The following is a 57,671-nucleotide window of genomic DNA, read 5'->3' on the forward strand; positions in this document are numbered from 1 at the left end:
AAGATATCCTCATCGCTTGTGTTGATGGGCTAAAAGGATTTCCTGATGCGATTAATACCGTTTACCCTGATACGCAAATTCAGCTCTGCATTGTCCATATGGTGCGTAATTCATTGAAGTTTGTGCCTTGGAAAGACTACAAAGCTATCACAGCCGATTTAAAACGTATTTACCAATCCGTCACTGAAGATGACGCTTTGTTGTCACTTGAGCAATTTGAACAGCGCTGGGATAGCAAATACCCCAACATATCGCGCTCGTGGCGTAATAACTGGCAAAACGTCAGTACGCTATTTAATTACCCTGAGGATATACGCAAAGCAATTTATACCACTAACGCCATTGAGTCACTGAACAGTGTTATTCGTAAAGCGATTAAAAAGCGTAAGTTATTTCCTCATGATGATTCAGCGAAGAAAGTAATCTATTTAGCGATTGAGCAAGCATCGAAAAAATGGACGATGCCGATAAGAAATTGGAAAACGGCCTTGAATCGATTTATGATTGAATTCGAAGACCGTTTGAAAGATGTTATTTAAACTTGGCAGTTACACAAAATGTGTTACAGGGTCCTGTAGTCAAAGTATAAACCCTTTTAGTTTTTCTCTTTCTGCATTTCCTTTGTTCTTTAAGTGTCCCAATTGCAGCGTAAGGTTGAAGCTAATAAGCTCCAAGCTATTTTGGATTAGTTTTTTCCTATATTTAATAGTGGTAGTTGTATCAATAATTTATATCCCTCTGATACGTGAGTATAATCTTAGCGTAATTGTTGCGGTATTAGGTTGGTTTTCTGTTTATTATAAGTTATCGTCTAAAGTGCTCCGCAGGGAAAATATTGCCCAGTACGAGTAATGTAATGCAATCAAACGGACTAAAAACAGTTGGTTTTTGCTCCTTCGTCGTTTATTTTAACGGCGTGATATTATTAATTAAACATGGAGTTTATTTCCAATATGGAAGTTAAAATATTCACAAAAATTCTAAGGCCTAAACGTGGTTTTTGGCCTACTTCTGATAAATCATCTGATTGTGGCCTTGAAGCCGAAGTAAATCTTTGGCTTGCATCTAAGCCAAATATTGAAGTTAAAAATATTACACAATCTCAAAGTGGTGGCTCATGGTTTCCATCAACAATAGCAATAAGTGTTTGGTATCAATAATAATAGTTTGTTATTTTTCTAAGCCATGAACACAGCGCAATAAAGTTGTTTCAGCAGACTGTAAATGTCTTTCTAAACTCATGATAGCACCAGCATTATTATGAGTAATTAAATTATTTAATAAATCTATATGCTCATTAATGGCGACAGTAAAACGTTCTAGCTCACCTGTTTTATCCCACTGATAGTGGTAATGGCAAACAAAAGAAACAATATCAAAAAATTGCTGGGTAAAACGATTCTTAGCACTTTCTAAGATAATTAAGTGTAAATCTCTATCTAGATCTGGAAATTCCATATATCGGTTTTCCATATCTTGACTGACTTCCTGATGTCTGACGAGTAAGTCTTTTAGTTTTTGCCAAACAGGGTCTTCTTTAGGGAGTTTTAATAATTCGGTGATCGCTCGCATTTCAACCATTTCTCGAAATGAGATTAATTCGCGGGCAAAGTCTTCATCAAATTTCACCATTTTCCATCGACCGCGTGGAATTTTTTCAATCAAACCATTGTTTGAAAACTTGATCAAAAATTCACGCACGGTAATTGTGGTACAACCTGAATTTTTAGCTAAGCTAAGCTCTGAAAATCTATCTCCCGGTAACAATTGCCCGGTATTAATTAAATTGAGAAAGTATTTTTCTACTTGAAGTTCTTTAGATGAATTTTTATCTTTAATATCAAAAAAGTCGTTTTCTTTTGGTTGACGTAATACTACCTTATTTGGGCCATCTCTTTTGACTATGCCTTGCTCAATAAGGTGATCTACACATGAACGTACCGTTGTTCTACTAATATTTAATAATTTGGTTAATTCTATGTCATTAGCCATTACGTTTTGACCATCGGGAAGGTTAGTAATAAGCGTAAGCATACGATTGATTGATTGTTTAAATAGATAGGTTTTATTACTCACATCAGTTTCCTTGACAGGGTGAATCTATTGTTAAGTTTCATTATTATGAGCACTTTATACGTAATTATACAAATTGTTCACCTAAAAGGCTCTACTTTAATTTGAATAAATGTTTTTTCAGCTTTGTTAATGCAGCAGTATTTGAAAAAGAGGAGGAGAACCCTTTTTGTAAAGTTGGTATGTAAATGAGCCGTTATGACAAAGAATAGTTAACTAGCTGCCACAATAATTTAGCTAAAAGGCTAAGAATATTTTATATGCTTGATGGTCGTGCTTAGGTAATATTTTTGTTACTAATAGATACAAAAAAACATGTTAAAAAGAATAGAAAAATTATTAAATCAGCCAAGAAATAAATATAATAAACTCAATCAATAATTAAGGACAAAGTTATGAAATATCTATCAAAATTTTTACCGTTAACCTTAATAGTAAGCACATTAATGTTTACTAATACTGCCTCTGCCGTAGTACCTGATGAAAACAGTGTTGTTTCAAAAAACTTTAAAGATATTGGTCGCTCTATGCGAGGTTTAGGTAAAGCTAAAAGCAGCCAAGACATTATCGAAGCGCTTGAAAAAATAAAAGTAATTGCTATTAAAAACCGTAAAGAAGTGCCAAGTTTTATGAAAGCCGGTACTAAAGAGTTTACTAAGTATCAAGATGGTGTTGACAGTTTTGTTGAAACTATTGATAAAACAATTGCAGCGGTTGATAAAGGTGAGATCACCAGCGGTAAACAAGCACAGAAAAAATTAGGTGCCGATAAGAAAAAATTTCACAAAGAATTTGATTTAGAAGATGACCATTAAAATTGATAAAACATCAAATTTATTAATTGGCTGGGACTGGCTAGTGCGTTTAACGCATTGGTCAGTAGCAGTACTATTCCTCACTAATTATTACCTTACTGAAAAAGGTTCAGAGAATCATGAATATGTCGGCTGGACTTTATTAGGGCTAATTGTTACCCGTTTATTATGGGGGGTAACATTAGCAGCAGGGCCTAATCGCTTAAGTGCTTTTGTGCCTAATGTTACATCGGTAAAGCAACATTTCTTAGAATTAAAAACACGTAAAGCAGAAAAAGGCGTGGGTCATAATCCTTTTGGCGCAATTGCTATCTATTTAATGTGGGCAGGACTAATTTCTTGTTCATTAACCGGTTGGGGCATGGATACTGATTGGGGCTTTGAAAACGATGTTGATCAATGGCATGAATTTGCAGTTGATTTTACCTTTGCTATTGTTTGTGTCCATGTTTCCGCAGTTACCTTAGTTTCTTTTTGGCTTAGAAAAAATTTAATTAAAGCCATGGTTGTTAATTAAATTAATCAGTCAAATAGAAGTGCTTGCAACGATTTAATCATCTCAGCAATATTGCTCTATACACAGTTCCACGGTCAGTCTGGAACATAGGGGCTGCTTAGATTTTCGTTTTTATCGTAACCGAAGTGCTTTGAGTGAGCAGTGTTAATTTATTCTTATCAAAGGCTCAGTCTATAAAAATAAGAGCTGAGAAGCTTATCTCTCAGCTCATAGTGTCTTGTTAATCTTATTATTAATAATATTGTTAAAATATTAGTTTGGGAGTGCTTACTTACTATGTAGGCTCATTTATTATTGGTTGTATTTATATGTCACTACAGTTTTGACTTAACCCAATTCTCAATGTTTGCACTTAATACTGCTAAATTAACCGCACCATGAATAAGAATTTGATCGTTAAACTCACGTAACGAAAACTTTTCTCCTAATTGCTTTTTAGCCATAGCACGCAGTTCCAGAATGCGAATTTGTCCTAGTTTGTAAGAGGTTGCTTGTCCGGGCCAAACGGCATAACGTTCAATTTCTCGTGTGGTTGAGGCCAAGCTTTCACCGGTATTCTTGTGCATCCAAGTAATGGCTTGTTCTCGGTTCCATTTTTTGTAATGCAAACCTGTATCGACTACTAAGCGAGCCGAACGAAATAACTCTGATTGTAACCGGCCAATATCACCATAAACATCATCGTCGTACATACCTAATTCTTTTGCGAGTAACTCTGCATATAAAGCCCAGCCTTCACCATAAGCGCTGAACCATAAGATATTACGGATCATTGGCATATCTGTAATTTCTTGTGCAATACTGGTTTGCAAGTGATGGCCAGGACTAGCTTCATGATAGGTTAACGTCGGCAATGAAAAACTTGGCCAGTCAGCGGTATCTTTTAAGTTAATCCAATATATGCCAGGACGAGTACCATCAAGGCTTGCTGTTGTGTAATAGCCACCCGGTGAGCTGTCTTGTTCATAAATAGAAATACGTCTAACTTCAACTTCAGCTTTTGGTAGCGTTATTAAAATGTTGGGCAACAGTGCTGCTATTTCCTGCATTTGGCTATTTAAGTCAGCTAATAATTTTTCTCGGCCAGCATCAGTATTAGGGTAAAGAAAAGACGGTTCTTTGGTCATGGCAATCAAACGTGTCATGACATCACCTTCGGTACGGCCAACTGATTTTAATAAGGCATCTATTTCAGCTTGTATACGTTTAACTTCACTCAGGCCAAGTTGGTGTACTTGCTCCGGTGTTTTATCTCCAGCACCGTAACTTTTTAATGCCAGTTCGTAGCGTTTATCACCATTTTTGAGTGCCCAAATACCCGCTTCTGTTTGCGCTTGAGGTAATAGTTCTTTCAGGGTGTTGGCAAGAGAAGCGTAGCCAGGATAAACTTTTTCTAAGATAATTTTAGCGGCTCTTTCTACATAGCTAGTACGTTCATTTTCCGTAATGTTAGTGACGGATGTTAATCGACTATTTAATACTAGCGCTAGCGGATGCTCTGTTGGTGAGGGCTTGGTCATATTCTCAATTGCATTGAGAGCGCCTTGTAATGCAAATTTTGGCGGTGTTACACCTTTGTTAGCATCAAATTGAATAAGCTCAGCATAGTCGCTTAAAGCTTGGCCTAATAATGTTAGCCGAGTTAAATAGTTTTCAACATCACTTTTGTTTGTTAATGGATGCTCGGTTTGTAATGCCCTTGGTAAATCAATATGCAGCCCTGATAACTGCGTGATCGAATAAGGGCTGAAGATAACTAAGGGATCAAAAGCGCCAAAAACATAAGGTTCAAATTGTGCGGTCATTGCCAGTGAACTGGCGACAATATCATAGGTTGTTGCCGCAGTGCCTTGGAGTTTTGAACGATCAATTTTGGCTAAATCGGCGGCCATAGCGGCACGTAAGGCTTTGGTTTTAGTGATCCTATTGACAGAAAAATCACCAAGTTGGTTATTAAACGTCATGCCAACATATGCTTCGGATACCCCTAAACTGGTTGCTAATGTTGGCGAAAGTTGCAATAGCGACTGGGTATGTTTGTCCATCAATGTTAAGAAATCAGATGATGCTTGGTTTTGTTGCGCTTGCTGTAAAACTTCTGGTTGTTGAGCACTCGTTGGCGTTGAATCATTGTTGTTACAAGCGAATAGCATCGTTGCTGTTGTGATACTAAGCAAACTAGTTAATAAGCGCATATTGCCTTCCATTGGATAAAATTATTGAGAGCCTAAGATAATAAATATTAAGTAAAGTATATAGGGAAAATTTTCACTTAATTTAGCAAACAAGTTAAGCAAAGGCTGTTGAATGTTTTGTTAATCGTTTGTTTTAATGGTTATTTCAAGTTCTTTCTTGTCGCCGGCAAACCACTTTTGGACATAAATAGAGCCTAATACAGGGGGCATGCCGTTTTCTGGTATTTCTTTGTAGCGGATACTATTTTTATTGTGTTTCTCTAATTCAAATTTAATTACTTTTTCAGCCATGGTTTTTTGTTGATCAGTATTTAAGGTATTGAGCAGTATATTCGAAAATGACCAGTAATATAGCGTAAATTAATAAATAGTAAGACGGTGCCTGCGAATAATGGAAAATAGGGTGATTTCACTAGCTCTCACAAACATTGATGAGTGTTCGAAAAATCGTGCAAATAGTAGAATATAAGGGAGGGGTATCTGTTGATAATACTCAATCTCTGCCAAAAATTAGTTAATACGCTAAAGGCCTTGTCTTAGGAGAATAATAACAAAGCTTTTAGCATCTATTTGTATCGCTATCTTCTGTCAGCCAGTGGTTACAACACTATGTTTGTTGATAAATGAGCTTTATTCTAACGACAGTTTAAAAACATTGGCAATGTCATTTAAACCAGTGTTGGGAACAACAAAATTGAAACTGTAGGTATCGTCTAACCAAGTTAATTGTTCACCTGTGCTTAATAAACTGACACTTTTCACAGCACTACGAGGAGTGTAACGGTGCCGGCCTAATGCTTTAATTTTAATGGTTTGCCCTGGAGTCGGTTTTCCTAGCAGAAATAAGTACATTGATTTGCCGTCTTTGGCTACGGTAAAGCGTACATCTTTTGAGGTATAGGCTATTTTAGCTGATTGTCCGTCGTGGCTGCTGGCGTCACTATGCGCCGGTCCATATCCATAAGTGTCAAAAGGGCGAGTATGGTAAACCGCTTCGCCATGTTGAGCTAACCAATCACCAATTGTTTTTAATGTTGAACGCTGTGCTTGATTGATCACACCATCGGCGCGGGGTGATACATTTAATAACACGATGCCATTTTTGCTCCAAACATCTATCATATTACGAATAACTAAGTCTGCGGGTTTATATTTTTCGCCTTCAACGTATGACCAGCGGCTATCCCCAAGAGTAATGTCGGTCATCCAAGGTAAAGGATGGAGATCACGTCGTCCACCTTGTTCAAAATCTAACACACTTAGCGCCAGAGGCATGTCATTATGCTTATGTACTGTAACGACTTCTTGCCCTGTTTTTTCGGCATGATTAAAATAATGGGCGGCCATTTTTTGTCGATAAATTTCAGGTAGCATATTTAGCCAAGAATCGAACCAAATAATATCAGGCGAATATTGGTCGACAACTTCATTTACTTGCGCCAGCCAATATTGGTTGAATTGTTCTATCGTGTCGAAATTGCCAAATAATTTCCGTAATTTTGGATCGGTTGTTGTGGTTGGTGAACCTTCATAAAATGGGTAATGACTGTTAAAGTCTTTCAATCCTTTGGCTAGCGGTGTTTTATTTCGTTGCCCATTTCTAGCGTGATGAAAAGTGGCAATGGTTTTAATATTTTCTTGCTTTAAGGCATTGAATAACTCTCCCAAAATATCACGTTTAGGCCCCATTTCTTGAGCATTCCATGGATTGATCTTACTGTTCCACATGGCAAAGCCGTCATGATGTTGAGCGACAGGGCCCGCAAATTTTGCGCCTGAATTTTTGAATAGACTCGCCCATTCAACGGGATCAAATTGTTCCGCTTTAAACATAGGAATAAAATCTTGGTAGCCAAACTCTGCAACTGCACCATAAGTTTGTTCATGATGTTTGTGAACAGGATGACCTTTCCGGTACATATTACTTGGATACCAAGCGCTTCCAAAAGCAGGAACACTATAAGGTCCCCAATGAAAGTAAATACCTAATTTAGCATCTTGAAACCATTCTGGTGCGGCTTCGTGTTTAGCCAAAGATTGCCAATTATCTTGAAATGTAGGGGTGGGTTGTTCAATGGTGTTACTACAGCCCCCCATTAAATAGAGCAAGCTTGATGTTATAAAAAAATTCCGTAATGTATTGTAAATATTATTATTTTTCATATTATCTATTCACCGAGGAAAAGTAGAGAGTTAACACAAATTTAGTATTAACTCTCTGAGCATTAGTTGTTTAGTTGAAAAGTGATGTGACCCGAAATTTTTCCTTTAATTTGTTTAGGTTGTCCTTGTGGGCCAGATTCTTCAGCAAACATAAATTTAGTACCGATCCCTGGAAGTTTATGGAAAATATGTAATCCACCAGCTTCAGGGTAGTTCCAAACAGCATGAATGGGGGATTCATGTTCTCGGTTAAGTTTTTTCGGATGCACTTGTTCTACTGGTATGGTATTGCTAGGGCGTAATACACCGATAAAGTTATTATCATGTGGCTGTATAAGTATGCTTGACTGGTTGTTTAGTTTAAGATTTAACCATTCTATGCCACTAAATATCCCTTTAAATTCAGGTGTTCCCCATTGGTTTATACCCGTGATTTTATCGTTAAATTCATTTTCCCAAAGACCAAATTCAGCGCCTTTTAAACGATTTGCCCAAACACGATAAGGACCATGCCCTAGCCACGTTTTCGCTTTTACGGTGTGCTCTGGTAAGTTAAAGCCAACGGCCAAATACATCAACGGCTGTGTAATTTCGGCAAACTGATAGTCAAGTGTTACCGTACCATTAGGCTTGATTGTCCATTGCACGAACTCCTTATCATCGTTTACTGCTAGAATAATATAGTGATTTTTTAACGTGTAAGCTTCTGTTTTCCAAGTTTTTTTGTTCAACGAAAGTTTTTCGTTGGCGGTGGCAGCATATAATAAGGGACCGCTGTTCAAACCAGAATTAACACCATTAATACTACTGCTAATTAATTGGCCTGTGTTTTCAGAAAAGTGCCATATTTGATCTGCCACTTTAACTTTGAACGGGTCGCCATTTACTAATTCAATTTTTTGTTGAGTATCGACAAATACTTGGCGTGGTTTATTAATCTCAAACGACCATGTCATAACCTCGCGGCCGTGAGGATCAAATCCTGTTAGTTCTAGGGCATCAGCTTGTAGCCAGTTATTTGGCAAGTTTAGTGCTAGTTCACCAGATTGCCCAGGAGTAATATTGGCACCTTTTAACTTGCCATTGGCTATTTCGGTAATCTGAATGTTGGTATCAAGCGGACGAGAGAATTTAACTAAACGCCATCTAAATTGGCAGTCATTTAGATGTGTGTCGTAGTAATCATTTTGTACAGTTAATTTTCCCGTAAAATCTTTGTTAAGTTGTGTTTGTTTAATTTGTATTGGAGACCATATATGGCGTACCGTATAAAAACTTGCTTCTTTTTCACCATTTGGTCCTACGATACCGTCTGACGATTTATTGCCATGTGTATCGAGTATGCCATCCATATCTGTGCGTGAAATCGCCGCATCAGCCCAACACCATAAAACACCGCCAGCACTGGTTGGAGATTTTAGCATCGCGTCCCAATAGTCTTGTAAGCCAGCACCGTGACCACCATCGTATAAACCGTGTAAAAATTCTGTAGGTAAATAGACTGTTTGGGCGGCAAGCTTTTCTAAAAGCTCGGCATATTCAGGGTAATGGAAGGTTTCTATATCTTCAAAATTAGTCCAAGGGTGAATAACTGGGCGATCTTGTAAATCATATAAATGATAGACATCGTCAATTTCAAGATTAAAGCCAGATTCATTACCATTTGCCCATAATATAACGGATGGATGATTTTGATATTTGGTTACTAATTCATAGGCGATATTGCGTGCAATTGGCGTATCAATCCAGGGATCATGCCAGTTAGTTAATTCAGTAATTACCAATAAACCTAATTCGTCACACGCTTCCATAAATTCTGTGGTTGGTGGTAAATGTGAACGCACTAAGTTCATGTTTGCTGATTTTATTGCTTCTGCATCTTTCCATGCTTTTTCACGATCAATAGCGCGACCGGTATATGGGTCAAAGACATTGCGATTAACACCTTTTATCATTAGCTTTTTACCATTTAAATAAAAGCCATCTTGTGGTTTTAATTCAAAGGTACGAAAACCAAACTTTTGATTATATTGAGAAATTGTTTGGCCTTTTTTACGTAATTCTACTTGTACTTGATATAAGTTTGGGTATTCAGGTGACCATATTTTATGGCCACTAACTTTGGTATTAAAGCGGACACGGCCGCTGCCATGCAACATTCGTTGAGACATTGGCTGGCCTATTTTTTTACCGTCTAAGCTAAATATTTGAGCGTATACTTCGTCAACATATATCGGTGGGGTTTTCTTAAATTTGGTTATATAGTTTAACTGTGGAAACACGTCTAAAGCTAATGAACCATCGGCTTTTGCATCAATAGCGACTCTGTTGATAAAGCTTTTATTTTGAATTTCTAAATAGACAGGGCGATAAATACCACCAAGTACCCAATAGTCGGCCTTGCGCTCAGCTTGATCTAAACTATCGTTACTTGGTTTTTTAGCAACAACCACGGTTAGTTCATTATCGCTGTTATATTTTAATGCTTTTGTTTTGGTTAAATCATGTCGAAAAGGTACATATCCGCCTAAATTAGGTACCCCCAACTTTTCTCCGTTTAAGTAAACTGTTGTTTCGGTCATTGAACCTTCAAAAATAATACGAACATGTTTGTTTTTCCAGGCTTCGGGCGCGAAAAAAGTGGTTTTGTATGTCCCTATTTCGTCGTGTTTTTCTTCAGGTAAGTCATGGCCATAATTATAATTGCCAAAGCCATGCTGTTCCCAGTTTGAAGGGACGGGGATATTACTCCATTTGCCGCATTTTCGGCCTTTATCACAGATGAACTGCCAGTTTACAGCATCACTTACGCCTTTGCCTGAGAGGTAAACTCGTTCAGCCATTTTCCCCGTGTTAGCTGCCTTTACGCTAGTTACACTTAAACAAAGACTTATTAGTGTAAGCAAAATCATTAAATATTTCATAGTGCTTCTTCTTTTTGCTAGTTAAGTTTAGTAATTATTAATTTCTATGTGACAAGTCATAAAACTAAACAGGATTATTTAGCCATATATCAAGGCCGCTATAAGTTAAAACCAAAATACTGTTTGGCATTGTGGTAACAGATGTTTTCGATCATCTCACCCACTAATCGGTAATCAGTTGGAATTAGCCCTTTTTTCATATCATTTCCTAAAATATTACACAGTACTCGGCGAAAGTATTCGTGACGGGTAAAACTTAAAAATGATCGGCTATCGGTTAACATGCCAACAAAACGGCCAAGGCTGCCTAACTGAGATAAGGCTTCGATATGTTTTTCAATGCCGTCTTTTTGATCTAAAAACCACCAGCCTGAGCCAAATTGCAATTTACTTGCGCAACTCCCGTCTTGAAAGTTACCTATCATAGTCGCAATGACTTCGTTATCTCGCGGATTTAAATTATAAATAATCGTTTTAGGTAGTTCGTTGTGACTATCTAAGGTATCCAGATATTTAGCGAGTTTTTCCGCCTGACTATAATCACCGATGGAATCAAACCCTGTATCCGGACCGAGTGTTTTTAGCATTCTAGAGTTGTTATTTCTCATGGCGCCTAAATGAAGCTGTTTTGTCCAACCTTTTTCAGCATCCATACGACCAAATTCTAATAACAATGCTGTTTGCAATTGTTCAATTTCAGTTGGGCTTAAAGCACAACCTGATCTAATTTTATTAAATATTTGATCGATGGTTTGCTCAGTTGCCGGTAAAAACCTACATGCGGTTAAGCCGTGATCAGAAATCCTACAACCGTGTGAATGAAAATAGTCATGTCGTTTTCGTAATGCAGTTACTAAGCTTGAATAACTGTTAATATCAATATCAGCAACTTGGGATAACCTATCAAGATAGCCGTTATAGTTAGCAACACTTTCTACCGCCATGGCTTTATCAGGTCGCCAAGTAGGCAGCATTTTTACTTGAAAATTTTCATTGGCAACGGCCTGGTGTGCTGATAAAGAGTCGGTTGGATCATCTGTTGTACAAATGAGTTTTACGTTACTGGCAATCAGTAATTGTCGGGCGTTTACACCATTTGCAAAAACATCGAGTGAGCGTTGCCATATAGCATCAGCAGTTTGGCTATTTAATAAACAGTCATCAATACCAAAATATCTCGCGAGTTCTAAATGACTCCAGTGATACAGGGGATTTTTAAGTATATAAGGCATAATGCTAGCAAATTGGTCAAACTTTGCTTTATCACTTGCATCACCAGTGCAATAGACTTCATCTATACCGTTAGTGCGCATTTGCCGCCATTTATAATGATCGCCATTTAGCCAAACTTGCGATAAGTTTTGCCATTGCTTATTTTCTGCAACTTCTTGTGGCGGCAAGTGGCTATGATAATCAATGATCGGCATATCTACCGCATAATCATGGTAAAGCTTGCTCGCTTGTGTTGATTCAAGTAAAAAATTTTCGTGTATAAACTTAGTCATCTTTTATTTGTTTATTGTTAACTATGTTGTATTTATCTTAAGTTAATAAAATAGATTTGTAAATAAATGCTTATTTTTATTTTTATTGCATATATGCGCAGTTTTATTTGTGTTTTTATAGAAAATTTGTTAAAAAAGTCATAAATACGACATTTTTCATTCGTTTTATCTGACATTGAATCAGGATAAATGTAGTAAAATTAGATTCTTATTGAAGGTAAAGTTTTCGAGACTTTTATTATACATACTGTATTATTGCGCAGTGGTCTTGAGCCAAAACCACTAAAATACTGAATTTTAATCAACCAACTTGCATAAATGCGTAAATGAAAGAACCAAAAAAAATCTTAATGCTGTTAGGGAATTACCATACTTCGACTCATCGAGGTATCGCTCGTGCATCGAGAGATTTAGGTTGGCACTTAAATGTGAGTATGTTGAGCCCATTTCAAATACCTAATCGGTGGCAAGGCGATGGTATTATTTGCTCTTTAAATAGTAACGAAGCCTTAGAAAACTTTGTTGTTAATGCCCAGCTTCCTTGTGTTGATTTGTCGATATGGCGATCAGATATCGCAATGCCTAGAATATCTGGAGATAATCAATATATTGGCCGCTTGGCGGCTGTTCATTTCTGTGAAAATGGTCATCAATCGTTTGGTTGGTTTTGTCATCAACAAAATCCAGTAGCTGATGCTAGATTACTTAGTTTTGAAACCGAGCTTATCGCCCGAGGACTTCGCGTACCGGAAAAATTAGTGGGGCAAGCAACACAAAATTATCAAGAAATAGAGGCGTGGTTACATAAATTAGATAAGCCATGTGCAATTTTTGCATTTAATGACAATGATGCCGCTTGGTTACTTAATACTTGTTTATCTGCCGGTTATAACGTTCCAGAAGATTTTTCTATTATTGGGGTTGATAATAATCAATTAATTTGTGACCACATGCCTGTACCTTTGTCGAGCATTAACCATGATCATGAACGCATTGGTTACGAAGGCGCGTTGCTATTAAATCGGATAATAAATGGTGAAGATATTAACTCTGACGTTAGGTATATTCGGCCACGAGGCATAACTACTCGCGCGAGTAGTGATAATTTAGCTGCGCGCGATATTGTGATTAAAAACGCTTTGCAATACTTACAAGCTAATTTAACCAAAGACATCGGCACTCAAGATGCTGCTGATTTTTTAGGGATCTCGCGGCGAAATTTAGAGCATAGATTTAAAAAGCACCTAAACACTTCGGTGCATAAGAAGTTGTTAGAGTTTAGGTTAAAAAATGCTGAAAACTTATTACGGGAAACGGATAAAAAAGTAGAAGATATAGCTGTATCTTCCGGTTTTTGCCATGGTCCGCATTTGTGTCGAATTTTCAAAACAGCATACGGCCAGCCACCGCTGAGTTATCGTAAAAACTACCAAATTAAAACAAACAAATAGTTGTTTAGTTTGTTATAAATAATTCCTAGTCATGAGCATTTGTGACTAATTTCATTTCTTTAATTTTCATATATTTTGAATTTTTAGCCATTCATATTCGCGATGATTGTATATTAAATGCATAATTTTTGTTGATTGTTTACAAAATGTGATGTAGTTTTATTGGATATTTTACTCAAATATGCAGTAAATTAGATTAAATGCATATTATTACGTTGAAGGTGTCTATTATGATATTGAAATATATGTGCGTGGCGCTTAGCTGTGTTTGTTATATCACGGGCTGTGCAGAACCAATTAATGCTACCGATACGGCATTTCCTTATGATTTACCAAAAACAAAACCCGATCGCCCATTAAGCACGGCAGTTGCCAGAAATTACGATAACTACCTTGCTCCTCGGCAAGAGGAAAATGAACTATATTCATTGTTTAAATATACCCCTTTAAAAGGCTTTGATTACAATGGCGGCGACGGTACTGTTTCACGTCGTGATCCTTCAAAAATTATCAAAGAAAATGATCTTTATTATATTTGGTATACAAAACGGGAGACTAAAGAAAAGCCCGTAGGTATTAGTAATGCACATTTAGCAACGGATGAAATTCCATCAACAGATTGGGATTTAGCTGAAATTTGGTATGCCACTTCGAAAGATGGTTTTACTTGGCAAGAGCAGGGGGTGGCAATTGAACGCCCAGAAAAACCTAAAGTTGGTTGGCGCTCTGTTGCTACACCTGATATTTTAAAGTGGCAAGGAAAATTCTACCTATATTATCAAGGATTTATGGCCCCTAGTGGGTTAAATGATAATGATTGTCCTGTAGCGGTATCTGTTGCTAATTCCCCAAATGGACCTTGGCAAGCCATCAATGAAGTGATTATTCCTAATGGGAAAAAAGGGGAGTGGGATCAAAATTCAATACACGACCCTTATCCTCTAGTTCACGATGGAAAAATATATTTATATTATAAAGCCGATTTTGATCGCATTCGTGGTAGTAAAGATCGACCGCAAGCCGTAAGAATGCAAGGTCTAGCAATTGCCGATAATCCGTTAGGTCCGTTTACTAAACATCCGCTTAATCCTGTTCTAAATTCTGGTCATGAAACAGCATTATTTCCATTTAAAGAAGGGGTTGCCGCTTTAATTATTCGTGATGGTAACGAACGAAGCACCATTCAGTACGCTCAAGATTGGGTAAATTTTGATATCGCATCGGTTGCAGAGTTAATGCCAAATGCAGCAGGTTTATACGTACCTGATGCTTTTACCGATACTAAATATGGCGAAGGGGTCACTTGGGGTTTATCACATTTTACGGTAGTAAATGGTTGGGATAAAAATCATTCGGTATTAACACGCTTTGATACAGATCTTAGTTTGAAAGTGCATGATCCAGAAATGAAACGGCATAATAACCATTACAGCCCTGAGCACCATTATAAGTTTGGTTTATCGAAGAAACAAAAAGAACGCATTTTAAAAGATAATTAACAGTAAAAACAGTCAGTTATTAGCCGGTGATATTGGGTTTGTTGGCTAATTTTCATCAAATAATAGCAACTAACCTAAGAGGTGGAGATAGACTTGAAAACAACAAAATTAAAATGGCTAAGTTTTTTAGCTGCGGCTTCATTAAGTCAGGCATATAGCGTGCAGGCAGAACAACCGAACATACTGTGGATTATTACCGATGATCATCGGCCAGATTCAATACAAGCATTTAATCGAGCGACGACAGGTAAAAGTGAAAGTAGTTTAGGTTTTGTATCATCGCCAAATATTGATAAGTTAGCCAGTGAAGGTGTGTTATTTACCCAGGCGTATAATCAATCACCAGCGTGTGGCCCGTCACGTACATCAATGCACTTGGGGCGTTACCCATTTAGAAGTGGAAAATATGCGTGGGAAAATGTTCATCAAGAAGCTGATTTTGCAACCCCAGCCGTTTCACAAAGTTTAGCTCAGGCGGGTTATAGTACGGCCATTATCGGTAAAACTCACCATGGGATCAGCGAAAAATTTAAAGGTAAAAGTACGATTTTTGATTTAGAAATTGAATTTAATCGTGACCTATATCGCCAAGGTTTTGGTGGCTTTTTCCAAACTGGTGCGTATGGTTTAATCGATGGCTTGTTATTACGCCGCGACAGTACTGAAACCGTATATTACCCTGATGGCCGTAAAAAAACTTATGTTTTATCAAAGCAGCACCGCGAATTAACTGCACAAGAACAATCCGTTGTTGATGAAGTGGAAAGCGAATTTGATATCTTAAGAGCGTATACGAGGATAAATAAAGGGTTGATTTTAGGGGGGGTAAACCCACAACCTGCCGATAAAGCTGTTGATGCCCGTATAGTAGATGAATACAGCCAATATTTACAAAATTTTGGTAAGGGCTATCAAACTTTAGCGGGTAGAAAAGTACAAGGTGGCGATAAAGATAAACCTGTATTTGTGAATTTAGGTTTCCATTTACCGCATTCGCCAGTGATGCCGCCAGAAGAATTTCGTGAAAAATTTGAAAATAAAACTTATACGTTACCTGCTTTTGACAGTGATGAACTGGCCACGTTTACGCCTCAACAAATGCAGATTTATAACGAGTCTAAAAGTGATACCATGAAGGCTGAAGATAAGCAGCAAGCTATTCGTGATTATTATGCTTTCACCGCTTATGGCGATGCCTTAATAGGTAAAGCTGTAGAAGAGTTTAAGGCTTTTTCGAAAAAGCAAGGGCGTGAATATTTAATTGTTTTTACCGTGGGTGATCATGGTTGGCATTTAGGTGAACAAGGCATTATGGCTAAATTTGGCTCGTGGAAGCAATCGCTTAATGGTGCCGTAATTGTGGTTTCTTCAGATAAAAAGACATTTCCTGCTGGAAAAGTGGTTGATAGCTTTGTCGAATATGTTGATTTTACACCAACCTTGATGAAGGCAGCCAATATTGATGTTACTGATAAACAATTTGATTATTTAGACGGGGTTGATTTACAAACCGTTGCCAGTAACAACCATGTTGAACGCGACTATATTCTTGGTGAAATGAATTTGGTTTCTGGCCATCGTGCTTATTTACGCACCAAAGATTTTGCCTTTTCGATGCGAACTCGTGATCGACGTACAGTCGCTAAAACGCCTCTATTAAATGACAATATCACTTGGGCATTAACTGCTGAGCCGCTAAAAGTGGATTTGGCGTTGTATGATTTGCGCAATGACCCGCTAGAGCGAAATAACGTGGCCTATACAATACAGTATTTACCATTAGCCAATTGGTTTAGACAAAAATTAGGTAATATTGTTTTAGGTGATGGCCGTGTTGAAATGGATTGGTCGACGGTAAATAGCTATAATATTAGCAACTTTGGCGCAGGATCGGATGATAAAAAAATATCTATCCCGGTTGATTTATTGCCTTCTAAAGATGTGAAAAACTTACAACGTCCAAATTATTAAGTTTCAGAGAGTTAAATTAAAAGGAGCAAATAATTATGCTCCTTTTTTATTCAGTGTTTGAACTTTGACAAGTCGCTAGTAATATTTGCTTAAGTAATGACAGCTGTCATCACTCAGCTCCATCAACACCGCTAAGCGTTCACTTTCTTATACGGATTGGTATTAAACGCACTATTTCATATGACGTCAGTTATAAGTTCATCCATAGCAACCACTTGATTCCGTCCGTTTTTCTTAGCCTGATATAAGGATTTATCTGCCAATTTTATTAATTCGTCAAAACTAATTTCACTGGGTAAACTACTCGCCACACCAACGCTAATTGTGACTTTGGTAACATCATTGACTTTATTGTTATCAAAATAGCGCTGTAACTTTTCTGCTAAAAGTTTTGCTTGCACAATGTCCGTATCCGGTAAAAAGACAAGAAATTCCTCGCCTCCCCAACGCAGAATAATGTCTGACATTCGTAAGCGACGTTTAAGTGTTTGAGCGACATCCTTTAATACATCATCACCAATGATGTGGCCAAATTTATCATTAATACGTTTAAACCAGTCCAAATCGACTAACATAATTGACATCGAGGTTTGTTGTCGTTCACCCAAGTTCCAGATAGGGTAGACAAGTTCAGTTAAAGCACGGCGATTATACAAATTTGTGAGTGGATCAATTCTGGCATAATGCTCCGCCGTTAATCGTGCGTCATACGCCGCTTTAAAGTTGAATCCAAACGATATTGACAATAATGACATTTCTAAAAGCATGCCTACTTCAATACCTCTAAATGCCCATTGTGTGTATGGAAAAACGCCCCACGTTGTTAGGCTGGAAATGGTTGCGCCACATGTTCCTATTAGAACAGCGGGTACAAAAAATTTGGCTAAACGATTGCCATTTTTAAGTGAATAATAACCAATTGTTAACATCCAAACTGACATGGTTGTTAGGATCATAAGTTGTGCCATGACAGCAAATGAGCGGCTGCCAACGACTATAATAATGCACCCTAAAGTAGCTAATCCGCCATAAATGAATCGTCGGTATGAATATAGCCGTGGTAAATATTTTTTAGCCTGCAAATATTCAATGGTAAATAATACCCCTGAAAATAGATAAACAAACATCAGTGAAGGCATAAGGTATTGTTGCAATAATACCTTATCAGGCCAAAGTAACCAGAAACCATGCCCCGTGTAAGTGAAGTTGAAGACAGTAAATGAAAATAAATAGAACGAATAAAGCGCGTACCTTAGTTCTTTAGAATATAAATACAGTGCTAAGTTATAGATGAGTAGAATGATTAATGCACCATATAAGGCACCATAAAAATAGGAGTTTTCTTGTTCAAATTTGTCAACGCTTTGTTCATTACCAAGATAAACCGGGAAGGTCATAGGATCATCTGATTTCATACGTAATACGACATAGGTGAGGCCAGGCTTAAATGTAAAAGCAACTGATGGCATACGTTTTTGACGTTCTCGGCTAAGAAAAGAAGAGGTATCACCAAGTTTTACGTTTTTACTCAAAACATTCTGCTCATAAAAGAAAACGTCTAATTCATCTAGCCATGCGTTATCAATTTTAAGTATTGATTTTTTTTGGTTTTCTGTCGTATTGCTCACCGGCAATACTGCCCAGATTATACTTTTGGTGAAACCAAAGCTGACCTGACGATCAACATTTTTAATAAACTTACCCAAGTGAAATTGAGTTAACACCTCGTCAAGTTCTAAGCTATGATCATGGTCGTTAAAGATAAAAAGATCTGAATTGACGAGTTCAATCTGTGCATTTTCAGGCACTGATTTAGCAACAGCAAGGTTGGAAAATACGACAAGAAGCACTAGCCATATTTTATGAAGTAATTGATAAGTGCTTGTCGATGTATTCACGTTTTTATTTAGTTTTAACTTGTAGAAAGTCAGCTTAACAAAAAATTAGCTTAATGTGTTATTTAGCTTAATTATCTATCCTGCCATATCAGCTTCAGTCTAACTGCAAAATATACTTTAACCAACTAAAGCACGTTAATTTGCCACGCAACTTAACTCGGGCACACAACTAGAACAGTGGTAACTTATTATCATTGGAAGCCGAATTTTGATGGATATAATGATAAAAATTAAATAGTAAATACGCCGATGTAATGAGAAAAGTTAGCTTATCTGGGTAGCCAAAAGGCTCTGAGTCATAATGTTAATCTAGGTTTGATGAAATCAATAAATGCTTTAACCCTTTCCGATACTGCTGATGATTTATAAAACACAGCGTTTACCAGCTCCCGATCAGTCCCTTGAATGTTATATGAAGGTACTAATGAAATGAGCTGACCAGCCTTGATATCTTGATTAACCATGAAGCCAGATAAGCAAGCAATACCACTTCCTGATAAAGCTAATTGACGGATAGTTTCGCCATTACTTGCTGTTATTGTCGGTGTTATGGCATCTAAACCTCTAATAGGCCACTTATTAAGTGCTTTTATATTTGAAAAACCTATTAGGTTATGGTTTTTTAATTCAGCTGGCTTTTTAGGCAAACCGTTTTGTGCGATATATTTAGGGGATGCAACGATAAATAGTGAACTTCTACCTAAAGCCTTGGCATGTAACGTTGAATCATCTAATTTACCTATTCTGATGGCGATGTCGGTACGTTTTTCTATTAAATCGACTATTTCTTCATTGGAGTTAAGCTCGACATCAATATTAGGAAAAGCCTTTTTAAAAAGATTTATATGAGGCACGATTTGATGAAATAGAAATGGACTGGCAGCATCTATGCGTAACTTGCCTTGAGGCATTTTACCTTGTGCCGTTATATTGGCTTCGGCATTTTTAATATATTGAAGACCTAAGCTGACAGCATCAACAAATTTTTTCCCTTCATCCGTCAACATTATTCGTCGTGTTGTACGAACTAAAATGGTTGTGTCAAGTTCTTTTTCAATTTTTGTGATAGCACGTGATACTCGCGCTACTTGAATGTTTAATGCATCTGCAGCGGCAGAAAAACCACCAAATTCAATGACAGCCAATAGCAGCTCTAAATCATCAGATCTTGTTTTTAAATTCATATTAACCACGTTTTTCACAATAGTATTTTGTTATAAACACTATTTTTAGCAACAGTTTATCAGGTAATAATTGCCCTATCAAACATCAGTAGTGTCGCTTTAACTTCTTAAAGAAATACTACGCCAATTTATTCTATTAGGAGATTATGATGCCACTAGCATTGCTTTCATTAGCGCTTAGCGCTTTTGCTATCGGAACAACTGAATTTGTGATTGTGGGATTACTACCTACAATGGCACAAGACTTAAATATTGCAATTCCTTCTGCTGGCTTATTGGTTAGCCTGTACGCGCTAGGTGTTGCGATAGGAGCGCCGGTTTTAACTGCATTAACCAGCAAGTGGAATAGAAAACACGTTTTATTGTCGGTGATGGGCTTATTTGTTATTGGCAACCTTGTCGCTTGGCAAGCCCCGAGTTTTGAAATATTAATCATCGCTCGAATACTAACTGGCCTAGCACATGGAGTGTTTTTCTCGATAGGTTCGACAATTGCGACAGGTTTAGTGCCAAAAGAAAAAGGCGCCAGCGCGATTGCCATTATGTTTACCGGATTAACCGTTGCTTTAGTAACTGGGGTTCCTTTAGGCACCTATATAGGTCAAATGTTTGGCTGGGAGTCGACCTTTTTAACGGTATCAATTTTAGGTTTATTCGCCATGATAGGTAGCGCAATACTTGTGCCGAGCAATTTAAAACAAGCTAAAGCTGCCAGCTTGATGTCACAGGTGAAAGTGTTAACACAGCCAAGGTTATTACTTGTTTATGCAATAACGGCTATAGGTTACGGTGGCACTTTTATTACATTTACTTACCTAGCCTCAATTCTTAATGAGATCAGCGGTTTTGAACCTAGTTCGGTAGGAATTATACTATTAGTGTATGGTATTTCTGTTGCTATCGGAAATATATGGGGTGGAAAAATGGCTGATAACTTTGGCCCAATTAAAGCTTTAATGATCATTTTTTCAGGCCTTGCTAGCATATTATTGTTATTTAACTTCACCGCTTATAACCCCATTACAGCCGTGATCACTATTTTAGTGTGGGGAGCTTTTGCTTTTGGTAACGTGCCAGGACTGCAAGTTTATATTGTCAAGCTAGCGGAGAAATACACACCAGATGCTGTCGATGTAGCTTCAGGTCTTAATATCGCGGCTTTCAATGTTGGCATTGCACTAGGAGCATGGGGCGGTGGTATTATTGTTGAACAGCATGGTTTGATGAATACTTCTTGGGTTGGTGCTGTGGTTGTTTTAATTGCACTTATTCTAACGCGTATTAGTGGAATGTTAGATAAAAAGGGACAAGATCATCAATTAGTTAAAATTAACAGCTAAATTTAAAACTTTATATTGATATAAACCGCATTCCAAACGGTTTGATTTTTAATTTGCTAAGCCTGTTTGTTATTAATGTATTAAAGATAAAAACCCAACCCTTAACACTACCGTTGTCGAGATAAACGGTAGTGTTATAGCGTAAACCTGTCTATAGATAATTAGTTGATTGTTGTGTTTTAAAGGTCGAGGACAACGGTTTTTGTGCCGGCCGCAGGGCGTGCACTGCAGGTTAATACGGCACCATTTTCGGCCGTGTAAGCGGTGGGTTTTGCATAGCTCACATCTCCTGCATTTATTTTGCAACTACAGGCACCGCAGTTACCCGTGCGGCAGCTGTACATGGGTTTTAACCCTTGTTTTTCGGCAAACTCTAATAGAGTGCCTTCCTCTGGTGTCCAGATGGCGGTGATATTGCTTTTAGCAAAATGTATTTCGGCGCGTTCAGCGGTTGGTATAGGTTCCATGTTGTTATCTTCAATTGAACCTTCACCAAAAAATTCATAAAAAATATTGGATTTAGCCACACCTGTTGCGCTTAATCCTGCGTACAGCGAGCGCATAAAAGGCGCTGAGCCACATAAATAAAAATCAAAGTGATCAAAGGGCAAAATTTGTTTAAGTAAATCGACCGATATTCTGCCGGAACTGTCGTAGTCTTGCCCCTGCTTATCGTTGGGTTTGGGTTGTGAATACACGGTGTGTACTTGCAGCCAAGCATGTTGTTTGGACAATGTGTTAAGTTCATCGGCAAAGGCATGGCTGGCTGAGTGTTGCGTGCCGTGTACAAACCAAACCTTGCGCGGTTTGGCGCCTTGTTCTATGTCGCGAATTAAACCGTGCAACATGGCAAGCATGGGCGTAATACCCACACCGCCGGATAAAAGAACGATGGCGTGATCATTGTTGGCCAGTGTGAATTGTCCGGCTGGCTGGCCAACTTCAATGCTATCGCCAATGTTAAATGTGTCGTGCAACATGCGCGATGCCAAGCCTTTTGCTTCGCGTTTAACCGAAATACGATAGGCATTTTTTTCAGGTGCGCGCGATAGCGTATAGCTGCGTAAAATGGCTGTGTCTGCACCCTCTTGCCAAATGCGAATGGGTAAAAACTGCCCAGGTGTATAAGTGCTTAGTGCTTGGCCATCAGCAGGGCTAAAATAAAAAGAACTGATATCTTGGCTTTCTTTAACTTTTTGAGTGAGTGTAAATTTGCGGTACTGTGCCTGACCTTCGCTATTGTGCTCGGCTTGATTTTTTTGCCAAGTGCCTGTGTGTGTTAACGATGGCGACAGCTCTTGTAGAGTGCCACGCATAGGCAAAAAATTGTCGATAAAAAGACTGCTGCGAATTTTGACCGACACAATACGCTCGGCGCCCTCAAATTCAGCTGCGCTCTCGGCATCCCAAAGAATTTGTGCATCACCCGAAATAAATACCGCGTTACCCGTGGCATGATCTGGAAAATATAAACCGACTCGTCCATCAGATTGAATGTTGCCTAAGGTATTAAAAAAACGGTTTCCGCTAAAATCGGGGAAGTACAAGGTGTCGCCTTCAACTTTAATAAAGCCAGGCTTACCACCGCGATGAGAAACATCAATACCACTGCGCTCATTGCTTGAAAATATCTTGGTTCGAGAGGCGATAAAAAAAGTATCTGTCGATTCAATTAAATCTGTGCTGCGTGAATCGAGTGCATACACCAAGCAAAGATCTTTGGTATCGAAATAGGTATGGGGGTCATCAGTCCAAGTCAATTCGCGTTTTTGGATATACTGCGGGCAATTACCAAAACTCTGATCAACGCTAATTGAAAAGCCAACTTGGTCTATTGTTACAATCATGCCATTCATACGATTACGGCGGCGTGTGTGTAACTCTATACCCAGAAAACCTATTTTTTGATTTTCGTTAAAATTGAGTTTTAGTATATCTGCCAGTACCGGTGAGCTTGAAATTTCCAGTGTTTTTGCATTGGGTGATTGAATAAAACCGGGCTGGCCAAATAAAGGCAAGGCCCAGGGGTAACCATCGTGATCGGTAATACCAACCACCACCATGGGTAAATTCGAAAAAAATTCGCGATGCTGATCAGGCATTGCGGGGCGAATAAACCCTTCGCTATATTGTGCGACCATGTCAGCCACGCCTAAACGTTGCTGGACGGCAATCTCGCCATTGTGAAACTGAGAAGATGGTAGCTGATTCATGGTCGTGTCCTGATCGTTTGCGAAAAAATAATGACAATACAATATTAGTGCGCAGGCACAGGTGTGCGCTTCATGCCCACAAAACGTGGGTGTGCTTCAATACGCTCAAGCCAGGCACGAATCGCAGGATACGGTTGCAAACTCACGCCGCCTTCTGGCACGTGGGAGATATAACTGTAACCAGCTACATCAGCGAGTGTGATGGCCTCACCCGCAAGATAAGGGCGAGTCTTTAAAAGCAGCTCGATAACGGCAAACAATGCCTCGGTTTTTTTCTTGGCGACATCGTAATCAAGATCGACACCAAACACTTTTACCAGGCGTACGGCGCAAGGCCCGTAGGCAATTTCACCTGCTGCAACCGATAGCCAACGTTGTACTTCAGCTGCCTTAACAGGATCTTGCGGATACCAATCGTAACTATCGTTATATTTCTTTTCTAAATAAGTAATGATGGCGTTGGAGTCCGCCAACGTAAAACCATTGTCATCGATAGCGGGTACTTGACCAAAAGGGCTAATTTTTAAATAGTCAGGTGCTTTATGAGCGCTATTGGCCATGTCTAGGTCGATGGTTTCGTAGGGGAGGTCTAATAATGACAGCATCAGCTCAACACGGTGGCAGTGACCTGAGAGCGGATTGCGGTACAGTTTAATAGGCGCATTTTGGGCGGCGAATTTTGTGTTCATGATAACTTCCATAATAGGTAAATATAAATTTTCGAATTTAAATAAACTTAAAGACCAAGTTCGGTTAAGCCGGGGTGGCTATCGGGGCGTCGACCCAGTGGCCAATGAAACAAGCGGTCTTGCTCGTCAATCACATGCTCATTAATGCTGGCGATACGGCGCTGCATTAAACCCTCAGCGTTGAATTCCCAATTTTCGTTACCATAAGCACGGAACCACTGGCCCGAGTCATCACGAAACTCATAAGCAAAACGTACGGCAATGCGGTTTTCGGTATAAGCCCACAATTCTTTCACTAAACGGTAATCTAATTCGCGGGTCCACTTGCGTGTCAGAAGCGCTTCAATTTGCTCGCGCCCAGTAATAAATTCAGCGCGATTGCGCCATGGGCAATCTACGGTATAGGCCTGTGCAACCTTGTGTGGATCTCGGCTGTTCCAGCCATCTTCGGCCAAGCGAATTTTTTGTTTGGCAGTTGCTTCGTTAAATGGGGGTAATGGTGGTCGTGACATAATAACTCCTATCTTTTAATGCGTAGTGGGTGCCGCCTATATGGCGGCTCGTTGGTAAATTAAGCGGCGCTTATTGCATCGATACTGGGAAAGTCCACGATGGTTTCAAGTGTTTCATTGAGATAATTGGTTAGAGTATTTAAGGCCACATGGCCGACGATTTCAATAATTTGCGCGTCGCTGTAGCCCGCTGCACGAACTGCATCAAAATCGGCTTTTGAAGTTTTTCCGCGTTGTAGAACGAGCGTTGCGGCGAATTTTACAGCGGAAGCGGCTTTACCATCGAGTGAACTACCGCGTCGGTTAACGCTAATTTCTTCGCGGCTTAATTTTGCTAAATTTTGGCCCAAGTAATTATGAGCCGCGAGGCAGTAGTCACAGCCATTGATTTCGGCAACCGCTAAAGCAATGCGCTCCCGTGTTGCCTCAGGCAGTGTACCTTTAGCCAGTGCGCTATTGAGTGACAAGTAACCCTCTAGTGTTTGCGGGCTGTTGCTGGTAATGCGGAACAGATTAGGCACACTTCCTAATTGCTTATTTACCGCTTCGAGTAAAGGCTGAGCGGCCGCGGGTGCTTCTTGGATATTTTTTGGGGTATTGATGCGTGACATGTTGTGTTCTCCGTTAGGTATGTTTTTAGCTAAGTGTTTAACATGGGTTCACTATAAGCCTTCAATATCTAGAAATAATTGGGTGATGTTGAAATTTATTGTTTCGTTATGTGAAATAATGTTATTGTCTAGCGATTTTTATATCTTTAAAGTCGTGTCAGAACGTTTGTTTTCCATGTGTAATTTTCAAAATCCAGTCTTTTACAGAAGAAGGCCTGAATGTTAGTGATTGACAGGTTAAGAAAAGTTTATGAGTGTACTCTTGTGAAATAATTGTTTTTTCTAGAATTAATATTTATTTTATATGAAATAATTTGCTGGAGTTGACTAAATAGGGGAGCCGTTTTGGATAAATTACAAACCATTAAAGTGTTTATTGAAGTCGCAAAACAACAAAGCTTTTCTTCTGCAGCCGATGCCCTTGGGATGTCGGCACCTACTGCAACGCGAGCGATTGCAGAGTTAGAAGGACGCTTGCGGATCAAGCTGTTTAATCGCACAACTCGCTTGGTGCGTTTGACGGAATCGGGCTCGCGTTTTTTTAATGATATGCAACGTATTATTGAAGATTTGGAAGAGGCCGAAGCTTCGGCAGCAGGGGTTTACAGTACTCCCTCGGGAACACTGACAGTAACCGCGCCGGTGTTGTTTGGTCAGAAGCATGTGATGCCTATTGTTAACGAATATTTAGGGCTGTACTCAGAGGTCAGTGTGAAAGCGATGTTTTACGATAGGGTCACAAGCTTGCTAGAAGAGGATCTCGATGTCGCTATTCGCATTGGCCATTTAAAAGATTCAAACTTGTACGCAACTCAGGTTGGTACTGTTCGACGTATTGTCTGTGCCTCTCCCGCTTATTTTAAGAAACGCGGCGTGCCTAAATACCCAGAGGATTTACTTGAACATGATTTGATTTTTCCTGCCACCTTCGAAAGCACCACAACCTGGCAATTTCAGAATGGCGGAAAAAAAGAACTGATAAAACTTAGCCCCAGATTAATGTGTAATCAAAATGCCGCAGCATTACAAGCTGCAATTGAAGGCCGTGGGATTACTCGCTTGATGTCGTATCAGGTTGGGGAGGAGCTAGAAAAGGGAACTCTAAAGGCGGTATTGACTGGTTACGAAGAAGAGCCTCTACCGGTTAATGTTGTAAATATTGAAGGTCGGCGAGCGAATGCAAAGGTACGCTCATTTATAGATATAGCGGTAGAGCGTTTACGTCAAAATCCGTTTATAAATATTGAAACCGAGTTATAGCCGCGACTTTATTATTTATCTTTCCATCTTTTTTAATTTCAAATTGTCTTTAGTTGAAATTTCTAATATTGAGGTGGTTTATAAGTTCAATCCTGATCCAGTTCTTAGGTTATTTAATTAATAATAAGAGGAGCAATGTTTGCTCCTCTTACTTCTACCATTGTATTACTAACTAGTCTTTTTTAGTTGCTAGTTCACTAAAGCGTCGTGGATATAATCCCGCGTGCATTTTTTTTGCGGCATCAATCATTGCTTGGTATGGTGTATCGGTGACTGAAACAAAACCAATATTATAGTTTTCACCATCATAAGCGCGACCCGTAATTGGTGAGTCTAAGTATTGGAACCAATGAGCACCAACAAAGTAGTTATTGTCGATGACTGAGTTCATAAATTCAACGTACATACGAGCGCGATCTTCTTGGCTTGATGCCGCTACTAAGCCAGGGTGGAAAAAGCCTGAAGCGGTCGTACCCATATGAAACTCACCAATAACCGCTGGCATATCGAGATCTTCAATAAATTTCGATGTTGCTGGTGTTAAACCATGCTTATATACATTCACACTCATAACATCAATGTACTCAGCTGCTGCTTTCACAACTGCCTTGGGCATACCCCAACCGGCAAAACGCACACCCATATACAAATGGTTTGGCATGTACTTATCTAAAGCACCGTTAACTACCGCAAAATATTGCTTAGCATATTGATATAATAAAAATTCATAATCTTCAATGCGGTTAGCATTAGATGGAGCGCTGTCAAAGCCACCTGCTTGGAAAGCATCCCATGAAGCTAAAGATAATTGCCACGCTTGGTTTAGTTTGCTGATATCGCCATATTTGGCTTTCATTTGTTCAGTAAACATATTTTTAGTTGGGCTTTCATTACCATGGCGGGTCAATGTATTGATAACAATACCTAACTCTGTTTTAGGGTTGCCAGGCTTACCCCAACTTTTTTCATTATCAACAAAAATACCGACACACCAAGGGCTACCTTTGGTTTCATCATAAATTTGTTTGATGGTGATATCCGCTCGTTCGGTAAACTTAGGATCAAATACGTCAGGTAATGGACCCCAGAAATCATTGCCACTTGATACTGTTTTATAATCGCCAATGATCCAACCATTCGCAAAGTATGGCATTTTTTGGTTGTCGTAATAAACAGGATCAACCCAGTTACCGAAAGAAGTAAACCCCCAATTGCGCATTCTATCTAAGGTTACATCACGCCAGTTCTCAATATATGAATATGGTGTGGTTTCGCCATATTTACGCTCTAAGTTGGCCATGTAAAAGCTAAATACTTCACCATGTTTTACTGGGCCCGAATGTACTTCACGGCGATAGCCATAACTACTGGCTAGCGGATCGGTATAATCAGGTAACCATTCAAACATGTTTTTACGGACTTCTGAAACCACATGACGAGTTGGTATTGCTTCAGGTGTTGGTGGGTTTAAACCTTCTGAATCTTCAGGCGTTAAGTCGTCTGCACTGCGTTGTTTAATGGTTTCTTTTGCAAAATCGTAGCCAGTTACCGTAGTACTGTTTGACATACGAACATTGGCTATCCCTGAGGTGAAAAATAAATAACCGTCAGGATCAACAAGTGACCATTTATTACCCACTTTTTCCGTTCTAAAGTACCCAGTAGCTTCCAGTTTAGGACCTAGTTTCCAGCCACCAAATCTTGAACGATCTGGCATTAGCTCACCACCAGCAATTGTTTCTAATTCTTGATCACGTTTAGCGAATAATTCTGCTTCAGAATGAATTTTCTCTGGAAAGTCCATTTTTGCTGCTTGACCAAATTTATCGACGATATTGGTTAGGTAGTTAGGATCCATTTTAGGATTTTGGCGTAAGCGAATGTTATCAATGGTAATTTCTTTGTCACTTAAATTCTGTTCAAGCGTTAGATTGATCTTTGTTATGCCTTTTAAATTAAGGTTTTTGGTTCCCCACATTTGCACAAATGCGACATCATCTGACTGCCATGTTGCTGGATTTGAACGTAAACCTGAGCTTAAATTAAGCTCTTGATAATCACTTAAACCTGAGTCTGGGCTTTCTAAGTCGTGGCCATTCAATAAGGCATAATATGTTTTTGACTTGCCAACAGGAATAGAAATACTACGGGTAAAGTTTTTACCATTAATATCAAAAACCATCAGTCGTAAGTTAGTTGAAACGTCACCTTGGTTAGCAATATCAAAGGCGATGTTAAAATCACTGTATTCGCTCCAATCCCAAGGATTTTTAGGCTCAATACTTAAGCCGCTATATGCCTTGCCGGCGGCATTAAACTTTACTCTTAAGGCTTTATCACCTTCAGTTAAGCCGATACCTGAAGTGACAAAATCAGCTGAAGCATGATTAAGTTTGATACTTTCAGGTACGCTGTTATTTTCGAAATCATATAAGGTAACAAGTGTTTCTTGGTCACTAGGCGTCTTTTGTGTTGCGGCTGGTGTTGTTTTATCAGAAAAGCAGCCACTGGTGATAAGACAAGCACTTAAAATAGCCCCGTATTTTGCTTTGTTCATAATGTTATTCATTGTCATGAGGGTTCACTTTTTTATCTGGAAAATAAAGCCAAATGCATTAAGTTACATTTGGCTTATTATTGTTGTAACTGATTAACTTATGAGGTTTTTACCGATATTCTCATCTTGTTGTATAGTGACAGGCCAGCCAGGATATTGGTTCTCTGGTTTATTGTCACTGACGTCAACCAAAAAGCGGAAAGCTTCAACAGTGTAGGTTTTTGCTTTGGTATCAAAGGTAATAAAGCCAAAACCGCTGCCTTTTTCATGAGCTTTGATGTATCGGTTACCTGATTTACCCACAACAGGGTTACCAACAGCATAGACATAAACTTTGTTACCAAAACTATCCAAGTATTCACCCGTTTGTGATAAGCCATGTGAAGGGCGGTTACGCATAGGTAATCCTACTTGATCAGGCTTCCACCATCTTGGCCAACCAGCAGCAATGGCTGGCGTACAAAATGCCCAGTTACTGTCACGTTGTTGATTTACCCCATATTGAGAAAGTGTCCCTAAATGGGTGTCACCACAAATATGTAATGCTTTTGACTCACGCATAATATCGACGGCACGGTTACGTGCGGTCGCTGGCCAGCTGCCACTGTCAAAGTCGTACTTTAAGTATTTGTTAGGGTTCGGTTGGTGTGTACACATTGCTGCTAGTACCGTTTGGCTGAGTATTGCTTTAAGTGAGTGACCACGCCAGTCTTTTGCCCATTGTGCTAAGAAATCTTCTTGGCGTTTACCTAAAAGCTGTAAATCTTCACGGTCAAACGCTGGGTTAATAAAGGTTGGATCTTCACCTTCACCCGTAACACCTACATCTATATTTAAATGTTGTGGGCCACTTTTCCATTGGCGATCAGCAATAATGGCAAAGCCAACATTACCGTAGACCATATCGGTATAATAAACACTGACATCACGTGCCGACGGTGTTTTATCGTAAGGTTCTGGGTGATGAGCGGTATGAGTTTTATGAACAACATTTAATAATTCAGTTGGGCAAATATAACCGCCAGCATTGTCTGTTCTACCCGAAGCAATCGCTTCATCACTCATGGCTATACCGCCATCTCCCCAAAGGTTACCTTGCAAAATATCATGGTCATCAGGTAAACAAACTGTTGGGGCATTACGCATTGTTTCGCGGAACGACCAACCAAACTGATAATATTTACGTAAATAGTTTAAAATTGCGGGTGCTGCTGGCGAGTGAATAACACCGTAACCGCCGTGGTTTTCATAAATTTGATCGCCAGAAAAGTACACTAAATCTGGATCCATTTTTACCACGTTTTCAGCAACAGGAGCATATGGGAAAGCGTAATCGTTTTGACAAGTTAATCCTGCCATACGAAGGTCTCTACCTTCAGGGTTAGCGCGAATTTTACCTGTGTAAATATCTGGCGTGATGCTGCCATCGCGATGTTTTTCATTGTAGATAACACGAAATTCGTGATTGTCTTTTTCATTCCAATTCGCGATGCGAAAAGTTGCTTGCCATGCATGAGGATCAAGTTGGGCGGTGGCGATTTTTTGCCAAACGCCATGCTTATTAATTTGTAATTCGACGCTATGATTGTCATCTTTCCCCATAGGGCCAGTTAATGCGCTTAATTTTAAAACAAAACCTTCGTTTGAACGAGTGTCATTTAAGGTGTACATGGTCCATAAAATAGGACCGAATTTTTGCTCGTTGATATGACTTAACGCATTACCTTGTAATTGCCAATTTTCAAAACGGTAACGGGTACCATTTGGAATATTTGCTTTATCAGCAGACATACTAAAGTTACTAACAACAGCAATATTACCTATTAATTGAGCAGCTGATACTAAATCAGTTAGTTCTCCAATTAATTGCTTAGTTTCTGTAAAATGCGCTTGTAATTTTAATGCTACAACACCTTGGCGAGGCTCACCCGTTAAAGTTAAGGTAACTTTTTCTTGCTTAATGGTTGTATTAATCGCTGTGCGTTTTTTACCTAATACCAGTTCGTTATTTAGAATACCTGCATCAAAACCTTTTTGTTCAAAACAGTTACTGCGGTATTCATTTAAGTCGCTTTTAACACCTACACGAATAGCAGCACCACCATCATTACTACCTAATTGTGTTTTTTGTAGGCTTACTGAAATATTGAAAGTACCTTGAGCATTAACTAATTGATGTGTTAATGAGTGGATACTGCGATTACCGCCGGTAACAGAACATTCTGCACCGCCATTCACAATAGACCAGTTTTCCATTGGGTTTGCCCAATACTCTCCACCTAAGAATCTACGATCATGAGTATTCGACCAAGTGTCAGTGACAGGAGATTGTAATATGCGATCGCTATTATTTGGCGTATTTTGTGCTGATTGAGTTTTATTTGTTGCCGTACAGGCAATAACACTAGTTGTTGCTCCAGCTACGGCAAGTTTTAAGGCATTGCGGCGTGTAATATGATTATTCATTTTAACCTTCTCGAATTTATAATTATTTCACAATTTAAGTACGGGTAAGCTGTACTCACTTAAACTAATAAGCTGTTTTAGCTTGAAATAAGTGGGTTGTGAGTTAGACATTATATTGTTAATTTTTATGCTTCTGGTTATCTGTATTGTAGTTGCTATAACAAACTACAACGTTAAAAGTTGAGTTTTACTTTGTTCACTGGCGTAAAACTCAACGGCTGTTATGTTGTTATTTTCCTGTTCGGGTTAACGACTTACTGGTATTAAATACCTGTAGCGCGGCAGTAGAGACAAAACCGCCGGTATCAGAAAACTCAATACTGATTGTGTTATCTGTTTGTAGTGCTGATAACGCGACTGGAATTTCGATAACACCAAAATAATTATCTCGGCCTGGATGTACATTTCCTGTTTTTTGATCATAACCTCTAAAATCAACAGGAACGGTAACAGCGTTATTATTTACCATAACGGTTGGTGTTAAAGATTTACCATGGTCGCGGCCAATACCTAAACGTAAAACCGCTTCACCATTTGTGCCTATAGTGACATCGTTAATATCAAAGGTAATCGCGGTATTAGCGGTGATCGCTTGTTTAAAGTCGCTAGAATAATATTTAGTTTCGTTGTTAGTTTCATTAACAGAGATGTCACTATTGTAAGTGACTTTAATGATCATAGTGCCTTCACCATCAAGCATGACTGAATCAGGTAAAGTGCTTGGGTTGGTTTCATCAAGTGAGGTTGTCCAATTGTCAGTTTTTAAATGTTTGATATTTACTGCGGTAATATTCGCGGTATCAATACCAAAAGCATTTAAATTAATTTCCGCTTCATCAAATTCTAAGTTATTTAAAATAATATAAGCATCGTCGCCGTCTACATAAGCGTCAACTTGAATATCTAGATCAGAAGACCAAGTATCTACGCGGGTACCATTAACTTCTGACCATAAGTTATAAAATAACTCTATATCTGAATAAACCCATTCGGTTTCAGAGCTTACGCCAGTACGTTCAAATTTTTGCACCATTAAGCGCGGGCCGTATGGAATGGATGTATCGACACCATTAATTTTTTTGGTTGTTCTACCCCATTCAGCTTTTACTACAATGAATGGAATTGTTTTAGCAATAACATCAGGGCGCTCTAAAAAGCTCATTAGCATTTTATTGGTCGCACGCATTACTAAAGTATCTTTCTTCGGTGTCCAGCCAAGGCTTCTTTCACAATGACTTGCGGCGCCGTATTCTGAAATAACATACGGTTTCATTTCACCAAGAGCGATACGACTATAGTTTTCCATCATATCCATGGTAGCTTCCATGTTACTGCCTGATCGATACTTTTCGGTATTACCAAGACACGGGAAGTCGTATAAATGGATAGAATAAAAATCCATGTGAGCACCGGATGTATCAATAAATAATTTATCTCTATCTTCCCAGCGTTGGAAATTGTCTTTATCAAAATCAGGGAAAGCGACAGTATAACCGCCTACTAGAATGTCATCATTCTCAGCAATTTTACGAATTTCAGCTGTGGTGGTGTTATGAAATTTAAAAACGTCTATTGGTTCTACATAATCATCATCTTTTATACCATTAGTAATACGATCAGTTGCTAAGTCGTATAATGGTTCGTTCATAATTTCGAAGTATTTAGGCTTAGGTTCCCAAGATTCATTCTCATTATTTTTAAAAAACTTGGATAAATACTGTGCCATATAATGGCCTGTTGCCGTTCCTAAGGGTTCTTCAGCAGTATCAGCTTGAGAAAACGCCCAGGTATTGCCACTTAATGCGTTAATAGTTTTGCCTTCAGGCCAATAAGGGTGCTGCTGACCGCCTTTAATTGTGTCTAAAGCGCGTGCTTGAATGTGAGGAAGACGAGCATCACTGTGTTTTTTCGCGCTACTATTGGCATAGTTCCAACGGAAATTGCCAGCAACAGCCGTTGCTGTGCTCTCGTCAACAAAGCCTGGTTTTGAACCATCTTCATCAACATTCCGCAGGGCCCAACCAATCGAGCCAGTATCACGGCCAAAATAAACATCATTGTTAGTGACAAAATTTACCATTAAATTGGGATCTTCATTTGGCGCATCACGGCTATGACTATCATTTTCACCCCAATCGTTTTCGCCGGCACTTGAATGAATAGTAATGAATTTTTGACGATCAAAAGTATCAATACCGCCAACACTGTGTTTGGTATCAAAATTGATATCCACTTGAATACCTGTCGGCGTTGGAGTAGGCGTCGGCGTTGGAGTAGGTGTCGGCGTTGGAGTAGGTGTCGGCGTTGGAGTAGGTGTCGGCGTTGGAGTAGGTGTCGGTGTTGGAGTAGGCGTCGGTGTTGGAGTAGGTGTCGGAGTCGATGAACCGCCACCTCCGCCGCAAGCGGCAATCGTTAAACTTAAACAGGTAGCCACTACAACTGCAATAGCTGACTTATTACTGGGAACATTCATTTTCTTACCTCTCTCATGCCCGATGTTAAGTGTTTAGCCAATATTATTATGCTTGTGCGGCTATTTATTTTTCGAGTAAATATTAGTGCGTAAATGCAATATTAATATATAAATTTAATATCGATTACTCTAAATCTTAACATTGTTAACAATATAAAATAAACAATTATAATTGTTAGGTTTTTTGTTTTTCGGTAAGGTACTGATTATCAATTATATTTATTAATAGTTTAAAGGGTGTGGATATTGAGTCCACACCCATTTTAAGTGATATTTTTCGGTTTACTTGTCAACCAGTTGCCATGTTCTTACCCAATCGATATACATGGTGTTGTTGTTGTTATCCAACAAATCATTTTTAGCAGGTAAGCCACCAACCCAAGCAGAGTCTTGCGTCCATAAATCCCAAATGATGTTTTGTTCTAAGGTAAATGCTTGTGTTGAAGTAACACTATTAACCGCTTCACCATTTAAGTAGAATTGCACGGTATGTTCATCTTTCCACCAAGCACCAAAGACATGATATGCTTCATTCCACTTAACATTATTTAAGGTATTTTGAGCGGAAAGATCAGAGCGATTGTCGGAAGGGTTATCGTCTCCATCACGTTCAACAACACTATCTTTAACAATAAAGTATTGTGAATGCATCTCCCAAGGGTAATCTGAATAACGCCATTTGCCATTATTCACGGTATAGCTAGGATTCGCGTTGTTTTCGATAATATCGATTTCATCTCTATTTTCAGAATTACCATTATTTAACCAAAAGGTATTGTATGCTGAAATATTTGACGCTTTGATGCGGCTTTCGACATAAACTGGGAAAATAATCTTACCACGAGATTGTACTCGAGAGGTTTCAAACCATTGCGTGTCGTTAGAATCATCCAGTGTTGCTTTAATCCACAAGTTGCCATCACTAACCCCAGCGTTTTTATCTTTCATGTTAACGGGAGTATCACCATAATTCCAAAGGGGTTTAAACCATTTGGAGCTGTCCCATTCATTAAATTCGTCAGACATTTCTTCAACTTTCTGCCAGCGCTTGCCGTCAGGCGTGACATTACCGAAGGTTAAAAATGACGGTAGGGTAGGGTTAGCTGTATTAACATTGATAACGTTACCTGAATGAGGGCATCCGGTGTTATTAGCGATAACATTGTTTGGTGTGTTTGCACATAAATCATCTGCATCAGATATACCATCATTGTCGCTGTCTGATTGAGCAAGTTGATTTGCTGAGCAGCCATTAGCATCAACCGTGGCACCGCTTTCAGTGTTAGAGCATAAATCGTTTATATCGGTTACGCCATCGCCATCTGAATCGACATTGTTATCTATGTCACCAATGCGTTCAAAGCTTAAATAATTGGTATTAAATTGCCAAGTAGATGAGCCACCACCTAGTAGTCGAATGGTATGAATACCGGCAGACCAAATATTAAATTGGTTGGTACTTATAAAGTCGTTATAAATCCCCCAATCACTGGTTGATACAGGTGTTCTATCAACCGATATTAAGCCATCACCAGCATAGTTAGTTACGAGTAATTCTGCTATAGGATCTTCAGTTGGCGATGCCATGCGATAAGTAACTTGATATAAACCTCCTTTATCGATATCAATATTAAATTCGATATAATCGCCAGCATTGAAATAGTTTACAATAGTGCCACCGTCAGCATCTCCGGTATCTATACCGTCGCCACCTTGCGCGTGAAAATCTTCAGCTTCTAAAATAAAATTACCGCTAACGCTAATGGTATCTACTGGAGTAGGCGTCGGCGTTGGAGTAGGTGTCGGCGTTGGAGTCGGCGTCGGCGTCGGAGTAGGCGTCGGCGTTGGAGTAGGCGTCGGCGTTGGAGTAGGCGTCGGCGTTGGAGTAGGTGTCGGCGTCGGCGTTGGAGTAGGCGTTGGAGTAGGTGTTGGAGTAGGTGTCGGCGTTGGAGTAGGCGTCGGCGTCGGCGTTGGAGTAGGTGTCGGAGTAGGCGTCGATGAACCGCCACCACCGCAAGCGGAAATAGTTAAACTCAAACAGGTAGCCACCACAACTGAAATAGCTGACTTTTTACTGGGAATATTCATTTTCTTACCTCTCTTATGCCCGATGTTAAGTATTTAGCCGTTGTTGTTATATTTGATAGGCGACTTACTTTACGAGTGAATATTAATGTTATTAAACTTGATGGAAACTAGCTTAAATCTTACCATTGTTAACAATATAAAATAAACAATTATGAGTGGTTAGACTTGGTTTGTTAGGTAAGGTAATGATTATTATTGATATTTAGTGAATATTTAACGGGTTGAAATATTAATTACAACCCGTTTATAGCAGGCTTTTTGATGTTTACTTATCAACCAGTTGCCAGGTGCGTACCCAATCGATATACATGGTATTGTTGTTATCATCCAACAAATCATTTTTAGCAGGTAAGCCACCAACCCAAGCAGAATCTTGCGTCCATAAATCCCAAATGATGTTTTGTTCTAAGGTAAACGCTTGTGTTGAAGTAACGCTATTAACCGCTTCACCATTTAAATAAAATTGCACGGTATGTTCGTCTTTCCACCAGGCACCAAAGACATGATATGCATCATTCCATTTGACGTTATTTAGGGTATTTTCAGTGGAAAGATCAGAGCGGTTGTCGGAAGGATTATCATCACCGCCACGTTCAACAACACTATCTTTAACAATAAAATATTGTGAATGCATCTCCCAAGGGTAATTGGCGTAATCCCATTTTCCATTAGGATCGCGATAACTTGGATTTGCGTTATTTTCGATAATATCAATTTCGTCTCTATTCTCAGAATTACCATTATTTAACCAAAAGGTATTGTATGCTGAAATATTTGACGCTTTGATGCGGCTTTCGACATAAACCGGGAAAATAATTTTACCACGCGATTGTACTCGAGAAGTTTCAAACCATCGCGTGGCGTTAGTCTCATCTAGTGTTGCTTTGATCCATAAGTTACCATCACTAACCCCAGCGTTTTTAGCCTTCATGTTGACTGGCGTATCACCATAATTCCAAAGGGGTTTAAACCATTTTTTATTGTCCCATTCGTTAAATTCATCTGACATAGCTTCAACTTTTTGCCAGCGCTTGCCGTCAGGTGTGACATCATTGAAGGTTACAAAGGACGGTAGGTTTGGGTTGGCTGTGTTTACATCAATAACCTTGTCTGAGTGCGCACAGCCAGCCAAGGTTAAACATGATGTAATAAATAAAGATACTGCAGACTTTTTCCTTGATATAAACATTATTAATACCTCGTTTTAGCTATTTATACATATGTTTTAGTCTGATTGACTGTTTATTTAATAGGTTATGTTTTATTAGCTATAAATTGTTGTGGGTTGATCGTTGTTTTAATGATCTTAGTGCTCCTAATAAAAAGACCGTACTTAAACATGGCTCTTGGAAGAAACAATGCTTAAGTACGATCATCGGGGGAGCTGTTAACTATTTTTTAGGTTAAATGGATGAATATATGGCCAACCAGCAAATTGTTTATCGGTATCAGGTGATGCTTGCCAAGGCCAACATTCTAAAACATATTGTTGTTTTTTATGGTTCACTTTTACGATGCCATAACCCTCACTTTTTAAGTTTGGATCAGCAATAAACTTGCCCCATTTGGTATTACTTTTTTGGAATTCAGCGTGGCTTAATTTAGGATTTGCAACTGCTAATACGCGCATTTTATTGCCGAATGAATCAATAAAATCACCTGTGTTTGGGTCATTGTTTAGTTGATTAGTTAATTTCCCCAACCCTTCAAACCAGCGCTGCCAGAATGCTGCCGCAGCAGGGCCTGCAAAAAATAACGCACCGTCATCATATTGTTCAATACCTTGTTGTGCCACCATTCCTAAATGTTGGTCGCCTGCGAGTACTAAGGCATTGGCATTTTTAACTAATTGAACGGCACGTGTTCGGCCATCGGCAGGGTAGCCGTTAGAATCATGATCTATTAAAGGTTTACCATCAGGTTTTGTTTGCGGTGAACCCCAAATTGATGCCGTAATGCATATTTTAGGTAAACCTTTGTCCATATCTGCCCAAGCGGCTAAAAATTCTTCTTGGCGTTTACCTAGCAGTTCACCTTTGGCTTTTTTAGGGCTTATTTTGTAATTAGGAGTGCTTTTAAATTTTCTATCTTCAATAATGGCGAAACTGACACCTCCATAAACAAAACTGCCATAAGTTACCGGAATATTATGGGCGATTGGCGTTGGATCATAAGCGTCTGGATTATGGCCATGTTCAATGCGGTAGACCATTCTTACTAGATCTTTATCCCATTTATAACCGCCATCAGCTTCTTTCATGGTGCCTGAATCTTTACCTGAATTACCCCATAAGTTGCCTTGTAGCACGTCATGGTCATCAGCAAGAATAATGGTTGGACGATTTTTAACGGAATCTCTAAATGCCCAATACCACAAGTACCAACGGTATAAGGTATCAAGCTTGGCTTCTGGCGTATGGCTACCATAACGAGTGGGGTAGGTTTCGTAATATTGATCACCACAAAATACATATAAATCAGGAGCGTGGGCATCACAGTGGCTGACTAATTTATTGTGTGGAAACAGGATATTATCTTGAGTATATCTACCTAATAGCCTTTCTTGGGGGATCAGTGGCTTATAATGTGCCTCGTCTAAACTTTTTGACGTGGGAATAATACAAGAATACAAGGCTATTTTTAGCTCTTTAGCATTACCGTGATCTTTAACTATTTCGCCTGAAAATAAAGTCTCATTTGGTGATTCAGGAAAGACTATTCGATAATCAAAGTTTTGTGATGGCTGCCAATTGCTTATTCTAAATAAAGCCACAAAGCCATCTTCAATTTCACTTGTTGGCCCATGCTGCCATTGACTTTCGCTAGTTTGTTTATATTCTAAGCGGGCATGTTTGTGTTGTTCAAGCGCAATAGGCATGAATTGGGCCGTAAGCTTTAAGACTTTACGATTTAAGCTGTACAAGCAGCCCATGACAGGACCTAATTCGCGATCTGGATGAACGCCAATTTTTTCTCCACCGGTTTGTATGTTTGAAAAAGCAAAACGAGCACCGTCTTTATTGGTTGGTGGCGAAGAAAGTAATAAAATACTTCCGGTTAATTCTTCTGCAGGCACTTGTGTTCTTACCGCAAAGCCTAGCTCTTCTCCTGTTTTAGTGTCTGTTGCTATTAAGCGAACGTCAAAACGATGTTCAGCGACAGGATCAATATGACAATCAAGGGTGATTTCACGATCAGTTATCTTACCGATGGAGGCTGTACCTGTGCGATCAAGTACTTCATAGGCCATAGGTCTGTCAGCATTTGAAAAATCACGAAAAGATAATTCGCCGTTTTGGTTGATCACTGCCATAAAGCCACCGCCAACCCCTGCAGCACGTTGAGCTAAAGCAGCACCACGATAATCCAATTCACCATTACCAACGCCTAACAAAAAACCACAAAAACCTGCTTTGTTTGGGGTTAATGAGTTTATGTTTACTGATAAACGACCAGCTGCATGTTGATTGGTTAAGCTTCGGGTGAGTAGGGAAAATGTGCGAATTTCAAAGCTTTTTTCATGACGTAAACATTCAATTTTGCCGTTATGTAAACGCCAGTCTTGTAAGCGATTGCCCCAAAAAGATTTGCCTAACCAAGTACTTGTTGTTTTTGTGGCTAGTTTTTCTACTGGTAATAAGTTCACGAAAGCAGGTCGTTTAGCTGCAGACTTTGCCGCAATAGATGGCAGCATAGCTGTAGCAATAGTGGCAGTAGACAATTGTATAAAACGTCTTCTTTTCATAACTAACCTAGTAGAGGGCTATTTAAAATCAATAATACCAATGTATATTGTTAACAATAAAAAGTAAATATTTTGTTTATGTATAGTATTTGGATAACGCTGAAATGAAAATAAAGAGGTATAAATTAGAGTGTTTGGTATTAGTTATATTGACGATGAATTCAAAGCACCGTCAATATAACTACTGTTATTTAGACTTAATAAGTCGTTATTTTGTTACTCTACTCGTATGATAATAATGCTTTTAGAGCTAAAAAACTTACTATGATTGTTGATGTTGTTAGCAGTCGCTATCTAAATCAAAGGCTATTTTTCTTGTGACCAGCGGATTAACTTTTCGACATGAACACCGGAATTTATAATCAAATGGCAAACTTCTAATAACCCTTCACGGTGACAAGTTTCGAGATCTTCACCTTGTAATTGAGCTAATTTTTCTCTGTTGATGGCATATAAGCCCTTCATGCTAACGGGTTCATCACCGCCTAAATCAAGTTTCAGAGAAATAGATTCTAATAACTCGAATTTATATAATTGATTTAAAACCTCGTTGGTTTTTTCCATATTGCCCATCAGCTGGCCAAAGGTCTGCTGAATACGTTCTAAATAAGGGCTTGGTTGGCCAAGAGAGTCAAACAGAGGCTCCCCTTTATTTTCTTGAACCATTGGGCTGGCGACATCAAGGGCAATACGTCCGCCTGAAAAATTACCTTCCTCAGCTAGCATGGCTTGAAAAGGGCGTCGTAAAATATCAAGCGGTAAGTATCGCGCTTGCCAGACGTTATTTTGAATATATAAATTTTCGCCTGATTCTATACCTAATAAAGCACTTAATAAAAATTGCCCTGTATTCGGATTTTTAGTTATAAAAACAGGGTATTCGTGCATAAGTCTAGCTAATTCCCCTACCATGACTGTAGCGCTATTCATCTGGTTATCAGGCACATCAACTAATGAAGTGTCAATTTTTAAATGTTTATGGCGTGCAGGATCAAGTAGTTCAATGGTATTGGTTGTCATAGTATTCTCTTTAATTAAATCTTAGAAAGACCATATTTATGAATTTTATTAAGTAAGTCTCTATTTGTTGGTAACGAAGACAATAATTGTTGTTCTCGGTTATTTTTTTGCGAAACGTGTTCGGCAACGTAGTTCTTAATATAGGGTTCAAGTTCAAATAATGGTAGTGTACGAAATTGGCTACCGTATAAAACAAATTGATAACTCGTTGCTTGGAAAAGTTCACCTGTGGCTTCAAAATCATGACCATTGGGAATTTTATGTTGCCAAAGCTTTAATAAGCCTTGCAAGCGCTCGGGGATCGTTTCTGGTTTTTTATTATCAAGCCAAAATGGAGAGGTTCTATTACTTAAGACATAGTGTAGTTTAAGAAAGTCGATAGCTCTTTCCCAACGGTAATGAAATTTATCATTAAATCGTTGTGCTGAAATGTCCATTACCTCAGAGGTTAAAGGTAACTGTTCAGCTATCATCATGGCTGATAATTCAACTAATACTAGGGCGGATGCTTCTAACGGCTCTAAAAATCCAGCCGACAAGCCTACAGCGACACAATTATTTTGCCAAAATTTTTCCCGATAACCTGATTGAAAATTAATTTCTCGAATAGTTAAGTTGTCAGTATTGCCGCCGGTAGATTTTATATAAGTTAATAAGTCATCTTGTGCTTTTTCTTTCGTGGTATGTTTGCTTGAAAAAACATGACCTACACCTCGGCGGGTAGGTAAGCCAATATCCCAAATCCAACCAGCATCTTGTGCTGTTGATTTAGTGCAAGAAACAATAGGGGCATTGTCATCGTTATATTGCACTTGGGTGGCGAGTGCCGTATCGGCAAATAAAATATCATTTACTGGTTTGAGTTTGACGCCAAGGGTTTGGCCAAGCAGTAATGATCTAAAGCCGGTACAATCGATAAATAAATCACCTTGTAGAGTTGTTTTATTGTCGAGCTCTAACTGAGTAATATCGCCTTGGGCATTTTGCTGAATGTGATTAACTTCAGCTAAAACATGGTTAACCCCAAGTTTTTCAATGCAGTGTTTTTGTAAAAAGCTTGAAAACAATCCTGCATTTAAATGATAGCCATAATTAGTTGCAGAGCTATATTCAGCATCGGTGATTGATTTAGGGGCTAATGCATTTTCACAAATATCATGTTGTACCGAAAATTGTTTAGCAAAAGACATTGTTTGGTTAGGTACTTGGTTTTCTTGCTGGCTTTTTAGTTGATCTAACCAGTATTCAGCAAATACGCCATCGACTGAATGTTGAAGGTCGTCAAAAGGGTGATAATAAAAGCCGTTACCTTGATCATTATCCCAGCCAACAAATTTTGAGCCTTGTTTAAAAGAAACCTCACATTCTTTAATAAAATCAGATTCTGAAATCCCCATATTTTTTAACGTTGACACCATAGTTGGCCATGTACCTTCACCAACACCAACCGTTGGAATGTTGGGTGACTCACATAAGGTTATTTGCAACTCACTATTTTTAATTCGACCTTGAAAACGCGAAGCTAAAACACCTGCGGTTATCCAACCGGCGCTACCGCCACCTACAATGACTATGGATTTTACAATATTATTTGTCAAAATGTTCATCTCCAATTAAGTATTTATGAACAAAAAGGCCCATCAAAAGACAGGCCTTTACAATAACAATATAGACTACTTACAATTTATGGAATTGCAAATAATGTTACATTATCAACATGATATAAGATACCTGCTACTGTAAAACTAATACGTACGGTAACATCTTCATTTTCCCAATCAGGCGTACCTGAAGCGCTATCAGTGTTTAGCATCACGCGTACAGCCTCATTAGCAGCGTTACCCCAAGTGCTTGCATAAAAGTTATGCACTGAACCCGAAGCTGTTTCTAGTTTAACTTCAAAGTTAGTAGCCGCACCTTCAGGAGCATTGGTTGGGTGAATATCAAGTTGTAACATATAACGACCACCCGCTTTCACCGCACCAGCTTGCACAGGTAATAAAACATCCGATGATGAAGCATTTCCTGTAGTATCTACGGTTAAGGCATAAGTGCCTTCTGTTACATCTGTTGCTGTATCCGTTACTGCAATAGTACCAACGCCATTGTTAGCTGGTACTACACCATCTTCAAATGAATCAGCATACATAGCTAACATATTGTTTGAGTATCCATCAAAGTCTGTTATATCAACAATACGGATATCATCAACATGAGCTGCAACCGTTGAATGACTTGCAGAAGGACCGTTATAAACTTGGAAAGATGCGTCTGGATAAATTGGCCAGCCAAAAGAAAATGTATTAAATACTGTAGCTGTTTCAGCCCAAACAGTAGTGTCAGCAACCCATTGTCTGTTACCACCAAACCACCAAGCACGGCCTGCATCGCCTTTACCGTAGGCATTTATATGAACAGGGAAATTGGCATTGCCATTTGCAGCAACCGTTTTAGACCAAGCAGCATAATAATAAATACGATCCATTTGTGCAGACCAATCCACTATCATACCAACACCAGGCTTAAGTAGTACGCCATTATTACCAGAGTGTGCAGCATCAGTTGATACTTCAGGATCACCACCACCTTCCCAGCCGAAAGTACTCCAACTAGTTGGTATTGAAGCTAACGCATCGCTTTCAAAAGTAACTGAAGCGCCTTTATTTGCTAATATATTAGATTCAACACCGTTAACAACAATTGTTAGTGCACGTTCACCGTCAGACGTATTACCATTTGTATCTTCAATTTGGTAAGTAAACTCATAGGATTTATTTGAACCAGGTGCAATATCAGTTAAAAATGCATTAGGGCTAAAGGTTAACGTATTACCGTCAAGTTTTGCACCGTATTTTAAGCCATCAACACCGTTCATTTTAATGTTTTTAACGTTGATATCATCGCCTTCACGATCAATAACATCTTGAATTAAATCATAAGTCTTTGAGTTATCTGTTTCAGATAATTCATCGTTTAAGAAGTAACTACCGATTAATGGTGCGCCTGGAATATCTTTAACACCTAGAACATTAATGGTGAGATTGCGAGCAACAGCAAATCTATGATCGCTTACGTCGTATGTATAATTAAACGTTACTTTTTCACCATCAGGAATCTGGCTAGCAATGCTCGCGATATCTAACTCAAGTTCATTATTGGCGTTAATAGTTGATGGAATAACAAACGGGTTAGCATTATCAGCAACTAGGTTACCAGCCGTTAATGGTTCATCATCAGGGTCTGTAACATTAGTTAATAAATTTAATACGGCAGTGCCGGCATCTTTAGTATAATTACCAACAAGATTGCCATTAACAACAGGTTCAAAATCTTCACCAATCACATTGAATGTTGCTGTGCGTTGCACGCTGGCATCACCATCTGAAATGTCATAAGTAAAAACAACCGTGTGTGTGTCACCTGAATCTAAAGAATCAACTAAGGCAGAAGGGCGTAATAACATAGTATTACCTTCTAGTTCAAAACCTGTTGTATCTTCTGCATTTGCTGTTAAATTTTTAACCGATAAAAAGTCACCATCGGCATCGGTAGCAACGCCTTCACCTGATTTAGCACCAGAAGCTGTACCTAATAAATAAACAAATTTAATAGCATCTTTTTCATGTATTGTTACTTCAATATTGCCAGCAACAACAGGCGTTGCATTTGACGTTTTTTCTTTTGGTGTGAACGAATCATCGTCACAGCCGGTTAGTGCTGTTGCCATTGCAGCAACTAGTAAAGATTTTTTTATAATTTTCATAGTAATTTACCATTTTATTTAACCAAGTGTGTCCTTATTACAAAAAACACACTTGATTTAATTAATATTAAAAGTTAACGCGAACACCTAAACGGAATGTTGTACCTACTTTAAACTTAGTATAAGTACGTGACTTGGTTACTCCACCATCAAGTGGATTACCTTCATCATATGCTTCGTAGGTGTAGCCAAGGTCGTTATCCGCAGCAACGCGATCAACCATTAAGGTTCTACTTGTGAAATATGTTCTAAAGGCCGCATCAGTTAAGTTAACAGCTTGCAAACTGATACTGACATTGTCATTAACTTTATAAGTGGCTGCTAAATCGAGAGAATCTCGACCTTCGTTCCAAATACTACCACTATTCCATTGTCTACCATTTAAACCAGTATTCCAGTCTCTACCAACTAATGAATCTGATGAACCACGGTAACTTAAACGAATTTGATGGCCGTCTTGCTCCCAGAACGTTGTGAAGTTATAAGAGTGCTCTGGCGTATCTGCTACTGGATATTCAGGTAAAGCTAACCCTGTAGTTTCAGATAGTTGCGCATCGTATTTACTATCTTGATAGGTATAGTTTGCTGACACCCCTAAACCACTTAAAAATCCTGGTAAGAAGTCATAAGTTTGTGAGTAACCAAGCTCAAGGCCTGTAATGGTTGCACCATCACCATTAATATATTTTGCAACGTTGTATTCGTCACAAAGTAACTTGCGATCATCACTTAACGTAGGAGCAAAATTCAAGTTAAATGGGTAATCCGCGGTTGCAGACATGCTGAGACATTCAGATAAGTCACTACCATCAAGATAAATAGTATCAGCATTAACTACTTCATCATTTCTAAAGTCACGAATGTAACTTCTAAAAGATTCTGTATCGGCAAAATTACTCATGTCTTTTTGGTATAAAGCAACACTTAGCATTGAAGTAGGGTTAAAGTACCATTCTAATGAAATATCTAAGTTTTTAGACTCTAATGGCTTTAACTTAGTATTAAATTGAGTAATGCTACTTCCAACATTTGAATCTTCACCTGACCAATACGCACCTTGGTTTAAAGAAAAACCAGGTCTTAATTGATCAATTTCTGGACGAGTCATAGTTTTAGAAACCGCAAAACGACCGATTAATTCATCACTAAAGGCATAGTTTAAGTTAAGGCTTGGTAAAACGTTGGTATATTTATTACTACCTGACGCTGAATATGCTGACACACGGTTACTGGTAATAGAATCAGCAGCGAAACCGACAGTATCATTTGCCGCTGGTGTTGAACCATCCCAAGTAATTGGTGCTGAGGTTAAGCTTGGATCACCAAATTCATTGTAATGTGTACCACTGATATCGGCATATCGCCACATTGATGCCCATGAGGGGGCATTAAAATCCTGTCCTTCACGTGGATGACCTGCAGGGTATTCTTGAGCACTAGGATCGGCTGATACAACATCAAACCAGTTGGCATAATCAGGATCATGACAAGGACCTGCATCAGGAATACGTGTCCAACCACTTGGATCTGGACCTGCAGAAGTATCCCAACCTAAACCATCAACACGGCCGAATTTTTTCGCGTAACCGTTATCACTTGGATCTGGAATCGGACATGCAGGCAAGCTAAAGTCACGTAACTCTTGTAACTTAGTATAACTAAATTCTCGAGCTAAGTTAGTGCCAGTATGGCTCCACCATTGGGCACCTGCAGAACCTTGTGTTTCAACTTCGGTTTCTACATAACGTACACCAATATCACCAGTTAACTTACCATCAAAAAACTCAAAATTAGTTTTAAAATATACTGCTTTTGTATCTAACTCTGTTGAACGTGTTTCTGTGTCGTTGATATCAGGAACAACATTTTCATTACCATGAATTAAACTTAGTGCACTTCTTACATCAATAGGTCTTAAACCTGTGGTGATATGATCTTGTGCAAAACCAAGGCTATCCATAAAATCATCAACGCCTAAACCTTCTGGTCTTGCGATTAAACTAGCACGAATACCTGAAATGTCACCGTTATCAATAACGGTTAACGAGCCAGTGACCGGATCTTCTAATACAATGGTTTGTGATGTTGAGGTAAATTGATAATTTTGGTTATCAACAAATTTTTCACGTTGACTTAATTTTGCGCCAAATTCAAATTTGGTAATTGGTCCTAATTCTACCGACCAATCAAAATCAACTTGTGCATTATTAATAGTATCTTCAACGGTTACATCTTGTTGTGAGATAAAACCTAAGTGGAAAGTATCTAAATCGGCAGGGTTAAAACCGGTTAATACATTAGTATTATCATACCATTGAGAGCGTGCTACACCTTCTTCATCAGTATAAGCGAAGATATTTTCACCTAAGTCAGCAAAGGTATTACCTGCCACCATTTTACAATGGCCTGACGTACAGTCATAACCTGTTGGGATAATATCTTGACCAGCTGTAAATAATAACGGGCCAGGTACTTGTTGGAAGTTTTGCATGTTAGTGTAGGCATTATTTGGCCCACTTTGGCTTTCACTTTTTGAGTGACCTAATGAAACAGCAACTTGTAAATCGTCAGTAATATAATGATCAATTTTTAAAGTGGTACTTAGGTTAGTTTCTTCGTTTTCATTATTTGAACGGCTAATATCACCAGCACCAAAACGACTGGTATCTTTTAATACTGTTTTGGTATCAGTATCAATAACAAACCATTCTTCAAACGGGTCAGTAAATGTTGATACATACTCATCTGTTGCGTAGTTAGTAACGTTTCTTTCACCTTCAACTAAACCTGGGGAAACCGTGTTACGGGTTTTAATTTCATCAAACGTTCTATGACGATCTTGTTTACTATAAGTAAGATCGTAAGTTACTTCAGTTGCATCTGTAGGCATCCATTGTAAACCTAAGGTGATGCCTGTTCTTTCTGATTCATCTTGATGAAGTGAATATGAAGTATCGCCGTGTTTAATACCAATAACATCACTGATCACATTGCCGTCTTGATCTGTAGCATTTCGGTAAGAGATTGACTCAATATAATTACCAACACGATATTGATCACGACGAGTAGAGTTTGAATCTTTATAAGCAGAAACCGCTAAACCTAAGGTTTCATCTAAAAAAGTTTCAGTAAAAGTTAATTGAACTTTACTGTCCGTTTTTTCAGAAAAATCATTATAACGCCCTTGTACTTCAAGAGAGCGAATAGGATCTTTATCAACACGGTTTAACGGTTTGATGGTTACTAAGTTAACACTACCACCTAAAGAGCCTTCATCATGATCAGCACTTGGTGTTTTTACCACTTCTAAACGTGATAAAGCATCGGCAGAAAATGAGCTTAAATCAACCGCTTGGCTGAAATCTGTGGTGGCTAATTGCTGGCCATTCAACGTGATATTATTTTGTTGTGAAGTGGCACCACGAATAGTAATTTGTGAACCTTCACCTTGGTTTTGTACAATAGAAACACCAGTAATTCGGCCTAGCGCATCGGCAATGTTTTGGTCGGTACTTTTACCTACATCCTCAGCATTAATGGTATCAACAACGTTAGAAGAAAATCGTTTGTCGTTTAACGACTTTATTAAGCTACCACGTAAACCGGTAACCTCAATAACTTCAATTTCTTCTTGCTCTTTATCTTTATTGTTATTTTGCACCGCATCTTGCGCGTAGGTATTGGTACCTAACACGGCAAAAACAGCCAAGCAAACAGTATTAAGTTTAAACTTCTTACTTGTGTTCACTATTGTATCCCCTATAGATTATTTCATAATTCATTTTAGTCAATGGTCAACAAAATACTAATTTCATTTAACCAGTTATATCAATGTAGCCCCATAGTTAATACTTTGTCAATGAAATATTGTTAACAATGTTCAAAAAACATTGTTCATTTTAATATTGAATAATTTGATTGCAGGTATTCTTTTATCATTCAAAAATGTTTTATAAGTGGGTAGATATGACGTGGTATATGGCTTAGCAATATAAAGTTGTTTGAAATTTATACTGTAAACTTGTTAAATCAGTGGGATTTATTAATAAATTATATATTTTTATTTTTTTTCGAGTGAGCAATAGAGATCACAACATAAATGTTAGCTGCGTTTAGAATATAGAGCGTTTATGTGCAATGTTTAAAAAGAACTTATTCAGTAAAAGAAAAAATGGTTTAAATAGGGAGAAGATTTGGTAGGTATTCGAACAAGAAATTGATACTAGCCTACTTTACTTCCTTTTAAAGTAGGCTGTTTAAGCTGGTATTAAATTAACTATCCCAGTTGTTATCAATAATTTCCTGCATTCTAGGGTAGTTTTTATCGGTTTCGTTGTAGGCTTCGCGCTGTTTTTTTAGCTCGGCTTTTAATTCGCGAATGACATGCTGATAACGAATATCATGATAAATATTATTTAGTTCATTGGGATCATTTCTTAAATCATATAATTCCCAACCCGCTGGCGTGGCAACTTTATTAGGCTCTTTTCCTGTTGCTGCTAACCACTTTTGATCGTAAAAAGTAAACGGGGTTTCACGATAATTATCACCATAAAAGAAAATTAATTTATAGTCTTTGGTACGTAAGCCCGTATGCGCAGGCACGTCATGATACATACGGTGAGTCCAGTATCTATAAAGAGTTGCGGTGCGCCAATTCTCAGGCTCTTGACCACTAAGTGCTGCTTTAAAACTACGGCCTTGCATATATTCAGGCGTTTCCTGACCAATTAAATCGAGTAGAAAAGGTGCGAAGTCGGTGTTATTAACTAATAAATCGCTGCGTTGTCCTGCGTTATCGATACCAGGATGTCTAACAATAAATGGCATTTGAATGGATTCATCCCAGATCCAACGTTTGTCTTGATAATCATGCTCACCTAACATCATGCCTTGATCAGAGGTGTAAACGATAATGGTGTTTTCATACAAACCTTGCTCTTTTAGGGTTTGAATAAGACGAGCAATGTTATCATCAACTCCTTTGATACATCTTAGGTAACCTTTAACGTATGCCTGGTATGCTTGGCGGGTGTATTCTTTGTCTGAAAGGTTTGGATCAATTTTATAGTGTTGGCCATAATTGCGACGTGGGTTACGTTTTGAAATCGATGTGCCAATCTCTCTAATTAACTCATCGTTATGGCCACGAGTGGCAGGAGAACCAAAAGTGTCCTTAATACCGTATAAATCAACAGGTTCAGGAATTGTCGCATCTTCTAGGTAGTTATTATAACGTTCAGCATATTCAAAGTAGTCATGTGGCGCTTTAAATTGATGCATTAAAAAAAACGGTTTATCTGATTTTCTATTTTTTAACCAATCAATTGATATGTCGGTGATCACATCTGAAGAATGGCCAGTATAATTTTTTGTGGTTTTAGGCCAAGTTTGATCACCTCTTAACCTAAATTCTGGGTTATGGTATTTGCCTTGACCTGGTAAAACTTGATAATAATCAAATGCACTAGGTTCATGCTTTAAATGCCATTTACCAACCAGTGCTGTTTCGTAGCCTGCTTTTTTCATTTCTTTTGGTAAAAACTGCTTTTCTTCGGCAATTCCACCTTTTAGATCTTGGACACCGTTAGTTTGGCTGTATTGACCGGTAAGTATGGTTGCACGACTTGGACTACAAATAGAATTCGTAACAAAGGTGTTATCAAATACCATACCTTCACTGGCTAATTTATCTAAATTTGGGGTTGGGTTTAATTTGGCTAAACGACCACCGTAAGTACCAATAGCTTGGGCAGCATGATCGTCTGTCATAATATATAATATATTATATTGTTTTGTTGTTTTAGATTTTTCATCACTTTGTATTGCTGTATTTGTTATACAACCTGAGAGCTGCGTGACGGCTAACCATGTTAGTAAGATATATCTTTTCATTTTATCTGGCTTTAATTAAATCACATGTGCAAATAATATATTAAATATAAAATTATTCAACTTTGTTTGTCACTAAAATAAATAAATATATTGGCTTTGGCGGGTAATTAGAGAAAGAGTGTAAAATGGATTGTTTAGATATACCTCATTTTTCGTATGTTTAACGATTCTTTTAACGGATCATTGTTTTACTTTTAAAAGTATAAAATTATATCGACATTTTCCAGAATCTGATTAGAATTGTTTCATATTATACGATTTATATTTAAATTCTAAATATTCAGATTAAAGGTTAATGAAATGTCAGAAAAACCAACAAAAAAATATTCAGCGCCAGCTTTAGAAAAAGGGTTGGATGTTTTAGAGCTACTTTCCGCAGATTCAACTCCTATTAGTACTTCTGCTATCGCAGAAAAATTAGGGCGTTCTAATGCTGAAATTTATCGCATGATATTGGTTTTAGAACAACGAGGTTATATTGAAAAGTATGCTGATGTTGATGGCTATCAAGTAACCCGTAAGTTATTACAACTGGGTACTGAGCATGAACCAATAAAAGACATTCTTGAATATTCACAGCCGATCATGCGAGAGTTGGCTGAAAAAACCAGTATGGCTTGTCACATTGCGGTTGAATCTCAAGAGCAAATTGTTGTCATAGCACGTGCAGAAACGCCGAGTAACCTTTCCTATTCTGTGAGAGTGGGTTATAGACGACCAATTTGTTATGCAGCTTCTGGTCGTATTTTGTTTGTTCATCAAAATGCGGATAAAAAAGAGAAGATGATCAAATTATTAGAAAAGCATCACAGTGAAGAAGATATCAATACGTTTTTAGCTGAATGTAAAAAGGTGAGTAAACAAGGTTACCTTAAAGCACCAAGTGCCTTTGTTAAAGGTGTAACTGATTTATCATATCCGATCATGGATGGCGATCACGCAGTAGCTACGTTAACTGTACCGTATATTCAGCGTATTCCTGAAGTTATGGCGGTTGATCAAGTATTGGTTGAGCTTAAACAAGCAGCTGAAGATATTTCGAAAGCTGTGTCTTATGGTCTTGTTCGTAAATTTTAAAAGTTAATCGCTTTTTATGTGATCTATAAAAAGGAAAGAGTGCGCTCTTTCCTTTTTTTATGCTTATCTGTTTATATATTAACTTGTCTCATTATATTAACGCCTAATTTATTATTTTCTTGTGTTATTTATACGGTAAATTTTGTTCAAATAAATATTTTATTTAATGACTTATCGTAATTTTTACAGTGGTTTAATTTTAGTTTTAATATATTTTATAATTATAAAACAAATAGTTAAGGTAAAATATTAGGTTGGTAATCAGTTATCAAAAAAATGTTAACGCTAACTCGTATATAAAATCATTTGTTCATATTCAAAAAATGGATGAAATGTTTTGGTTGAGCTGTTACTATTGTTTGCATATGAAAAATGATATCTAAATTTGAATGATGGAGTATGCGCATAATATGAAAACAGTAGTATGTGTTAAACCAGGGGTTTTAGAACCTATGGAAGTAAATAAACCGGTACCTAAAGCAGGTGAAGTACTGGTTAAAATTAAATCAATAGGTATATGTGGTACTGACATTCATGCTTATGGAGGTAATCAACCATACTTTCAATATCCACGTGTTTTGGGCCATGAATTATCCGGTATTATTGAAGAAACCGGATCGGGTGTTCAAATAAGCAAAGGTAGCCAAGTTTATATTATTCCTTATTTAAGCTGTGGTGAATGCATTGCTTGTCGCAATGGTAAACCTAATTGCTGTACTGATATTGAAGTATTAGGTGTTCATCGTGACGGCGGTATGTGTGAATATATTTGTGTACCAGAATCAGCCGTGGTGAAAACAGATGGGCTTAGCTTTAATGAAATGGCGGTAATTGAATGTTTAGCTATTGGTGCTCATGCGGTTCGTCGTGCTCAAATCACACCTAATGATACCGTATTGATCATGGGAGCAGGCCCTATTGGTTTAGGAGCATTACAATTTTCACAAGAAGCTGGTGCCAAAGTGATTGTCTCAGAAGTTTTTCCCGAAAAGCGTAAATTTTGCCAAGAACAATATAGTGTGCATGGTGCTATTGATGCTTTAGGCGATGTTAACGCACAGTTGGCAGAATTAACTGATGGTGAATTTCCAACCGTGATTATTGATTGTACCGGCAATGTAAAAGCAATGGAATCAGCGGTTTATAATTTAGCGCATGGTGGCAAAATTGTTTTTGTTAGTGTTGTTAAGGCAAGTATTACTTTTGATGATCCTGAATTTCATAAACGTGAAACGACTTTATTAGGCAGCCGTAATGCAACATTAGAAGATTTTGAGCATGTTGTTACTTGTTTGAAAAATGGCAAAGTTCGCATTGAGCCAATTGTGACCCATAAAGCTTCGTTCAATGACTTAATTCCATCGTTTGAAGAATGGGTTAAGCCAAGCTCTGGCGTTATCAAAGCGGTAGTTGAATTAGACTAAAATGAAAATAGACGCACATCAACATTTTTGGCTGTACTCTGCAGAAGAATATGATTGGATTGGTGAAAATGAAGCGGTGATCAAGCGTGATTTTTTACCTGAACACTTAGCACCCATATTATTAGAAAATGGTATTGATGGCTGTGTTGCCGTTCAGGCTCGACAAACAATCGAAGAAACTCACTGGTTGTTAACGCTGGCCGATGAAAATCAGATTATTAAAGGTGTTGTTGGCTGGATTGATCTACAAGCTGAAGATTTAGCCAAGCAATTATTAGCGTTTAAGCCAAGTTCAAAGCTAGTCGGTTTTCGTCATGTGTTACAAGGCGAACCCGACCCTGAGTTTATGCTAAAAAATGAATTTATTCGTGGTTTACATGTTATTGCTGAGCAAGATTATTGTTATGATCTCTTAGTGTTTGCAAAGCAATTACCACAAACGATTGAGTTGGTAAAACGCCTACCTCAAATGAGGTTAGTACTTGATCATATTGCAAAACCCGATATTGCTACCGGTGTAGACTTCACCCAATGGCAACAACAGATCACTGAATTAGCGGCTTCTCCACATGTTTATTGCAAAGTATCCGGTATGGTGACAGAAGCGGATCATCAGCATTGGCAACAGCCGCAATTTAATCGATATTTAGACGTTATATTTAATGCTTTTGGTCCAGAAAGAATTATCTTTGGTTCAGATTGGCCAGTATGTTTATTGGCCGCCCAATATCATCAAGTAAAAAAAATCGTCTCGGAATATGTACAGGATAATTATCCTGAATTTTTCGATGATATCTTTGGATTGAATGCAGCTAGGTTTTATCGATTAACATGATCGGTACAAGTAGGAATTAATTATGCAGTACAAACAACTGGGAAACACAGATTTAAAACTTTCACAGCTTAGTTATGGCGCATCACCATTAGGCAGTGTTTTTCGTAACATTAGTGAAAATGAAGGCATTCGCACCGTTCATACAGCTTTAGATTTAGGGATTAATCATATTGATGTTTCGCCTTATTATGGCGATACGGTTGCTGAAACTGTGCTAGGTAAAGCATTAAAATCTGTCAATCGTGACCGTTATATCTTATCAACTAAAGCGGGACGATACGGTGCTGATTTTGCCGATTTTGATTTTTCGGCAAAGCGTATTGAAGCGAGTTTAGAAGAGAGTTTAACCCGCTTAGGGGTTGATGGTGTGGATATTTTATATTTACATGATATTGAATTTGGTGATTTAAATCAGGTTTTTAATGAAGCTATTCCTTGTTTGCAAGCGCTTAAAGCACAAGGGAAAATTCGCTATTTTGGTGTGACAGGTTACCCAATAAAAATATTTGAAGAAACCATAAACCAGTTTGATATTGATTGTATTCTTACTTATTGTCGATATGCGCTACATGATACGTCATTAACTAAATTGATACCGAGTTTAGATGCAAAAGGGGTTGGCATTATTAACGCTTCGCCAACAGGTATGGGCTTATTAACAGAGCGTGGCGCGCCAAGTTGGCATCCCGGTAATAAAGAGCTTTTAGCGGCTAGCCAAAAAGCGGTAGCACTTTGTCAAGCACATGGTGTTGATGTTACTGAAATTGCTTTGCAGTTTGCTATTAATCATCCTTCGATTGTTTCTACTTTAGTGGGAACAGCAAACCCGCTAAATATTGAAAAAAATGTTAAATGGGCAGAGAAAAAGCCCGATCAAGCGTTAGTAGAAGAACTCCTCGCTTTATTTAAAAATATTGACTGCACATGGCCGTCAGGACATACCATTAATCAAGATTAATTTTCAAAAATTGTTGTTCAGTTAGCAAAAGGGCAATAACACATTTAGTGTTATTGCCCTTTTTTCATTCACCTTGACTTACTGTATGTTGAACTTTATACGGATTGCTATTACTTTTATAAAGTAACGCCGGTTTTCCAGATAGCGATTTCTCGGTTATCGTTTAATTCATTATTTGTTTTTTCACCAGAAGCAACCGCTAAAATATAATCAAATAATTTATCCGCACATTCGTCAATATCAACACCGCCATCTAAAATTTGGCCAGCGTTAAAATCAATCCAATGTTTTTTACGGCTAGCCAGATCACTGTTTGATGAAATTTTAACTGTTGGTACAGGAAACCCTAACGGTGTGCCTCGACCTGTTGTAAAAAGTACCATGTTGGCGCCAGCAGCAGCTAAAGCGGTAGAAGATACGGCATCGTTACCAGGTGCTTGCAATAAAGTTAAGCCTTTACCCGTGCTTGCTTGCTCACCATAATCGATAACTTCATTAATGATCGCTTGCCCACCTTTTTGAATGGCCCCTAAACTTTTTTCTTCTAACGTGGTTAAACCGCCTGCTTTATTACCAGGTGATGGATTTTCGTAGATTGGTTGATTATTTTTTATGAAATAATCTTTAAAGTCAGTAACAAGATTTACTATTTGGTCAAAATGCCCTTGAGTTTGGGCGCGATCCATCAGTACTTGCTCTGCACCAAACATCTCTGGGGTTTCAGTTAAAATAACTCTGCCACCGTATTGGGTTAGTTTATCGGTTATCCTACCAACAACAGCATTAGCTGTTAGTCCGCTAAAACCATCTGAACCACCACATTTCATACCTAAGGTTAATTTTGACACCGGTGTTTTTTCTCGTACGTCTTTCGCCATCAAGCCTAATAAATCATTGGCAAAGGCAAGCCCAGTTTCAATTTCATTATCTACTTGCTGTGAATTAAATGATTTTACTCTATCTTCATCTAAACCAATGGCATTGGCTAATAAAGTTGAAAGTTGGTTGTTTTCACAACCTAAACCAATAATCACTACGCCACCAGCATTTGGGTTTTGCATTAACGCGGTTAATAATTTGCGGGTATTAATTAAGTCATCACCTAATTGTGAGCAGCCATAAGGGTGTGTGATAGCAATAAAGTCATCGGCAAGTTCCGGATGTTGCCTTTTTAGTAGATCACAAATTCTTTTAGCGGATTGATTAACACAGCCAACGGTGTTGATCACCCATAATTCATTACGAATGCCTACTTTGCCATTTTTACGACGAAAACCTGAAAAATAAGGCTGATCGGGTAATGATGGCTGCGGTGTCGGTTGACCGTTGTAATGATATTGTTCGCTACCATCGAGTTTCGTTTTTAGGTTATGGCTATGGATATGCTGACCAATAGCGATAGCTTGTGTGCATTGACCAATACTAAAACCATACTTAATGACATCGTCACCGATAGCAAGTGAACGGATGGCAATTTTGTGGCCGGCGCTTATATCTTCTGTAATTAAAATGTCTTGATCGTCAATGGTGATAGTGCTGTTCGCCGTTAATGCTTGTACAGCCACAGCGACATTATCTTCCGGATGAACCTTAATTACTTTTCTAATTAAAGTGTTATTGTTAATATCTATCATATATAAAAGCTACCATTTACTTATAAATTCATGCTAATCTTATAGAAAATATTGGTTCTTGTATATATTAAAAACGACAAAGCTAATAAAGTAATGGCACCTTTAGGTGAGAAAAATAAAAAACAATTTGATTCATATAGAAATGAATGAAGGGGATTTATGAATACAAAAATAGACACTGCGGCTGAAGTGGTTGCAAATAGCTCAACAACGGTTGATACACCAAAAGTGCTTGAGCCAAAATATATAGTACCGTTTCTTTTAGTGGCAACCTTATTCCCACTTTGGGGCTTTGCTAATGATGTTACCAACCCATTGGTGAAAGCTTTTAAAGATATTTTCTTAATAAGTAATGCACAAAGTAGTTTAGTGCAATTTGCTTTTTATTTAGGTTATGGCGTGATGGCCATTCCTGCTGCAATTTTTATTCGACGTTATTCTTATAAATCAGGCATTTTATTAGGCTTGTTTCTTTATGCTGTTGGCGCTTTGTTATTTATTCCTGCTTCGCTTTACATGGAATTTAGCTTCTTTTTAGCTGCGCTTTGGATATTAACGTGCGGCTTAGCGTTATTAGAAACGACGGCCAACCCATATATATTATCGATGGGGCACGAAGATACATCGACTCAGCGGCTAAACCTCGCGCAAGCTTTTAACCCTATTGGTTCATTAACTGGGATGTTTATTGCTTCGAGCTTTATTTTAAGCCAGTTAGAGGTGGAAAAATTTAGAGCACAAGAAAAGGCCGCTCACCCAGAATATGCCAATTTATTACCATCAGAAGTTGATGGCAAGTTAACGCAAGCGTTACATGACTTTTCAGTAGCTAGCCCAGATGCTCATCAGGCAATGCAAGCGGCTGACTTGGTGACAGTGAGAGGGCCTTATGTTGCTATTGCTGCAATTGTAGCAA

Annotated in this window: 38 protein-coding genes (1 of these 38 running past the window's edge); 14 read left to right on the top strand and 24 right to left on the bottom strand. The window is 38.4% G+C overall.

Going from position 1 to position 57,671, the window contains the following annotated elements; all coding sequences use genetic code 11:
* Together ACSLUO_RS12210 and ACSLUO_RS12215 are read left to right on the top strand one after the other, a co-directional pair.
* A partial coding sequence (locus ACSLUO_RS12210) for an IS256 family transposase (protein WP_448248820.1) occupies nucleotides 1-539 on the top strand: 539 nt, incomplete at its 5' end.
* 414 nt (nucleotides 540-953) lie between these two features.
* The gene (locus ACSLUO_RS12215) at nucleotides 954-1,160 is read left to right on the top strand and encodes a hypothetical protein (protein WP_448248822.1); all 207 of its coding nucleotides are present in this window, start codon (nucleotides 954-956) and stop codon (nucleotides 1,158-1,160) included.
* Nucleotides 1,161-1,170: 10 nt separating this feature from the next.
* On the opposite strand, the gene ACSLUO_RS12220 is transcribed toward ACSLUO_RS12215, so the two are convergent.
* The gene (locus ACSLUO_RS12220; protein ID WP_448248823.1) at nucleotides 1,171-2,076 is read right to left on the bottom strand and encodes a GntR family transcriptional regulator; all 906 of its coding nucleotides are present in this window, start codon (nucleotides 2,074-2,076) and stop codon (nucleotides 1,171-1,173) included.
* 392 nt (nucleotides 2,077-2,468) lie between these two features.
* On the opposite strand from ACSLUO_RS12220, the gene ACSLUO_RS12225 reads away from it, so the two are divergent.
* Both ACSLUO_RS12225 and ACSLUO_RS12230 read left to right on the top strand, forming a co-directional pair.
* On the top strand, nucleotides 2,469-2,888 hold the full coding sequence (locus tag ACSLUO_RS12225; protein WP_448248825.1) for a cytochrome b562: 420 nt from the start codon (nucleotides 2,469-2,471) through the stop codon (nucleotides 2,886-2,888).
* The gene (locus tag ACSLUO_RS12230) at nucleotides 2,878-3,405 is read left to right on the top strand and encodes a cytochrome b/b6 domain-containing protein (RefSeq protein WP_448248826.1); all 528 of its coding nucleotides are present in this window, start codon (nucleotides 2,878-2,880) and stop codon (nucleotides 3,403-3,405) included. The genes ACSLUO_RS12225 and ACSLUO_RS12230 overlap by 11 nt, the downstream gene beginning before the upstream one ends.
* Nucleotides 3,406-3,719: 314 nt before the next feature.
* Here ACSLUO_RS12230 and ACSLUO_RS12235 read toward each other — a convergent pair whose 3' ends face one another.
* The 5 genes from ACSLUO_RS12235 to uxaC all read right to left on the bottom strand — a co-directional run bounded on the left by ACSLUO_RS12235 (nucleotide 3,720) and on the right by uxaC (nucleotide 12,192).
* Complete coding sequence (locus ACSLUO_RS12235) at nucleotides 3,720-5,600, bottom strand: DUF885 domain-containing protein (protein ID WP_448248828.1); 1,881 nt, start codon at nucleotides 5,598-5,600, stop codon at nucleotides 3,720-3,722.
* Nucleotides 5,601-5,720: 120 nt separating this feature from the next.
* Nucleotides 5,721-5,891: a hypothetical protein gene (locus tag ACSLUO_RS12240; protein ID WP_448248830.1), complete on the bottom strand. Its 171-nt coding sequence runs from the start codon at nucleotides 5,889-5,891 to the stop codon at nucleotides 5,721-5,723.
* Nucleotides 5,892-6,230: 339 nt separating this feature from the next.
* Nucleotides 6,231-7,763, bottom strand: coding sequence for an alpha-L-fucosidase (locus ACSLUO_RS12245; protein ID WP_448248831.1), 1,533 nt, complete (start codon nucleotides 7,761-7,763; stop codon nucleotides 6,231-6,233).
* Nucleotides 7,764-7,825: 62 nt separating this feature from the next.
* Entirely contained in the window at nucleotides 7,826-10,606 is a 2,781-nt protein-coding gene (locus tag ACSLUO_RS12250) for a glycoside hydrolase family 2 TIM barrel-domain containing protein (protein ID WP_448248832.1), read from the bottom strand.
* 179 nt (nucleotides 10,607-10,785) lie between these two features.
* Nucleotides 10,786-12,192, bottom strand: coding sequence for a glucuronate isomerase (gene uxaC, locus ACSLUO_RS12255; RefSeq protein WP_448248833.1), 1,407 nt, complete (start codon nucleotides 12,190-12,192; stop codon nucleotides 10,786-10,788).
* A gap of 326 nt (nucleotides 12,193-12,518) precedes the next feature.
* Here uxaC and ACSLUO_RS12260 point away from each other — a divergent pair, with 326 nt between their 5' ends.
* The 3 genes from ACSLUO_RS12260 to ACSLUO_RS12270 all read left to right on the top strand — a co-directional run bounded on the left by ACSLUO_RS12260 (nucleotide 12,519) and on the right by ACSLUO_RS12270 (nucleotide 17,113).
* Entirely contained in the window at nucleotides 12,519-13,643 is a 1,125-nt protein-coding gene (locus ACSLUO_RS12260; protein WP_448248834.1) for a XylR family transcriptional regulator, read from the top strand.
* 230 nt (nucleotides 13,644-13,873) lie between these two features.
* The gene (locus tag ACSLUO_RS12265; RefSeq protein WP_448248835.1) at nucleotides 13,874-15,142 is read left to right on the top strand and encodes a glycoside hydrolase family 117 protein; all 1,269 of its coding nucleotides are present in this window, start codon (nucleotides 13,874-13,876) and stop codon (nucleotides 15,140-15,142) included.
* A 93-nt stretch (nucleotides 15,143-15,235) separates the two neighbouring features.
* Nucleotides 15,236-17,113, top strand: a complete 1,878-nt coding sequence (locus tag ACSLUO_RS12270) for a sulfatase-like hydrolase/transferase (protein ID WP_448248837.1) — start codon at nucleotides 15,236-15,238, stop codon at nucleotides 17,111-17,113.
* Nucleotides 17,114-17,289: 176 nt separating this feature from the next.
* Here the strand turns inward: ACSLUO_RS12270 and ACSLUO_RS12275 are convergent, their stop codons facing one another.
* Complete coding sequence (locus tag ACSLUO_RS12275) at nucleotides 17,290-19,011, bottom strand: sensor domain-containing diguanylate cyclase (protein WP_448248838.1); 1,722 nt, start codon at nucleotides 19,009-19,011, stop codon at nucleotides 17,290-17,292.
* 296 nt (nucleotides 19,012-19,307) lie between these two features.
* Complete coding sequence (locus tag ACSLUO_RS12280; RefSeq protein WP_448248839.1) at nucleotides 19,308-20,195, bottom strand: LysR family transcriptional regulator; 888 nt, start codon at nucleotides 20,193-20,195, stop codon at nucleotides 19,308-19,310.
* A gap of 149 nt (nucleotides 20,196-20,344) precedes the next feature.
* Between ACSLUO_RS12280 and ACSLUO_RS12285 the strand changes: the two genes are divergently transcribed.
* Complete coding sequence (locus ACSLUO_RS12285; protein ID WP_448248961.1) at nucleotides 20,345-21,535, top strand: MFS transporter; 1,191 nt, start codon at nucleotides 20,345-20,347, stop codon at nucleotides 21,533-21,535.
* Between the two features lie 179 nt (nucleotides 21,536-21,714).
* Here ACSLUO_RS12285 and ACSLUO_RS12290 read toward each other — a convergent pair whose 3' ends face one another.
* From ACSLUO_RS12290 to ACSLUO_RS12305, 4 genes are read right to left on the bottom strand one after another with little or no spacing between them, the layout of a single operon-like run.
* Complete coding sequence (locus ACSLUO_RS12290) at nucleotides 21,715-23,748, bottom strand: 2Fe-2S iron-sulfur cluster-binding protein (protein ID WP_448248840.1); 2,034 nt, start codon at nucleotides 23,746-23,748, stop codon at nucleotides 21,715-21,717.
* Nucleotides 23,749-23,792: 44 nt separating this feature from the next.
* Nucleotides 23,793-24,437, bottom strand: coding sequence for a glutathione S-transferase family protein (locus ACSLUO_RS12295; protein ID WP_448248841.1), 645 nt, complete (start codon nucleotides 24,435-24,437; stop codon nucleotides 23,793-23,795).
* A 47-nt stretch (nucleotides 24,438-24,484) separates the two neighbouring features.
* Nucleotides 24,485-24,952 carry a nuclear transport factor 2 family protein gene (locus ACSLUO_RS12300; protein ID WP_448248962.1) on the bottom strand — a complete coding sequence of 156 codons (468 nt, stop codon included), beginning with the start codon at nucleotides 24,950-24,952 and terminating at the stop codon, nucleotides 24,485-24,487.
* 56 nt (nucleotides 24,953-25,008) lie between these two features.
* Nucleotides 25,009-25,560, bottom strand: coding sequence for a carboxymuconolactone decarboxylase family protein (locus tag ACSLUO_RS12305; protein WP_448248842.1), 552 nt, complete (start codon nucleotides 25,558-25,560; stop codon nucleotides 25,009-25,011).
* 345 nt (nucleotides 25,561-25,905) lie between these two features.
* On the opposite strand from ACSLUO_RS12305, the gene ACSLUO_RS12310 reads away from it, so the two are divergent.
* Complete coding sequence (locus ACSLUO_RS12310) at nucleotides 25,906-26,820, top strand: LysR family transcriptional regulator (RefSeq protein WP_448248843.1); 915 nt, start codon at nucleotides 25,906-25,908, stop codon at nucleotides 26,818-26,820.
* A 172-nt stretch (nucleotides 26,821-26,992) separates the two neighbouring features.
* Here ACSLUO_RS12310 and ACSLUO_RS12315 read toward each other — a convergent pair whose 3' ends face one another.
* From ACSLUO_RS12315 to ACSLUO_RS12365, 11 genes are all read right to left on the bottom strand, one after another.
* Nucleotides 26,993-29,395 carry an agarase gene (locus ACSLUO_RS12315; protein WP_448248844.1) on the bottom strand — a complete coding sequence of 801 codons (2,403 nt, stop codon included), beginning with the start codon at nucleotides 29,393-29,395 and terminating at the stop codon, nucleotides 26,993-26,995.
* Between the two features lie 75 nt (nucleotides 29,396-29,470).
* Nucleotides 29,471-31,843, bottom strand: a complete 2,373-nt coding sequence (locus ACSLUO_RS12320) for an alkaline phosphatase D family protein (protein WP_448248846.1) — start codon at nucleotides 31,841-31,843, stop codon at nucleotides 29,471-29,473.
* Nucleotides 31,844-32,072: 229 nt separating this feature from the next.
* On the bottom strand, nucleotides 32,073-34,316 hold the full coding sequence (locus tag ACSLUO_RS12325) for a hypothetical protein (protein ID WP_448248848.1): 2,244 nt from the start codon (nucleotides 34,314-34,316) through the stop codon (nucleotides 32,073-32,075).
* Between the two features lie 282 nt (nucleotides 34,317-34,598).
* Complete coding sequence (locus ACSLUO_RS12330) at nucleotides 34,599-36,404, bottom strand: carbohydrate-binding protein (RefSeq protein WP_448248850.1); 1,806 nt, start codon at nucleotides 36,402-36,404, stop codon at nucleotides 34,599-34,601.
* A 265-nt stretch (nucleotides 36,405-36,669) separates the two neighbouring features.
* The gene (locus ACSLUO_RS12335) at nucleotides 36,670-37,593 is read right to left on the bottom strand and encodes a LamG domain-containing protein (protein ID WP_448248851.1); all 924 of its coding nucleotides are present in this window, start codon (nucleotides 37,591-37,593) and stop codon (nucleotides 36,670-36,672) included.
* Nucleotides 37,594-37,791: 198 nt separating this feature from the next.
* Nucleotides 37,792-40,149 carry an alkaline phosphatase D family protein gene (locus ACSLUO_RS12340; protein ID WP_448248853.1) on the bottom strand — a complete coding sequence of 786 codons (2,358 nt, stop codon included), beginning with the start codon at nucleotides 40,147-40,149 and terminating at the stop codon, nucleotides 37,792-37,794.
* 306 nt (nucleotides 40,150-40,455) lie between these two features.
* Complete coding sequence (locus tag ACSLUO_RS12345) at nucleotides 40,456-41,169, bottom strand: SapC family protein (RefSeq protein ID WP_448248855.1); 714 nt, start codon at nucleotides 41,167-41,169, stop codon at nucleotides 40,456-40,458.
* A gap of 14 nt (nucleotides 41,170-41,183) precedes the next feature.
* Entirely contained in the window at nucleotides 41,184-42,776 is a 1,593-nt protein-coding gene (locus ACSLUO_RS12350) for a tryptophan halogenase family protein (RefSeq protein WP_448248857.1), read from the bottom strand.
* 77 nt (nucleotides 42,777-42,853) lie between these two features.
* Nucleotides 42,854-44,932, bottom strand: coding sequence for an Ig-like domain-containing protein (locus tag ACSLUO_RS12355; RefSeq protein WP_448248859.1), 2,079 nt, complete (start codon nucleotides 44,930-44,932; stop codon nucleotides 42,854-42,856).
* A gap of 67 nt (nucleotides 44,933-44,999) precedes the next feature.
* Complete coding sequence (locus ACSLUO_RS12360) at nucleotides 45,000-48,680, bottom strand: TonB-dependent receptor domain-containing protein (protein ID WP_448248860.1); 3,681 nt, start codon at nucleotides 48,678-48,680, stop codon at nucleotides 45,000-45,002.
* Between the two features lie 524 nt (nucleotides 48,681-49,204).
* Entirely contained in the window at nucleotides 49,205-50,827 is a 1,623-nt protein-coding gene (locus ACSLUO_RS12365) for a sulfatase family protein (protein WP_448248861.1), read from the bottom strand.
* 300 nt (nucleotides 50,828-51,127) lie between these two features.
* On the opposite strand from ACSLUO_RS12365, the gene ACSLUO_RS12370 reads away from it, so the two are divergent.
* The 4 genes from ACSLUO_RS12370 to ACSLUO_RS12385 all read left to right on the top strand — a co-directional run bounded on the left by ACSLUO_RS12370 (nucleotide 51,128) and on the right by ACSLUO_RS12385 (nucleotide 55,121).
* A complete protein-coding gene (locus ACSLUO_RS12370) occupies nucleotides 51,128-51,904 on the top strand; it encodes an IclR family transcriptional regulator (RefSeq protein WP_448248863.1) in 777 nt (258 codons plus the stop codon).
* Between the two features lie 410 nt (nucleotides 51,905-52,314).
* Nucleotides 52,315-53,328, top strand: coding sequence for a zinc-binding alcohol dehydrogenase family protein (locus ACSLUO_RS12375; protein WP_448248864.1), 1,014 nt, complete (start codon nucleotides 52,315-52,317; stop codon nucleotides 53,326-53,328).
* 1 nt (nucleotide 53,329) lies between these two features.
* Complete coding sequence (locus ACSLUO_RS12380; RefSeq protein WP_448248865.1) at nucleotides 53,330-54,163, top strand: amidohydrolase family protein; 834 nt, start codon at nucleotides 53,330-53,332, stop codon at nucleotides 54,161-54,163.
* A gap of 22 nt (nucleotides 54,164-54,185) precedes the next feature.
* On the top strand, nucleotides 54,186-55,121 hold the full coding sequence (locus ACSLUO_RS12385; protein WP_448248867.1) for an aldo/keto reductase: 936 nt from the start codon (nucleotides 54,186-54,188) through the stop codon (nucleotides 55,119-55,121).
* Between the two features lie 116 nt (nucleotides 55,122-55,237).
* Here the strand turns inward: ACSLUO_RS12385 and ACSLUO_RS12390 are convergent, their stop codons facing one another.
* Nucleotides 55,238-56,755: a UxaA family hydrolase gene (locus tag ACSLUO_RS12390; RefSeq protein WP_448248868.1), complete on the bottom strand. Its 1,518-nt coding sequence runs from the start codon at nucleotides 56,753-56,755 to the stop codon at nucleotides 55,238-55,240.
* A 159-nt stretch (nucleotides 56,756-56,914) separates the two neighbouring features.
* Here ACSLUO_RS12390 and fucP point away from each other — a divergent pair, with 159 nt between their 5' ends.
* Nucleotides 56,915-57,671, top strand: partial view of an L-fucose:H+ symporter permease gene (gene fucP / locus ACSLUO_RS12395; protein WP_448248870.1) — the 5' portion only. Its footprint extends 668 nt past the window's final position; the window shows 757 of its 1,425 coding nt (coding positions 1-757); the start codon lies at nucleotides 56,915-56,917; its stop codon lies beyond the right edge, outside the window.

Source organism: Thalassotalea agariperforans (assembly GCF_053470345.1).

What these genes read in the sequence shown, in the direction of transcription:
- ACSLUO_RS12380 (WP_448248865.1), top strand. Translation starts at nt 53,330, where the DNA reads ATGAAAATAGACGCACATCAACATTTTTGGCTGTACTCTGCAGAAGAA.
- ACSLUO_RS12295 (WP_448248841.1), bottom strand. Translation starts at nt 24,437, where the DNA reads ATGAACACAAAATTCGCCGCCCAAAATGCGCCTATTAAACTGTACCGC.
- ACSLUO_RS12245 (WP_448248831.1), bottom strand. Translation starts at nt 7,763, where the DNA reads ATGAAAAATAATAATATTTACAATACATTACGGAATTTTTTTATAACA.
- ACSLUO_RS12285 (WP_448248961.1), top strand. Translation starts at nt 20,345, where the DNA reads ATGCCACTAGCATTGCTTTCATTAGCGCTTAGCGCTTTTGCTATCGGA.
- uxaC (WP_448248833.1), bottom strand. Translation starts at nt 12,192, where the DNA reads ATGACTAAGTTTATACACGAAAATTTTTTACTTGAATCAACACAAGCG.
- ACSLUO_RS12370 (WP_448248863.1), top strand. Translation starts at nt 51,128, where the DNA reads ATGTCAGAAAAACCAACAAAAAAATATTCAGCGCCAGCTTTAGAAAAA.
- ACSLUO_RS12280 (WP_448248839.1), bottom strand. Translation starts at nt 20,195, where the DNA reads ATGAATTTAAAAACAAGATCTGATGATTTAGAGCTGCTATTGGCTGTC.
- ACSLUO_RS12350 (WP_448248857.1), bottom strand. Translation starts at nt 42,776, where the DNA reads ATGAACATTTTGACAAATAATATTGTAAAATCCATAGTCATTGTAGGT.
- ACSLUO_RS12345 (WP_448248855.1), bottom strand. Translation starts at nt 41,169, where the DNA reads ATGACAACCAATACCATTGAACTACTTGATCCTGCACGCCATAAACAT.
- ACSLUO_RS12390 (WP_448248868.1), bottom strand. Translation starts at nt 56,755, where the DNA reads ATGATAGATATTAACAATAACACTTTAATTAGAAAAGTAATTAAGGTT.
- ACSLUO_RS12375 (WP_448248864.1), top strand. Translation starts at nt 52,315, where the DNA reads ATGAAAACAGTAGTATGTGTTAAACCAGGGGTTTTAGAACCTATGGAA.
- ACSLUO_RS12265 (WP_448248835.1), top strand. Translation starts at nt 13,874, where the DNA reads ATGATATTGAAATATATGTGCGTGGCGCTTAGCTGTGTTTGTTATATC.
- ACSLUO_RS12355 (WP_448248859.1), bottom strand. Translation starts at nt 44,932, where the DNA reads ATGAAAATTATAAAAAAATCTTTACTAGTTGCTGCAATGGCAACAGCA.
- ACSLUO_RS12340 (WP_448248853.1), bottom strand. Translation starts at nt 40,149, where the DNA reads ATGAAAAGAAGACGTTTTATACAATTGTCTACTGCCACTATTGCTACA.
- ACSLUO_RS12260 (WP_448248834.1), top strand. Translation starts at nt 12,519, where the DNA reads ATGAAAGAACCAAAAAAAATCTTAATGCTGTTAGGGAATTACCATACT.
- ACSLUO_RS12330 (WP_448248850.1), bottom strand. Translation starts at nt 36,404, where the DNA reads ATGAATATTCCCAGTAAAAAGTCAGCTATTTCAGTTGTGGTGGCTACC.
- ACSLUO_RS12320 (WP_448248846.1), bottom strand. Translation starts at nt 31,843, where the DNA reads ATGAATAATCATATTACACGCCGCAATGCCTTAAAACTTGCCGTAGCT.
- ACSLUO_RS12385 (WP_448248867.1), top strand. Translation starts at nt 54,186, where the DNA reads ATGCAGTACAAACAACTGGGAAACACAGATTTAAAACTTTCACAGCTT.
- ACSLUO_RS12365 (WP_448248861.1), bottom strand. Translation starts at nt 50,827, where the DNA reads ATGAAAAGATATATCTTACTAACATGGTTAGCCGTCACGCAGCTCTCA.
- ACSLUO_RS12335 (WP_448248851.1), bottom strand. Translation starts at nt 37,593, where the DNA reads ATGTTTATATCAAGGAAAAAGTCTGCAGTATCTTTATTTATTACATCA.
- ACSLUO_RS12240 (WP_448248830.1), bottom strand. Translation starts at nt 5,891, where the DNA reads ATGGCTGAAAAAGTAATTAAATTTGAATTAGAGAAACACAATAAAAAT.
- ACSLUO_RS12250 (WP_448248832.1), bottom strand. Translation starts at nt 10,606, where the DNA reads ATGGCTGAACGAGTTTACCTCTCAGGCAAAGGCGTAAGTGATGCTGTA.
- ACSLUO_RS12215 (WP_448248822.1), top strand. Translation starts at nt 954, where the DNA reads ATGGAAGTTAAAATATTCACAAAAATTCTAAGGCCTAAACGTGGTTTT.
- ACSLUO_RS12230 (WP_448248826.1), top strand. Translation starts at nt 2,878, where the DNA reads ATGACCATTAAAATTGATAAAACATCAAATTTATTAATTGGCTGGGAC.
- ACSLUO_RS12315 (WP_448248844.1), bottom strand. Translation starts at nt 29,395, where the DNA reads ATGACAATGAATAACATTATGAACAAAGCAAAATACGGGGCTATTTTA.
- ACSLUO_RS12235 (WP_448248828.1), bottom strand. Translation starts at nt 5,600, where the DNA reads ATGCGCTTATTAACTAGTTTGCTTAGTATCACAACAGCAACGATGCTA.
- ACSLUO_RS12225 (WP_448248825.1), top strand. Translation starts at nt 2,469, where the DNA reads ATGAAATATCTATCAAAATTTTTACCGTTAACCTTAATAGTAAGCACA.
- ACSLUO_RS12305 (WP_448248842.1), bottom strand. Translation starts at nt 25,560, where the DNA reads ATGTCACGCATCAATACCCCAAAAAATATCCAAGAAGCACCCGCGGCC.
- ACSLUO_RS12290 (WP_448248840.1), bottom strand. Translation starts at nt 23,748, where the DNA reads ATGAATCAGCTACCATCTTCTCAGTTTCACAATGGCGAGATTGCCGTC.
- ACSLUO_RS12325 (WP_448248848.1), bottom strand. Translation starts at nt 34,316, where the DNA reads ATGAATGTTCCCAGTAATAAGTCAGCTATTGCAGTTGTAGTGGCTACC.